The organism is Flavobacterium sp. HSC-61S13, assembly GCF_024171535.1.
In the GTDB taxonomy this organism is placed as follows: domain Bacteria; phylum Bacteroidota; class Bacteroidia; order Flavobacteriales; family Flavobacteriaceae; genus Flavobacterium.
This window is the reverse complement of record NZ_JALJZV010000002.1, coordinates 288,357-346,027: the sequence shown is the minus strand read 5'-3', so window position 1 is coordinate 346,027 and position 57,671 is coordinate 288,357. Positions and strand designations below refer to the sequence as shown.

Here is a 57,671-nt window from a genome sequence, read left to right as displayed (position 1 = left end):
CGGTGTCTAGTATGTCAAAGAGTTCATGAATTTGCCGTTCGAGTTTTTGTTCGTCATCAAGTTTTATTTCAACGGCCATTTTCTTTAACGTTCTAATCAATCGTTTGGCGTCTTTTGCGATAAAGTTGATGATGAAATCCTCGAGTAGCTCTTTGTCTTTGGGAATCATTTTACCCATCGATCCAAAATCGATAAAAGCGAGTGAGCCGTTGGGCATCACAAATAAATTCCCGGGATGTGGGTCAGCATGGAAGAAACCGTGCTCCAAAACTTGAGTCATATACACGTCAAGCCCTTTTTGAGCGATATCTTTTAAAACGAGCCCTTGAGACAGCAGTTTGTCTTTGTCCGTTATTTTAGTGCCCTCAATAAAGTCCATGCACAATACATTATCGTTGGAGAATTCGCGATGCGGTAAAACGGGATGGACTTTAGCGTTGTTTTTAAAGTTTTGAGCAAATTGCTCCATATTGCTCATCTCATTTAGAAAAGACATTTCTTCGTGAATCGATTTCTCAAAGGAGGCAACCACATGATTTAGATTCAGTTTTTTAAAGGTTTCGCTCGATGCGACTAGCAGTCGGGCTATGTCTTTTATAATCAATAAGTCCGAAGTGGTTTTTTCTTTAATTCCCGGGCGTTTGATCTTTAATATAACCGCTTTATTATTGGATAAAACCGCTTTATAAACTTGAGAAATCGAAGCTGTTGCCAAAGGAGTTTTGTCAATTTCAAGGAAATGATCATCGGGATCGATGCCGATTTCAGATCTTAAAATTTCCTTTATGTCAAGCTCCATCGGAGCTACGTTGTCTTGGAGTTTCTTCAATTCGACGATCAGTTCAGGAGGTAATAAATCCTCTCTATTGCTAAAAGTTTGACCGAGTTTGATGTAGGTCGGGCCTAAGTCCTCCAGTACCATACGGATCCTTTCATAGACGTTATAGTTCGATACGCCTTCTAATGCGGCGGAGTCTATCTCTTTTGTTGTAGGTTTTTTGAGTTTGGTTTGTATCAGTAACTCATTAAAACCATACTTAGACAGTATAGCGATTAGTTCGGCTGTTCTCAAGATCTTTTTCTTTTGATTTTCCATAGATACGTAGAAGTTGGTATATAAATATACTGATAAACCCTTTGGTTGTGGTACGATTTGAGTTAAACTTTATTTAAGGAAGTCTACTTGGGGGGAACTAAGAGTACGGAAACATCTCAAAGAAATAAATTCAAAAGTTGTATTTCGGCTGTGAGATTCCTTGGAATAAGTTGTAATAAAGTCGATTTTTTGGAATGATTTTTTATCTTTACCACTTATAAAAATATCAGATATGTTTACATTTAGAATTAAACCTTTAGTGCTAGCAGTAATGTTAGGTATTGGAGTTTCTACTAGCTATGCTCAAGATCGTTTGGTTAACTCCTTAAAGGTTAATGCTAGTGAGAAGAGCAAGGAATTATTTCAATTTACAGATGTTGTTAATATTGAAAATACATCTATAAAAAACCAAGGGTCTTCGGGTACGTGTTGGAGTTATTCCGCCAATTCATTTTTGGAGTCAGAAATGATGAGAATGGGGAAACGTCCGGTTGAAATATCTCAGATTTACTCGGCTCGTAACGCTTACGTTGAAAAGGGAAAAATGTATGTGAAGATGCAAGGAGCAGTAACACTAGGTGATGGTGGTGCCTTTCATGATGTCATCAATATGTATAAAAAATACGGGGCTGTACCACAGTCGGTTTATACCGGATTAAACTACGGAACTGCAAATAATAAGTTTGCCGAGATGGCTGCAGTGATGGAAGGTGTTTTAAAAGCAGTGGTGTCGAATCCGAACGGAAAACTGACTCCAAACTGGCAAAAAGCATATACTTCTGTAATTGATGCTTATTTGGGTACTCCACCAGAGAGTTTTGAGTTTGAAGGTAAAAAATACACACCAAAGACCTTTGCTAGCGAGGTAATTGGTATTAATGCAGACGATTATATCGAGATTAGTTCATTAACGGATTACCCTTTATATTCAAAATTCACTTTATTAGTGCCGGACAACTGGTCTTTTGATCAGGTTTACAATGTGAAGATGGACGAATTGACGGACGTGGTTGACTACGCGGTTAAAAACGGATTTACGGTAGCTTGGGCTGGAGACGTTAGTGAGAAGTCTTTTAGCTGGAAAAACGGGGTAGCTTTCGTACCTGAAAAGGAATTTGAAGACATGACGGCTGAGGAAAAGGCGGATATGTTTAATGGACCTAAGAAGGAAGCTAAAGTAACGCCAGAAATGCGTCAAATAGCTTTTGATAATTATTCGACTACCGATGACCACGGTATGCATATAGTTGGATTGACTAAAGATCAAACCGGCAGAGAATATTATATTGTAAAGAATTCTTGGGGAGTGAGTAATGACTATAAAGGATATTTATATATGACAAAAGAATATGTGAAATATAAAACCACTGCAATTATGGTACATAAAAAAGGAATTCCGACAGCTTTAGCAAAAAAGATGGATTTATAAGCATATTTCAATAAATGGAATGAAAAAGGGTAGTATAAGATATACTGCCCTTTTTTTTGGTTAATGTTTTAATTAAAAGGTTACCTATTTTGATAATATTTCTTATTTTTGAAAGAAACACTATGGATAAAGTACAGATAGGGGTTGGCAAAATGATTGAGACAATTTTAATAAGCTTACCAAAAATTGCTGTCGGATTAGCGATTTTAGCTGTAGGGAGTTTTGCGATTAAATGGATTTTAAGATTTATAAAGCTGCGCTTTGAAAAAAGGAATGTCGATATTTCTTTACGAGGTTTTTTGATTTCCATTTTCAGATTCGCCCTTTATGCCTTATTGTTGATTACAGTAGCTTCGACTATGGGCATCCAAACGACCTCTTTTGTAGCGGTATTTGGGGCAGCCGGATTAGCAGTTGGTTTAGCGCTTCAAGGCAGTTTGTCTAATTTGGCAGGGGGAGTGTTGATTTTGATCTTTAAACCGTTTAAAGTAGGTGATTATATATCTAACCCAGCGGGAACTGCAGGAACCGTGGAGCGAATAGATATATTGTATACCTCGTTGCGAACTGCTGATGGAATTAGTGTTTATAGTCCGAATGGAACTTTAGCTAATTCTGTGATTTCTAATTTTACTAATATTACACAGCGCCGTTTTGACTTTACAATCGGAATTTCTTACGACGCGAATATTAAGGAAGCTAGAGAGTTGATGATGGAGGTGCTGATGAAAGATGGTAGAGTGCTCTCTGCGCCTAAACCGGATATCTTTGTGAAGGGATTAGGGGAAAGTTCTGTGGATATGACCGTACGCGGTTGGACTGCACCTGCGGATTACTGGCAAGTATTCTATGAAATTCAAGAAAAATTAAAAGTTGCTTTGGATCAACATAAAATTGAAATACCTTTTCCACAAAGGGATTTGCATATTGTGAAAGGGAATTTGGAATAAAAAAAAGACTGTCTCCTAAGACAGTCTTTTTTTTATTCCATTACGTAATCTTTATAGATCTCGGCGATTTCTTCAAACTGTTTTAAAAGTTCTAAAGGATCGTCAGTGGTTACTAATTTTTGACGGTGTGGTTTAAAGCTGTGAATGCCTTTAAAATAGTTGGTGTAGTGGCGGCGCATTTCTACGATGCCCAAGCGTTCACCTTTCCACTCCATAGACCAGATGAGGTGGTTTTTAGCTGCCTCTAAGCGATCTTCTACGGTTGGCGGAGCGAGTACCTCACCGGTATTAAAAAAATGTTTGATTTCATTAAAAATCCAAGGATAGCCAATCGCAGCTCGTCCGATCATCATGCCGTCCAACCCAAATTTGTCTCTGTATTCTAGAGCCTTTTGCGGGCTGTCAATATCGCCATTTCCAAAAATGGGAATGGTAATACGGGGATTGTTTTTAATTCGTTCTATATGACTCCAATCGGAATGACCTTTATACATTTGTGCACGAGTACGCGCATGGACCGTTAGAGCTTGTACCCCGATATCCTGAAGGCGTTCGGCAACTTCATCGATATTGATGCTGTCTTCGTCCCAGCCCAATCTGGTTTTAACCGTGACGGGTAAGTGTGTGCTTTTGATCACCGCCTTAGTTAGGCGAACCATCAAGTCTATATCTTTTAAAACACCGGCACCGGCACCTTTACAGACAACTTTTTTTACCGGACAACCAAAGTTGATGTCAACCAAATCGGGTTGAACAGCCTCAACAATCTTTGCTGATAGCGCCATGGCTTCCTCATCGCCTCCGAAAATTTGTATTCCCACAGGGCGTTCGTAATCAAAAATATCCAATTTCATTCTACTCTTCATCGCATCGCGAATCAGACCTTCTGATGAAATAAATTCAGAATACATCAAATCAGCACCGTGCATCTTACACAATCTGCGGAAGGGCGGGTCGCTCACATCTTCCATAGGAGCTAAAAGCAAAGGATAATCCGGAAGTTCGATGTTGCCTATTTTAATCATGGTCACTCAATTTGATGCAAAAGTACAATTTTTTTTATAGCTTAGGTTGCTTTAATAAAAGACAGCAGTGGACGATGTATTTCAATTAATTGTAGTAGCTTTATGACTAGCGCTGGAATGAAATATTTGATTTTAGTCAAGATATAATCATTGGGTAATCAGAAAAATAGCGGGAGCTTTAGGGTGTTGTACTGTTAAAGATTATTTCTGTTGAGGTTCGGATTCGCCGGAAGTCAAGGGTATAGACTTGGAAGACTTAGTAATTTCAGCGGATTAACATTACAAAAACAATTAACTATGAAAAAGAAATCACAACTTTTAATTTTGACCATAATTTTAGCGGTGTCTTCAGCAGTAGCTGCGCAAGAGAAAAGCAAAACCGAGATGTTTCCAAAAGCAAAGGAGGGGTTTAAGCAAGTGGTGATTAACTTGCCTAAAATTAAAAAGGAGGAGAATAATTACAAAATTGAACTTTTCGTCGGTAAGATTGCCAGCACGGATAGCTGTAATAGTTATTCCCTAATCGGAGAGTTAACAGATCACAACCTAGAGGGCTGGGGATATACTTATTACAACTTTGATTCGGAAGGTCGTATTCTTAAAACCTTAATGATGTGTCCCGACGACACTAAAGTCAATACATTTGTACATGATCAGGGTACTTTTATGCGATACAATAGTAACCTGCCTATAGTGGTTTATGTTGCAGACGGTTTGGAAGTCCGATACAAAGTATGGAAGACTGATGGCAAGTGGATGAATAAAGAAGTGAAAAGTAAAAAATAATCTAAAGCTCGTTTTTACGAGCTTTTTTGATGGAAGAGTAATGGATAGACGGGTTTATTTCCGTAGATTTAACTTCCCAAAAGCCCTAGAAATTTATGAAATCTCCTAAATTTGAAAGTAGTCCATTCCGAATTGTCATTTCTTTCCATAAGTTAGTTCATGCCATAGAATTGGCTATTCAGAGCAATGATAATCCCTATTTGACCACCTATTATCAAGAGCTTTTGGATAGGGTGAATGAACACCCGGAAGTGGTTTCAGGAATGTATAGCGACCAAGAGGTATTGGATAACAGAATATTGATTGAAGAACTGGTATCGGGGCTTTTTCCTAAAGCATTGTCCAATAATGAGATCAAAGCGATATCCTTGCCCTTTCAAAATTTGACGTTTAATTATAGCGAACGATTTAAAAAAATTTTGGCGGAGGCAGGAGAGGGATTTGATTTTGCGATCCGTGGTTTTGAACAACATGAGTATTATGTTATGTGTTGTTGCATCATCTTAAATTATTATTACCACACGGATTTTGATGTTTCAAGACCCTATTTTTTTGATATCCCAGATCGCAAGGGTATTATGAAACATTATAGGATGTTTCACAATGCGGACTTTATTGAGATAATACCTACTGAAAAAGCAACGCCAATCAGTTTAGAAGACATCAACCTTTTAAAAGATAATTATAATGATTTGGCCTTATGGCAAGAAAAATTTCCACAGGAAAGCTGGGAGATTAAGGGATTTGGTATTCTGAGTTTGGTAGACGTTACTATTGAAAATGCTTTGTCGAGTTTAAAAGGGAATTTGTTGAAATCAGAATTGGAACGCTACAGTCTAAAAGATGAATTGCAACGAATTTTTAGTTCGATATTTAAAATAGGTAATCTTCAAATTGGTTTTACCCCTTTTCTTGAAGCAGAACGCATTATAATCGGCACCAATGCCATCGTTGGGTTTTCAAACTTTTCATTACGGCCGAATTCTACGGATTTAATACTGTCTGAGGAGGTGGTGAAAGTTTTGTTTGTAGACATGGAATATTTCAGTATTTCCGATATGAATGTTTTTACGGCAAGACCTGGTAATCAGGAAATGGGTGAATACTTATTGTCGTTAAATATCGGAAGCTGTATTTTAGCTCCTATTGTTGTCGGCGATAAAATGGAAGGAATTATTGAGATTATGTCGCCAGATAAAAGAGCCTTACACAGCGTTAATGCGCGAAAACTAGATAGTGTGATGCCCATTATACTGGATACTTTTGAACGGGTCAACGCAGATATAGAAAATCAAGTGGAGGCAATTATTCAAAAAGAGTACACCACCATTCATCCTAGTGTTTATTGGAAATTCCTTCAAGAGGCACGTAAAGCGTATTTCGAGTCCATAGGACAGCGTAAATTCAGTTATAACGATATTGTTTTTGAAAAGGTGTATCCGCTTTTTGGACAAACGGATATAAAAGGGTCAACGGATTTGAGAAATGAAGCAGTGCTATTGGATTTAAAAGAACAGGTTTCTGAATTGCTTTCATTATTAAAAAGCACGGAATCTCAGGACAATTTCTTGCTGTTTGAACAACGTGTATTTGAATTGGAACGCTTTGGAAATCTGTTGGATAAAAAACTAATCTCAGGTACGGAGCAACAAATCGAAGAATACATAGTTAAAGAAATTCATCCGTTGTTAAAGCGTATTTTTTGGAATGAAAGTCAAAGTGCAAAATTGGAGAACTATTTTGCTCAGATTGAGCCCGATTCACAGACCTATTACCAAAAGAGAAAATTGTTTGATGCTACTGTGGCGGAAGTCAATAAAAAACTTTCCGCTTTTTTAGACAGTAATCAGGAGAAAGCTCAGCTGATTTTTCCACATTATTACGAAAGGTTTAGAAGTGATGGCGTCGATCATAATATGTACATAGGTGCTTCGATCAATCCAAAGAAAACATTTGATTTAATTTATCTACATAATTTAAGGTTATGGCAATTGCAGGTAATGTGCGAAATGGTATACGACCACGAAAAACACAAGACGATTGCTCCATTTGATATTCAACTGACTTCATTGATTTTAATTTATGATACAGCAGTAGCCATCCGTTTTCGAATGGATGAAAAGCGTTTTGATATTGATGGGTCCTATCATTCTCGTTATGAGGTAATCAAAAAACGACTAGATAAATCGCGGGTGAGTAATTCGCAGGAGCGCATAGTTCAGCCCAATAAAATTACGATCGTTTATATGAATCCGCTTGATCGAGCAGAATATTTAAAATACCTGCAATACCTTCAATTTAAAGGTGTTTTATTAGGAGATATCGAGGAAATAAGTATCGAGAATCTTCAGGGAATATCCGGCTTAAATGCCTTACGAGTGGAGATTAATACACAGCAAGCTCCGACTGCAGGAACCTTTCAATACGATAACTTGATGAAAGAATTTCTTAAAACTCAATTCCAATAAAAGCCAAAACAAAGGATACTACCGAAGCGATAATACCAACCATAAAAATATTATAGGTAATGCGAAGCAGTTTGTATTTGCGGTTTAATACCAAACCTAAATAATACAAATCTTGAATAAGAGAATTGTATAAATAGTCTCTGTCTTTCATCACTTCATTGATAGCCCAAGTGTATTCCTCTAAGGGCATTTTATGAAAGTTTCCGAAAAACAATAAATTCACTTTCTGCTTCTCGATATCTGCTCTTGTGAATGTGCCTGAAGTCACTTTGGGTTTCGTTGATAGTATAGCAAAAATTATGGTAGCCACACTCGAAATGAGCAACACAAACGTAGGAATGATCAAATGTGCGTTTTTTGCGCTGTCGAGCTTTGGAATTAAAGTGGACAGGCAAATAGAAATGATAATAGCATTGACGGAAAGTAAGATATTGGCTTTGCTATCGGCTATGTCGCTTAGTCGGGTATGATTGTTTAAGGTAACGCGAAATAGCGTATCTATACCTCTTTCAGGACGTTCTGCCTTTGCTGCTTTACGTTGTTTTTTTAGAAGTTTTGCTTGAGCTTCGTCTTGGCTGTTGTCGGTTTTTAAGTTTTCGATTTGTTGGTCTATTTTTAAAAGGTTTTGCTCTTTAATCGGTTGCCAGTTTTTTTTGGCGTAATCGCTATAATAGCGATGCTTGTTTAACATCATGTCTTTATTGCCCAGGGCCCATTCCAAATCGGTATAGTCCTTATTGAAACAATTTTTAAATTCCGTACGCAATAAACAACAAATACTGCTGTAATTGGGGTCGCCAAAGTGTGAAAAATCAGCATCCTTTAAATAACCTTCTAGTTGGTTTTTGGGTTCGATTAAATACTGAGTTGCTAAGATTAACTCGCAAATGCGCTGTATGCCTTCTTCAGGATAGGATTCTTTTTGTAAAAATTCAGTGACAATTTTTGCACTTTCTTCTTCGTGTTTTTCGCAATTTATACTATATCCAATGTCGTGAAACCATGCGGCAATAAGCAAGTGTTCCGCATCGATATCGGAGATGTTTTCTGCTGCAATCAGCTCTTTAATAGCGTTGACAACACGCACGGTGTGCGAAAAATTGTGATACGAATGTTGCTGATATAACTTATCTTTGTATAAATTGGAGATGAATTCTTCAGCTTTTTGCAAGACTGTCATAATTGTCAAATTTACGAACTTTAAACTTATGAAAATATTCTATTATATCATTCCAGTTTTGCTGAAATATCGTGTATTTAATGTTTTTTTAGTCCTATTGCTATTCGCATCCTGTGCGACAATTAAAAATCAATATGGAAGTGCGGTTGCAGAACCTATTCAATCTAGCGTTGTCGATACTGTAAATATAGCTCATACATTTTATCTCATTGGTGATGCAGGTAATGCGGATGAGGTAGAGTCTAAACGCGCATTAGAGTTATTTAGTATGCGATTAAATCAAGCGAGTAAAGAAAGTACGTTGATTTTTTTGGGAGACAATATTTATCCACGTGGAATGCCTGCGTTAGATGCGCCGGATCGAAAATTAGCCGAGCAGAAAATCGATGAACAAATCACCTTAGCAAAAGAGTTTAAAGGCAAAACCGTTTTTATAAATGGTAACCACGATTGGTATAATGGATATGAAGGGGTTTTGCAACAAGCGACTTATGTCACCGAGAAACTAGCCGATAAAAAAGCATTTTTACCGCGCAAAAGCTGTGGTTTTGAGCGTTTAAAAATATCTGATGAGGTAGTTTTATTGGTCATTGATAGCGAATGGTTTTTGCAAGACTGGGACAAACATCCCAAGATCAATGAAAATTGTACCATAAAAACCAGAGAAGACTTTTTTGAGGAATTGCGCAGTGAACTGAACAAGAATCAAAATAAAACCATTGTTATTGCCATGCATCATCCCGTGTATAGCAACGGGTCTCATGGTGGGTATTTTTCAGCAAAAAAACATTTGTTTCCCTATAAAAATATTCCTGCACCAGTTTTAGGTAGCGCGATCAATTATTTGAGAAAAGTTTCAGGGGGCAGTCCGCAAGAAATTCAGAACAAGCGTTATAGCGAATTGGCAGATCGAGTGCGTACTTTGGTTCAAGGGCAGGATAATATTATTATAGTGTCTGGACACGAACACACGCAACAATATATTGAAAAAGACGGAGTCAAGCAAGTTATCAGTGGTGCAGGTTCTAAGCAAGAGGAAGCGCGGGCTATACAACCGATAAGCTTTTCGTCAGGTAAGTTGGGTTATGCTACTTTACAGGTCCTAAAGGACGGAGCGTCGAATATACATTTTTATGCCGTAGAAGGTGGTACAGAGCAATTGGTATTCAGTCGACAAATCATCAGTCCTTTAAAAGAGCAGCAATTCGTGTTTTCGAACGAAAAACCGAAATTTTTTGCGGCAGCTATTTATCCCAAATCGTGGACTAAAAAACGCGGCTTTTACACTTATTTATGGGGAGATCATTACCGCAAGTATTACGGAGTTGATATTGAAGCACCGACACTGTATTTGGAAGATATTCACGGTGGTTTAAAACCAAAAATTTCTGGAGGAGGAAACCAATCCTTATCGTTGCGATTGATGTCGGGAGACGGCAAAGAGTACGTGATGCGTGGTGTTAAAAAAAGCGCCTCACGTTTTGTTCAATCGGCCGTTTTTAAAGATCAATATGTGGAGGAATCGATAAAGGGAACTTTTGCTGAACGATTTATTTATGATTTTTATACGACAGCCCATCCTTTTACTCCGTTTATTATTGGCGATTTATCGGATTATCTAGGAATTTATCATACCAACCCCGAGTTGTATTACATACCGAAGCAACCCGCTTTAGGTAGGTATAACGCGGTTTATGGCGACGAATTATATATGATAGAAGAGCGTCCTACTGATGGGCATGAGGAGGAAGAGTCTTTTGGAAATGCCCAAGTCATTGTTAGCACGGATGACGTGATGAATAATTTAAGAAAAGACGAAAAGTATAAAATCGATGATACAGCCTATTTAAAAGCTCGTTTGTTTGATATGTTGATAGGGGATTGGGATAGACATGCAGATCAATGGCGCTGGGCAGAATTTAAAGAAACAGCAGCAGTCCTATATAAACCGATTCCTAGAGATCGCGATCAAGCCTTTGCAAAAATTGATGGGGCTTTGTTATCGCTTATTAAAAAACTACCGCCTTTAAGGCATATGCAGAGTTTTAAAGAGGAATTTCCAGCGCCGAGATGGATCAATAAAACGGCCTTCCCGATGGATGTTGATTTTTTAAAGAATAAAACAGAAGAGGACTGGGTGAATCAGGCTAAAGAAATTGAAAATACCTTGACCGATAGTAATATCGAGGCAAGTTTTTCTAAATTACCGAAGGAAGTACAGGATGAGGAGATGAGACGCATTATCGAGACTTTAAAGATCCGAAGAGCCGGTTTGGCTGATTTTGCTCGAAAATATTATCGCGCATTGGCAGAGACTGCAATTGTAAGAGGAACGGATAAGAAAGATCGATTTGTCATTACAAGATTAGCAAATGGAAGGGTCCATTTGGAGCAGTATCGCAATAAAAAAACGGGGGAAGAGAAATTTTTTGAGAGAACTTATACTCCAGATGAAACCAAGGAGCTTTGGGTTTATGGCTTAGATGATCAGGATGAATTTCAGGTGTTGGGTGAGGGTGCTGCAAAGATTAAAATTAGATTAATTGGAGGGCAGAATCACGATCTATTTAAAATAGAAAATAACAGGCAATTGATCGTCTACGACTATAAAACGAAAGAAAATACGGTGGAATCGGATTTAAAAGTTCGGACGGTTTATAGCGATCGATACGATTTAAATAATTACGATTATCGCAAGGTGCCATTAAACGTAAATATGCTGTTGCCCAATGTGGGATATAATCCCGATGACGGTGTGAAAATAGGGTTGAATTATTCTTCGGTTAGAAATAATTTCGTGCAAGATCCGTTTACGACCAAACATACTTTTAAAGCCAATTATTCCTTTGAGACTCAAGGTGTTGATGGAGCGTATAAAGGCTTTTTTGCCAATGCAAGTAATTCGTGGATGTTTGCTATAGAGGCTAAGGCGACCAGCCCTAATTTCTCGCAAAACTTTTATGGTTTTGGCAATGAAACCCATTATTTTGACGAAGAAAAAGGAGATGACTACAAGCGGGTGCGTATTGAATCGTATCAGATCAAACCCGCTTACCGTTACGAAGGTGACTTAGGAGGCAATTTTGAAATCGCAGCGAGTTTTGAGGTCTTAAAAGTAGCGCAAACCTCCGGTCGTTTTGTGTCAGAATCCGTTGAGATTTCCCCAGAAGTGTTTCGTTTTCAACAGTATTTAGGAGCTCAGATTAATTATGATTATGAGCGGTATAATTCCAAATCAAAACCGACTTTAGGGTTTGGTTTTCATTGGGAATCCGGTTGGAAATATAATATAGACAACAGCGATAAGCAATTTGGTTTTATCAATACAAGCCTAAATTTTAATGTCCCGATTGATCGATTAGAACGTTTTGTATGGGCTTCCAAATTTAAATACAAAGCGCGAATTGAGGATAATTTTGATTTTTATCATGCAGCGACTTTAGGGGGTAATGACGAATTACGAGGTTTTAGACCGGAGCGCTTTACGGGTAAACAAGCTTTTGTACACAGTTCCGATATACGATGGAATATAGGAGCGGTCAACGGAGGTCTGGTTCCTATGCAATATGGAATGTTAGTTGGTTTTGATTATGGTAGGGTGTGGAATCCGGGGGAGTCATCCAATAAATGGCACAACTCCTACGGCCTTGGATTTTGGGTCAATGCCATCGAATCACTGACGCTTCAAACGTCTTATTTTAAAAGTGAAGACGGTGGACGATTTGTATTTGGTTTAGGATTTGGTTTTTAGGTCTGCGATAGTTACGCGATATACTTGACCGCCTGTTTTCTTTTTGGCCTCATCCGACAAGAGAAGTGTCTGATTGTTTTCAAAGAGAATCGATTCTTTTTGAGTAAGCTCTTTTAAATCATAGGACGATATGTTTCCTGAGAGTATACCGTCTTTTTTAAAGTTCTCGATTAGCCAGACTTTACCCTGTGTCAATAGGGCGATTGTTTTTAAGTCAGGGCTAATTGCTGCGCTAGTCACAGCGCATTTTTGGTAGATGCCGCAGGTTTTAAATTCGCCGATTAACTGTGCTGCATGACGGCCTACTCGATTCGGGATTTTATAAACCAAAGAAGTTCCGTCAAAACCTTTGCTTCTGTTTTTGGTGAAAACATAAAACGAATCACCCAATACAAAAAAGGCTTCTGCATCATACAATAAATGGGTCTTTTTGGGAGGAAATTGCTGTTGTTCTGGATAGTAAAATTCGATTTCTGTAGCGGTAACTTCTGTCTTGCTTTTTAAATCAGTGGCGTCGATCTTAAGTATTTTAAGATTTTGACGATCGTTGTCGTTATTGCCAAAGTCTCCGATGTATAAATTGTCGTGTTCATCGTAAGTTAAGTCCTCCCAATCATTATTTTGTGCGTTGGTGATTTGAACTGTTTTTTGAAGTTTTCCGTGTGGATCTAAAGCGTAAATTTCATTTTTATTGCCGCTGTCTTCAACTACCCATAATAAATTATTGCGGTCTAAATGCATACCTGATACCTCTTTTAAATCTTTTGGGAAAGGGTATAGGATTTCGGTTACGTCTGCTTTTTGAGCACAACTACTAGCGAAAACCAGCACAGTTAGAAGCAATTGGAGAAATTTCATAATATTCATTATTGAATTAGATAGGTTAAAGATACAGTTTTTTAGACAATAGGTGTTTGTAACTGTTGGTTGTACTTACATGGACTATGTAGTTGAGGGCCTTTACAGCAGTGAATGTTAGAAAATTTATAATTACAACGGGAAGAGGACGTTGCTTTTCTGCTGAGATACGGGCGTACAGATTAAAAAATATAAAAAAAGATTCAAACTTTAAACTATATTTGCACCATATACTATAGTTAGGGCATTATTTGCGGCAAACTATACAAAAATAAACAACAATTGCGCGATGATTACTACGATAAAAAGTAGGTTTTTTTGATCTCCGCGCAGTGGAACCAACAGATATTGAACGACGATGAAGAACATAAGAAACTTTTGTATTATTGCCCATATCGACCACGGTAAAAGTACCTTGGCAGATAGACTTTTGGACGCTACCCAGACTGTTACGTCAAGAGAGAAGCAAGCCCAATTATTGGATAATATGGATTTGGAGCGAGAGCGTGGTATAACCATCAAGTCTCATGCCATCCAGATGGAATATATGTATAAGGGAGAAAACTATATTCTTAACTTGATAGATACTCCGGGACACGTAGATTTCTCTTATGAAGTATCGCGTTCGATTGCAGCCTGTGAGGGGGCTTTATTGATTGTTGATGCAGCACAAAGTATACAAGCTCAAACCATATCCAATTTGTATTTGGCATTGGAGAATGATCTTGAAATCATTCCGGTCTTAAACAAGATTGATTTACCAAGTGCAAACCCTGAAGAAGTAAGTGATGATATCGTGGAACTTTTAGGGTGTGATTACGAAGATATTATTCCAGCTTCTGGAAAAACAGGACTGGGAGTTGAAGATATTTTAGCAGCAATTATCGAGCGAATTCCTCCTCCAAAAGGAGATCCTGAGGAGCCGTTACAAGCCTTGATTTTTGACTCGGTTTACAATCCATTCCGTGGAATTGAAGTTATTTTCCGCGTGATTAATGGTTCTATTTCAAAAGGGCAAAAAATCAAGTTCATGGCTACTGGTAATGAATATTTCGCCGATGAAATTGGAACCCTAAAATTAAACCAAACCCCAAAACAGAAAATCTCTACAGGAGATGTTGGGTATTTGATATCTGGAATAAAAGAGGCTAAAGAGGTAAAAGTAGGGGATACACTTACCGATGCTAAAACGCCAACTCAAAATATGATTGCCGGTTTTGAAAACGTAAAACCAATGGTATTTGCTGGAATTTATCCGGTAGATACGGAGGACTACGAGGAGTTGAGAAACTCTATGGAGAAACTACAGTTAAACGATGCTTCCTTGGTTTTTGCCGCAGAGAGTTCTGCAGCATTGGGCTTTGGTTTCCGTTGTGGATTCTTGGGAATGCTACATATGGAAATCATCCAAGAACGTTTGGAAAGAGAATTTAATATGACGGTGATTACTACAGTACCCAACGTTTCGTATTTGGCTTATACCAAGAAAAATCCAGATACACCGTTAATCGTCAACAACCCATCAGACTTACCTGAACCTTCTAAATTAGAGCGTGTAGAGGAGCCTTATATCAAGGCGACGATCATTACCAAATCGGATTTCGTAGGTCAAGTAATGAGTTTGTGTATCGAGAAACGGGGATTGATCACCAATCAGAATTATTTGACGCCGGAGCGTGTGGAGTTGTCTTTTGATATGCCATTAGCTGAGATCGTTTTTGACTTCTACGATCGTCTAAAAACCGTATCCAAGGGCTATGCTTCTTTTGATTATGCTCCTATAGGAATGCGTACCTCTAAATTGGTAAAAGTCGATGTGTTGTTAAACGCACATATTGTAGATGCACTTTCTGCATTAATACACGAAGACAACGCACACCATATCGGTAAAAAGATGTGTGAGAAACTAAAAGAATTGATTCCACGTCAGCAGTTTGATATTCCAATTCAAGCGGCAATTGGAGTTAAAGTAATTGCTCGTGAGACGGTAAAAGCTTTGCGTAAAGACGTAACGGCTAAATGTTACGGGGGGGATATCTCTCGTAAACGTAAATTACTTGAAAAACAAAAAGCAGGTAAGAAACGTATGCGTCAAGTAGGAAACGTAGAGATTCCTCAAGAAGCATTTATGGCAGTTTTAAAATTAAACGATTAATTAATAGTTTTGTTTGTGCTCAGTGGTGCAGACGAAGTATTTCTATATAAAAACTCCTTATAAAATAGAAAAGCCAGAAGCATTTGCTTCTGGCTTTTTTTATGGCTTGATCTTTCAGTAGGATTATATAAAAAAACCCTGTTTTTACCAGGATAAAAACAGGGGGTAATAAAAGTCATTTAAGCTGGTGTTCTTATGTAATTTCTTTTCCTACAACATCTAATCACTGATTACTGATTACGGATCACTGATTACTTTAAAGTTGAAGGGCAAACGAATTCGGTCGTTTTTAAATCGGTTTGTTTGATCGAAGCAAAACCTCCGATAACATCAATCATGTTGTGATAACCTCTTGCTTTTAAAATCGACGCAGCGATCAAAGAACGGTAACCGCCAGCACAATGTATGTAAAAAGGTTGATCTGTTGGGAAATCGGCTAAATGTTCGTTTAAAACATCTAAGGGGATGTGGTTAACAACTTCCAAATGCGATGCTTCAAATTCGCCGGGTTTGCGGACGTCAAAGACATTCAATTCTTCTTGGTGCATTTTATTGGCAAACTCTTCCGCGCTGATTTGATCTACCGTATCAATTTCCAGACCTGATTTCTTCCAAGCATCAAAGCCTCCTTTAAGAAATCCTAGAGAATTATCATAACCAACTCTTGACAAGCGGACAATAGTTTCTTCTTCACGTCCTTCTGGGGCTACGATAACTATAGGTTGTTGTATGTCGGTAATTAGTGCACCTACCCATGGGGCAAACTGTCCGTCAATACCGATAAAAATGGAACCTGGAATATGTCCTTGAGCAAAATCAGAAACCGAACGAACATCTAAAATTAGGGCTGTGTTTTCATCAGCTACCAATTGGAAAGCTGCTGGATCTAAAGCTTGATTTTCTCGAATGATTTTCTCAACATCCTCGTAGCCTTCTTTGTTGAGTTTAACATTCAACGGAAAATAACTAGGAGGAGGTAGTAAGCCGTCGGTGACTTCTGCAATAAATTCCGCTTCCGTCATATCGGCGCGCAAAGCGTAATTGGTTTGTTTCTGTTCGCCTAAATTTCCGATGGTTTCCTTGCTTAAGTTTTTTCCGCATGCCGATCCAGCTCCATGAGCAGGATATACGATTACGTGGTCACCCAAGGTCATGATTTTGTTTCTTAAACTGTGAAAAAGCGTCCCTGCGAGTTCTTCTTGGGTCATACTTGTTGCCTTTTGAGCCAGGTCAGGGCGTCCCACGTCACCTAAAAACAAAGTGTCTCCACTAAAGATAGCGTGATCATGTCCATTTTCATCCTTAAGTAAGTAAGTCGTACTTTCCATAGTATGTCCAGGCGTGTGCAACGCTGTTAGCGTAATTTTTCCCAATTTGAAAACCTCTCCATCTGTCGCAATATGTGCTTCAAAGGTAGGACTAGCTGTAGGTCCATAAATAATTGGAGCCCCAGTTTTTTGTGCCAGGGTCACATGTCCACTAACGAAATCTGCGTGGAAATGGGTCTCGAAAATATATTTTATTTTAGCACCGCTAGCCGTGGCTTTATCAATGTATTGTTGTACTTCGCGAAGTGGGTCTATAATGGCTACTTCTCCTTCACTTTCTATATAGTAGGCTCCTTGAGCCAAACATCCTGTGTAAATTTGTTCTATTTTCATTTTTCAATATTATTTTAAATTAAGGATGGCTGAAAGGAGTCAGATACACGTGGCATTTTTAGCAAAAGCACGGTTAAGGTGATTTCAGGTCCTTATGGTTAACTGATGTAAAATTACAAAGCTTTTGAATCATTTGCAGTAACCTGAGTTACACACGGGGAATTAAAAGCGTGATGTGTTACTTTTCTGAATGTAAGAGTTCTATGTTTTTGCGATTCAATCGAATCAGGCCGTCATTCTCAAAACTCTTGAGCAGTCTCGAGATGACCACACGCGAGGTATTGAGTTCGTAAGCGATTTCCTGATGGGTGTTGTTGATGATTGTGCTGTTGTTTATTTTTGCTTTTTCTTGCAAATGGCTCAATAAGCGATCATCCATTTTCATAAAAGCTAAATTATCCACTGCGACCAACATCTCTGACAAACGGTTGTTGTAACTGTTCAATACAAAATTGCGCCAACTGCGATATTTGCCCATCCATTCTTCCATTTTTGAAACGGGTACCATCGCTAGGGAACCGGAAGTTTCTGCGATAGCACGAATCTCGCTGCGTTTTTCTCCCAAACTACAAATGAGCGTAAAGGCACAGGTATCTCCCTTTTCAATAAAGTACAACAACAATTCACCCTCATCTTTATCTTCGCGCATAATTTTGATAGCGCCATGTAATAATAGCGGCATTTTCTTGATGTATTCGCCAATTTCAATCAATTTATCGCCTTCCTCAAAATCGTAAATAGTCGATATTTCGATTAACTCTTCAATCAAAGCATCTTCAAAAACAGCACCATAAGCTTCTCGTATCACGTGATTCATAAAAAAGGTATAAGCAAATTAATAGAGGCTAAAAATAGCGTTATTTTATCCATCTTACAAACCTGTAGGCAGAATATTGGCAAAATCAAAGCTGATTTTGGCAATGCCTTCGGCCCAGGCTGTCCGCTTTATCTTTCGCTCACTGCGTTTCGCAAAAGGATATCGCTTCCATCCTTATTGCGTATTCCAGTGAGCCTATGCGATAGGCTAATGAGGAAGTTTATTTTGAATCAGGCCGTAAATCCAGGTGCCTAATAAGGCGCCAATAATGGCAATAGCGATTGGAAAAAATCCAGCTCCTAGCAATACAAACATCGGTCCCGGGCATGCACCTCCAAGCGCCCAGCCCAATCCGAATATAGTTCCGCCAACCACATAACGAACAAAGCCTTTTTTCTTGTCTTGAAAAACAATTGGATTTCCCGTCACATCCTTGATGTTTTTTCTTTTGATGATTTGCACAGCTGCTACGGCTATGACCAAAGCGGAACCAATGATTCCATACATGTGAAACGAATCAAATTGAAACATTTCATAAATGCGAAACCACGAGGAAGCTCCAGATTTAAACATGGCTATTCCAAAGAAAATACCAAGTATTAAGTAAATTAATTTTTTCATTTATAGTGTTTTATAGATTTAAAAAATAAAAGGGAAGATCAGGTGTACCATGATAAGTCCTCCTGCAAAGAATCCGATTACAGCATATAACGATGGTAATTGAAAATTACTCAAACCGGATATGGCATGTCCGGATGTACAACCGCCAGCATAGCGAGATCCGAAACCAACCAGTAGACCCGCTAACAATAATAACAGTATTTGCTTAGGTGATTCGAATGCTGTTACACCAAATAATTCAGTTGGTATGTATGCTTGACCTGCGCTATTAAAGCCTAAATCATGCAGTTTAGTAATAGTGGTTTCGCTTAAAGGAGTTACCACTTCTGGTAAACTCAAATAGTGATAGGAAATAAAACCACCAGCGATGGTTCCTACTAAAAAGAGTAAATTCCAAGATTGTGCCTTCCAATCAAAGCAGAAGAACTCACAGTTTTTTCCAGCACCAGCCATCGAACATAGTGTGCGTAAATTCGATGAAAAACCAAAGGACTTTCCTAAGTAAAGTAAGCTAATCAAAGTAATCGCAATCATGGGGCCTCCCACATACCAAGGCCAGGGTTCTAAAATGGCATTCATAGTTATATATTTAAAAAACAAAGTAACGCATAAAAAAAAGCGTCAACGGTAACATTTGCTACAAAGCACTATAAAAAGCGCTTTTGTAACAATTGTTACTGCAGATCCAGCTTGAAGGGCTTAGTTTTGAAAAACTTAATGAAATCAATATTTATTTCGGATATTGATTAAAATTACAAAAATGAAAAAAATACTAGTATTCAGTATCTTATTGATGTTGATAGGCCCCGTAAAGGCACAAGAAAAACTACCAAGGCACCGAGTGGTTTTTCAGATGACCAGTTCCACTATTGAGGAACAAAAGGGATTGATCAATAATGTAAACAATTTGCTTAATCTTTGGAAAGAAGATGTGGTGATACATGTGGTGATACACGGGCCAGGAATAAGTCTAGTGCAGTCGGAAAAAACAACGCTCCAATCCGAATTGTACTTATTAGTAGAAAAAGGGGTCGTTTTTCAAGTCTGTGAGAATACCCTAAAGCAAAAGGGTATTGCTAAAGAAGCTATAATAGGTAAGATGCAGTATGTACCTTCTGGAATTGCAGAAATCATTCAGAAGCAAGAACAAGGATGGAGTTATATTAAGAGTAATTTTTAAAACAAAACCATGAAAGATCGAAGGAGTTTTATAAAAGCAATGGGAGTAATGGGCTTGGGGACTGCTGTATTGCCAACTGTAAGTTTCGCCAATGCGGACAATGCTACGACTGATAAATTAAAAACTGAATCCGAATTAGACAAGGATAAGGGAGTAGAAAAAATTAGTATTTTCCAAACGACTGATGTGCATTGTCAACTTCACCCTCATGATGAATTGTTTTGGGAAAACGATGCAGCTGTTTATCGTAAAACTGGGGGATATGCCTATTTGGCTGGTATGCTCAAGGAGTTGAGAAAGGAAAGTCCCAATAATTTTACTTTGGATACCGGTGATATGTTTCAAGGTAGTGAATTGGCTGTCCAGACCACAGGAAAAGCCTTTGTTCCGATTTTGAATCAGATGAATTATAATCTTTTTTTACCGGGAAATTGGGAGGTAGTCTACGGTAAAAAAAATATGCAACAATTGATGGGAGCTTTAAATGCGCCTAAAATATGTAGCAATATGTACCACGATTTAAAAAATGGTCAGCGTGGGGAGTTGATTTTTCAACCGTATCATATTTGGCATACAGCAGGAGTGAAAATTGGCTTTTTAGGTTATACGGATCCCTTGGTGCCTTTACGGCAATCGCCCATGTATAGCGACGGTATAGTCTATACTGAGCCAGCTGAAAACTTAGCTCATTATGTCGATGTATTGAGAAATCAAGAGCAATGTGCCTATGTGATTATGATTGCTCATTTGGGTTTGTCACAACAGATTGCGTTGGCAAACAATCCAGTTTGTCAAGGTGTTGATTATATTTTTGGAGGCGACACCCATGAACGGGTTCGAAAACCAATCGTTTGTAAATACGCAAAAGTAGTAGAGCCGGGAGCATTTGGTTCCTTTATTGGTAAGCTTGATTTGTACGTGGAAAATGGAAAAGTAATTCGTGATGATTATGAATTGCTAGAAGTAACCGCTGCTAAAATTACCCCAGATAGTGCCGTTGAAAAGTTGGTGACTTCGGTCGAAAAGCCTTATGCTGAAAGCATTAATAAGATTGTCGGTTACAGTACAATACCCTTATATCGCTATTTTGTTGTCGAAAATCCCATTGATACTTTGGTATTACAAGCCTTACATGCTAAGCATCCTGAGGTAGATGTGGTTTTATCCAACGGATTTCGTTTTTGTCCGCCTAATATCACTCGAGATCACACGGGTAATATACCAATAACCAATGGTTTTATATTTGATATGCTACCAGTAGATTCAACGATTAGAATCGGAAAGGTGTCGGGATTACAAATTCAAAATTGGCTCGAAAAAGAATTAAACAATGTATTTGCCGCTGATGCAGTTCAACGATTCGGAGGATGGATGGTTAAATTTAAAGGCATGGAGGTGACCTTCGAAGCTTTTCAATCTCATGGAAAACGAATTAAAACAGTTGTTATAGGCGGATTGCCATTGGATGTGCAAAAAAACTATAAAATTTTGGCTTGTGAACGAGAGGGAGATCCCGATGATATGTTGTGCCGTATGAGAAACGTTCGCGAAGCATTTAATACGGAATCCACTTTGCACGATGCGCTGTTGGCTTATTTAAAAACAAATAGTCCGGTAACGCCTACACCTCCAAAGGCGGCGGTTATTTTAGATGGACCAGACACCTTATTATCGCAGGTAACAGGAGTGGATTATACCTTTGTTTAGGCTTAAAAACGAGAATCTCGCTGGTGTTTAAAAATTTTAAAAACTAACGAGATTCTCTGGTTTCTTATGTGTTTTACCTTAACTTTGATAGGCAATTTATAAGCATAAGGAAGTAATGAGAATAAAAGTATCGGATTTTTGTAAAATAGTGTCTGCTAGTTTTTTAGGAGAAGCAACGGAATTGGTATTCACCCACGTATCTATCGACAGTAGGTCTTTACAAAATAACGAGCAAACCCTATTTTTTGCTTTAGATGGGAAGCATCATGACGGGCATCAATTTATAAGTGATTTAGTCCAAAAAGGAGTTGTGAATTTTGTGGTTTCTAAAGTACCTGCATCTCCTATAGTTAATGTATCTTATTTTATAGTATCCAATACCTTAGTGGCTTTTCAGGAATATGCAGCTTACTATCGCAGCCAATTCGCTTTTCCGGTAATTGGAATTACAGGGAGTCGGGGCAAAACAGTAGTCAAGGAGTGGTTGAATTTTTTAATCAATCCGGATTATAACGTAATCAAAAGCCCGAAGAGTTATAATTCTCAAGTTGGGGTTCCCTTATCTGTTTTGGGGATCGATCACAAACACAATTTCGGAATCTTTGAAGCGGGTATTTCCACTGTAAATGAAATGCGCGTTCTAGAGAAAATCATTCAACCGACTATCGGAATATTGACTTCTATTGGGACAGATCACGACGAAGGTTTTGTCGATCAGGATGAGAAGTTAAATGAGAAATTTAAACTGTTTGTCCATGCCGATACCATAATTTTAGAAGAGGACCTCGCTCCGTTGCTAGCTGATGAAAATCGTAAAAAAGTTTTTTCATGGAGTTTTACCAGCAATACTGCCGATGTTTTATTTAGTAAAACCAACAGAGGCCAACTGCTCGTTAAAACTTCTCGAAGTGAATTTGAGGTAGGTGTTCCATTTGACGATTCGGTATCTTTATCCAATATGGCTTGTTGTATAACAACACTTTTATATTTGAAATACGACCAAACTGTTATAGCCGAGCGTATGTCTAAACTGTATCGCGTCGAAATGCGATTACAGGTTAAAAATGGTGTTCATCAATGTACTTTAATTGACGACAGTTATAGTGCCGACTTTCAGTCGCTGAAAATCGCCTTGGATTTTTTGGAAAAACACAAAACCCAACCAACTAAAACAGTTATACTCTCTGACATTTTTCAAAGTGGTTTGCCTGAGGAGGAATTATATCAGCAAGTACACGTTTTGTTGGAATCCAATAAAATTAATCGCGTTATAGGAATAGGTCCGGCGATATCTAAATACTTAGCGGGATTAAAGAATTTTTATGGCTACGTCAGTACGGATGCCTTTTTACAGAAGTTTTCCATGGACGATTTCCAACAAGAAACGATTTTGGTTAAAGGGGCTCGTGGCTTTCACTTTGAGAAGATCTGCAGTTTATTGGAAGAAAAAACACATGAGACCGTTTTGGAAATAAATTTAAATGCTGTTCGACACAATTTGAACTTTTATAGGTCCAAATTGAAGCCGACAACCAAAGTCATGGTTATGGTCAAGGCTTTTGGTTATGGCAACGGCAGTTTTGAAATTGCCAAACTGCTTGCACATGATAAAATAGATTATTTAGGAGTGGCTTTTGCCGATGAGGGGATCGCTTTGAGAAAGGCGGGAATTCAATTGCCTATTATAGTAATGAATCCTGAAATAAGTGCGTTCTCAGCTATGATTGCTTATGACTTAGAACCCGAAATATATTCATTAAAGGAATTGCGAACTTTTTTGGCATTTGCTCAAGAAAAGAATGCCTACCAATACCCGATTCATCTAAAGTTGGATACGGGTATGCATCGATTGGGATTTATATCAAAAGATATAGAAGAATTGATAAGTATTTTAAAACCGACAAATGTGTTGGAGGTTAAAACCATATTTTCTCATTTGTCATCTAGTGATGTTGAAGAATATAGAGACTTTACCTTACAACAGATTGCTGACTTTAAAATACAGAGTAAGCGAATTTCGGAGGGATTACAAATTAGTCCGATTAGGCATATTTTAAATACCTCGGGAATTTATAATTTTCCGGAACATCAAATGGAGATGGTTCGTTTGGGGATTGGATTGTACGGTGTAGGAAATGATGCTGTAGAAACTGCACAACTCGAACACGTCAGTACTTTAAAAACGGTGATCTTACAAATAAGAACGGTAGATGATGGGGAAAGTGTCGGATATGGACGAAAATTCAGATCCAAAGGTTTGACTAGAATAGCGACTATTCCGATTGGTTATGCCGATGGAATTCCGAGGGCTTGGGGCAATGAAAAAGGTTATGTATATATTAAGGAGTGTAAGGCCGTTATTATTGGTTCGATTTGTATGGACATGATGATGGTGGATGTGTCTGGAATGGATTGCGAAGAAGGCGATGAGGTGATTATTTTCGGCAAGGAAATTCCTGTTACCGAGTTGGCTACAAAATTGGGGACCATTCCGTATGAAATTATGACTAGCATTTCGCAAAGGGTTAAGCGAATTTTCTATCAAGAATAAACTTTTTTTAAGAAATTATTTACTATTGAAATGAAAATTTATTACTTTAGCGTAAATTAAAACACATAAAGGTATGGGATTCGTAAAAGAGTTTAAAGAGTTTGCTGTTAAAGGAAATGTAATGGACTTGGCAGTAGGGGTAATAATCGGTGGTGCTTTTGGGAAAATTATTGACAGTGTTGTTAATGATTTGATAATGCCTTTAGTATCGGGAATTATCGGTACACCGGATTTTAGTAATATCTATTATGTGTTGAAGGGGACGGTTCCTGAAGGCGCTGCGTTGAAAGATGCAAGAGCTGTAGAAGGGGCGGTTATTTTTGCGTATGGTAACTTTATTACGGTATTGATTAGCTTTTTATTGTTGGCTTTAGTGGTATTTTTCTTAGTCAAGGGTATCAACCAATTGAAGAAGAAAGAAGATGCCGCGCCAGCAGCACCAGCGGGTCCGTCTCAAGAACAGTTGCTTGCGGAGATTAGAGATTTGTTGAAGAAATAGAACTTTCGGGATTGATTAAATAAAAAAGACCTTGCGCACAAGATTGCGTAAGGTCTTTTTTTTTGATCAAAATTATTATATAGTATTGGGGTATTATTAATGTTTTTTTTAGCGATGGTAGCGGTATAAATTACGAAAGTAAAATAGGCTGTCAGCGCTTTTAAATGTTAAGATTTAACTTCTCTATAATAGAAAAAAACTATAAAAAAAAATAACACAAAATTAGCATATATGGATTTTTTGTTATTTGTTTGTTAAACAATTTAAAAATAATAAAACATGAGGAAAATTGTACTCAATTTCTTTCTAGTGTTGTTGACCCTTTTGACTGTTCAAGAGGCGTATTCACAGGGAAGAAAGGTTACAGGTAAGGTTGTTTCAGCGGCAGATGGTTTACCTCTCCCAGGAGCAAGCGTTCTAATTAAAGGCACTCAAGATGGTGTCAGTGCAGATTTAGACGGTAATTATTCAATTACAGTCAAAGATGGAAATGCCATTCTGGTATTCGGATTTATGGGGTATAAATCCTCAGAAGTCAAATTGCAAGGCAGAAGTGTAGTTAATGCTTCATTGGCTGAATTGTCAGAAGAATTAGGAGCAATTCAAATTGTTACTACAGGATACGAAAAAGTTAATAAAAGAACTTTTACAGGTGCTGCTAGTAGAATATCAGAAAAAGAATTAAAAGTTGAAGGAGTACCTGATGTAAGTCGTATGATTGAAGGTAAGGCTGCGGGTGTTAACGTTCAGAACGTTACAGGTAGTTTTGGTGCGGCTCCTAAAATTACGGTTCGTGGTTCTTCATCTATTATGGGAGATACAAAACCATTATGGGTTATTGATGGTGTAGTTCAGGAAGATATTGTTAATGTTAGTTTCGAGGATTTAGCTTCTGGAAACTCAGAGACATTGTTGAGTTCTGCTATCGCTGGATTAAATAGTAGTGATGTTTTGAGTATCGAGATTCTTAAAGATGCTTCTGCAACTTCAATTTATGGTTCACGTGCAATGAATGGTGTGGTTGTTATCACGACAAAATCTGGACGTAGAGAAACTCCTTTAAGTGTTACTTACTCTATGGAAAATACTGTGAGAACGGTTCCTACTTATGCACAGTTTGATATCTTAGATTCTCAAGGAAATATGAGTATTTTACAAGAGCTAGATAAAAAAGGTTATTTGGGAATGCCTTCATCTACGCAAGGTAGATATGGAGGGGTTTATACAAAAATGTATCAAGCTATTGATAACAATACGTTGTTAAATACTCAAGCTTCAAAAAATAAGTTTTTACAACCTTATGAAAAAGCAAATACGGATTGGTTTAAATTATTATTTAGACCTTCAATAACTCAGAATCACTCCTTAAGTTTTTCAGGGGGGGGTAAGAATAATTCATATTTTGCTTCGGTAGGTTATTATACAGATCCGGGATGGACTTTGGCAGATGAGGTTCACCGTTTGACGATGAATTTAAAATCTACATTCTATGTAAATGATAAATTGACCATTGCTTTATCTTCTATGGCTTCGGTTCGTGATCAAAAAGCACCGGGAAGTTATGATAGTGAAAAGGATGTGGTGAATGGAGGTACTTCACGTAATTTCGATTTAAATCCATTTAGTTATGCATTAAACACAAGTAGAACACTTCGTGCTTACGATCAAAATGGTAACTTAGAGTATAATAGAATGAACTGGGCACCATTTAATATCCTTGAGGAATTGGATAATAATATGATGAATATTGATGTGAAAGACATCAAGTTTCAAATTGATGCTGAATATAAAATTTTGCCAAAAGTTACTTATAATTTAAGTGCTTCAGCGCGTTATGCGGATACACGAAGAACTCATGATATTTATGAGCAATCTAACGTAGTCGGAGCATATAACGCTAATGAAACTCCTATTGTTACTAAAGCTAATATTTTCTTGTATACGGATCCAAATAATCCTAGCGCGACTAAAGTTCCTGTTTTGACAGAAGGAGGTATAAGAAGAAAATTCAGTAATGATCTATTGTCTTATAATGTTAGAAATAGTATTTCTTACAGTCAAACATTTAATGATATTCATGAGGTAGATGTATTTGCAGGGACAGAATTGAGATATGTTGATAGAGAAAGTAATAGCTCAACTGATTATGGAGTGATGTTTGATCGCGGGATGATTTTAAATACTGATCCTAGAATTTTACAGAAAGTGATTAATGAAGGAGGGACTCTTGCTAGCTATTTTGAAGAAAGAGAGAGAACAATTGGTTACTTTGGAAAAATCTCTTATACTTACGATAGACGTTATACCGTTTCTGGTACAGGTCGTTATGATGGGTCAAATAGACAGGGATTAGGAGGTTCTAATCGTTGGTTGCCAACATGGACAGCATCAGGTAAATGGAATGTGTCTGAAGAGAAATTTTTGCAAGATTCTGAAACGATTAGTAATTTGAGTTTTAGAGGTTCTTATGGGTTAACTGCTACTGCAGGTCCGGCTACGAATTCATTAGCTATTTATAAGAGTTATATTACTGATAGAGAATTGCAAGAAGACAGAGAAGTAGGTTTGTCTATCGAAGATCTTCAAAATGCGGATTTAACTTGGGAAAAACAACATGAGGCGAATATAGGTATGGACTTAGGTTTATTCCATAACAGACTTCAAATTGTAGCTGATGTGTACCAGAGAAAAGCTTTTGATTTGATTGATGTTGTTACAACGTCTGGTATTGGTGGTCAAAAAACTAAGTTGGGTAACAATGCGGATATGACTACAAAAGGTGTGGAGCTAAGTTTGACGACACGTAATATAGTTGGAGATCAGTTTTCTTGGTCCACAACGATTAATGCATCGTATTACAATCAAGAAATTACATCTCTTCAAAATAAACCTACTGCTTATGAATTGGTGTCTGGTTTTGGAGGAAATGTTGTTGGACGTCCTAGAAATGCACTTTATTCATACCAGTTTACTGGTTTAACAGATCAAGGTTTACCTACGTATATTCAAGCAGATGGTGAAACTGATAATATTGCTGGAGCTTATTTCCAGGATAGACAAAACATTACAGGTTATTTGAAATATGAAGGTGCTATTGAGCCTAATAAATCTTTAGGTTTATCGAATACTTTTAATTTCAATAATTGGTCATTAAATATCTTTGTTGTAGCATCAGGGGGTAATAAAATTAGGTTAAATCCTAGTTACTCTTCTTCTTATGGTGACTTGGATGTATTTACTAAAGATTTTGAGAATCGATGGATGGTTCCTGGAGATGAGAAGATAACTAATATCCCAGTTATAGCAGATAAAATGATGCAAACGAATTACACGGAGAATGCTTTAAGTGTTGCTTACAATACTTATAATTACTCTGATCAACGTGTTGCAGATGGTGGATTTGTTAGATTGAAAAACATTTCTTTAGGTTATGAATTTCCTGACCATTTCAAGAAAAATTTAGGATTTTCTGCTTTTTCTTTAAAATTGATGGCAACAAATCCTTGGTTAATTTATTCTGATAAAAAATTAAGAGGTCAAGATCCGGAGTTCTTTAGAACGGGTGGTGTTGCTATGCCTATAACTAGTCAATATACCTTAACGCTTAACGTAGCATTATAATAATATAGATGATGAAAAAAATTAAAATTTTTGCTTGCGTATTGACAATGGTTGGTTTTGCAAGTTGTGATGATTATTTGTCAGAAGTGCCAGATAATCGTACTTTGATCGATTCGGAAGATAAAGTGTCTGAATTGTTAGTTGGTGCCTATCCGATGTCATGTCCTTATACATTTTTAGAGGCGATGTCTGATAATACAACAGATAATATGAATACCTCTTTGGGTAGTCAAGAGAATACTTTATATTATACTTGGGAACTTGGGAAATTAGTGAATACTGATTCTCCGTCAGGATATTGGGATGCTTGTTATGGTGCGATTGCATATGCTAATCAAGCTCTAGAGGCTATCGATGCTTTAGAGGATACTCCAAGGTTGAGGTTGTTGAAATCGGAAGCTCTATTGAGTAGAGCCTATGCTCATTTCATGTTAGTAAATGTTTGGGCTAAGAATTATGACCCAAATACTGCTTCATCTGATCTAGGTGTTCCTTACGTTAAAGCTGTTGAAAGTAGTTTAATTGTTAACTATACTAGAAATACTGTTCAAGAAGTTTATGATCTAATTGAAGCGGATTTATTAGAGGGCTTAAAAAATGCAGGGGAAAGAACTGATAAAAACGCTAAACCTAAATATCATTTTGGTTTAGCTGCTGGTAAAGCTTTTGCAGCTCGTTTCTATTTGACGAAAGGAGAATTTGATAAAGTGTTGGAATATTCGTCAGATTTAGGTTCAAAACCGAGAATTATTAGAGACTGGAAATTCGAAAGCAAAATTGCGTCTGTAGAAGAACAAACTCGTGATTATAGTGGAGTTCAAAGAGAAACGAATTTATTGGTTTCTACGGTTCCTTCTGCATATATGAGAACGTTTATGTTTGACAGATATTCCTCTACATCTTTGTCCTTTAATGAAATTATGGGTAGAGCAACTAATCCTTTGGGTAAGAAATTCTACTATGATGCTCCATTAAATGTCGGGAATAGAGACAATGCTTTGGCTCCAAAGGTGAATGAGTATTTTAAAACTACTAATCCAACTGCAGGTACTGGTTTCGCTTTCTATAGAGTTATTTTATTTAGCAATGATGAATTGTATCTTAATAGAATTGAAGCTTTAGTGATGACTAATAGATTAGACGAGGCTTTATCTGAGTTAGAGTACTTTATAGGAACTAGAACTGATGGGTATGTTGCTGGTACTGATAAACTAACTAAAGCAATGATCATGAGTAAATATGGAACTGCTTCAAGTGAGTTTTCTCCATTTTATTCTATGACAGATGAGCAAGCTGCTTTTGTTAAAGCAATTGCAGAAGCTAAAAGAAGAGATTTAATTCACGAGGGTAACAGATGGTTTGATATAAAGAGATTTAATTTAGTTGTAAATCACAAAATGGGATTGTCTACTGAGGTTTTAGTTAAAGATGATTTACGTAGAGTGATGCAAATTCCTGACCACGTTGTTGCTGCAGGATTGAAACCAAATGTTAGATAATAATAAATAGTATATTATGAAAAAATATAATTTTGTTAAAAAATTCTTGATTGTTGGGGTAGTTGCTACTGTTTTTGCTTCTTGTCAAAAGGAAGATTCACTTGGTGAAAGTAGATTAGATACTAACGAGGAATTTAGAACTGAGTTGGATCAATGGTTATTTGATGAATTTACAGCAGAGAATAAATTCAATATTAATGTGTCTTATAAATGGGATCCAACTAAAGCAGATAATAGCCGATGGTTATACCCTGCAGATCCTATTAAAGTAAAGCCAGCTATGAATGTTGTTCGTAAAATTTGGATTGATTCCTATAACGAACTTGGTGGAGAATCTTTTGTAAGAAATATCTCTCCTAAAGAAATCCATTTAATTGGTAGTCCTAACATGAATAAGGAAGGTACTCAAACTCTTGGATTAGCTGATCAGGGAAATAGAATAGTATTGTTTATTATCAACTCTTTAAATATTACTAATGCTAGTCAAGTTAAAAATTTTGTACATACAATTCAACATGAGTATATCCATATTCTAAATCAGAAAAATCAATATAACATTGAGAAGTATGCTGCAATAACGCGATCAGGCTACAATTCGAACTGGCAAAATTACAATGATATTGAGTCAAGAGAGGAAGGTTTTATTTCTGCTTATTCTAGATCAAATGCAGATGAAGATTTTGCTGAAATGGCCGCTGCTATGTTGGTGGATATCAATGCGTATAATGCAATTATTGATAACGTAAAAAGCGCAGAGAGTAAAAAAGCATTAAAAGAAAAAGAAGCAATCATTGTTGACTACTTTAAGCGTTCTTTTAAAATTGATTTCTATGAGCTTTGTGCGATCACAGATAGAAAGACTAAGGAAGTAATTGCTGGTAATTTCAATTAATTTAATTAAAATATATATGAAATTTAATTTTTTAAAAAGTGGACTATTAGCTTTAGCTTTAAGTACTACTTTAATAGGTTGTACAGATAACGATCCTGATATGTTGTTTGATAAAAATCCGGATAGCCGTCTTGAAGAAAAACGTGCTGAGCTTCAGGAAACTTTATTGGATTCTGAATATGGATGGAAGGTTGTTTATTTTACAGACAATAGTTTGTTAGGTGGATTTACTCATCTTATTAAGTTTGAAGAAGGGTTTAAAGTCTCAATGGCTTCCGATTTTAACAATGATACATCAGTGTATAATAGTGAGTATGCTTTAGAGTTAGGAAGTACAATGAGTTTGGTTTTCAATACTTATAATAGAGTACATCTATTATCAGATAATAGTAATTTTCCTATTCCACAGTTGAGAGGAAAAGGCTATTTGGGTGATTTCCAATGGCTGTATTATGGAAAGTCTAATGACGGTATAGATTTTCAAAGCAATCGCCAACACGTGCCAATTAGATTTGAAAAAGCAAATGAAGAAGATTGGGGCTCATTGGCTGGAAACTTCGTAACGATTAGTCGCTTTGGAAGGATGAAGAAGCTTTCCTTGCAAGAATCTGGTAATGTGAAGTCATACAATGTTACTTATGGTACAAGAACTCGTTTTGCAGGAATTTTGTCTGCAGATAAAACTGAATCTGTAAATGAGAATCTAGGTGTTGGTGTCGGATTTAATCATAGCAGTATTGTTATTAGTCCTTCTATAGAGTTGGATGGTATGGAATATACTGTTTTTAACTATATGAGCGATTCAGATAGTTTTGCCAGTGAAGACGGTAAAGTAATTTTTAGTAAATAATTTACTGCTTTAAAGGATTTTAATTTATTTAAAAGAGGGCCACTCCATTCATTTGGAGTAGCCCTTTTTTTATTTTAACGTTTTCAATGTTCTGTTTGGAAGAGAGGATGAATTGTACTTTTAGGATCATTGACCTGTCTTAATTCGCAGTGATCGTCCTTGTTCTGGTTTCCATAGTTTTAATGCCGGTTCTTAGTCCCAGTAAGTATCAATAAGAAACCGTGGTCGTTATGTGTATATTATATCTAAAAAAATAGCATTAAGCTTGGATCTGCAGTGATTTTAGTTGTAGTAAAGGGTTATGCATTCTAAGGAGATATCATTAATAAGCGAAATTAAAAGTATTGAAGTGCCGCGAATTTTAATGGGCTTAGTGCCGCTTGTTAGTTCAGTTTTATTATTTACTTGTTTTAAATATACTGTAAGTTCAACGACTATGTTGTATTAAATTTTGGTTAATATTTAAGAATATAGTAAGTTTTTGTTCTATATTGTATTTATTAATAATTAAAATTATTTATTATGACAAAAATTTTAAATTTAGGATTAGCCGTTGTAGGTATCTCATTGGCAACTTTCGCATCTTCAGGGATGATGAATGCAAATGGGACAGTATATGAATCACCTTGTACAGATGGAGGTAGTTATGCTTGTACTATTATGGATATTGGAAACGGTCAATTTAAAGTGCTTAGATGGGGGACTCTAAAGCCTCCTATTAAGTTTGATCCTTGGATTGATCGTCCTATAGATATATACGTTCCAATTAAGAAGGGTGATCTTCATTTAGATCATGCTGTAGGAGGAGAAGAAGGTCTGATTTACGTGCGATAGGTCATCAGATTCACAGTTGCATTCTGCAGATAGTAATGTTAATTATTAAACGTAGACCATATGTTGTGTTTTTTAATCCCTGATAGATATATTAGTAGGACGTTTTAGATTTAGAATGGCAATTACACCATAATTGAAAAGGCTAGTACGCTATTGTTGAAAATAGTGAACTAGCTTTTTTGTAATAGAAAGTTTTTATTAATCTATAATTCTGCTCGCTGTTATTTTCTCATCATCTTCTTAGCTATTTTAATGTACCAAGTACAAGTTCTTCTATAGGGACATACAGTATCACTTAGGTGTAATATTTTATTAATTCGATCTGATTACTAGGGAGGATTTATGCATCTAGTATACTTCTATATTTTTTTCTTCTCTATAATGGGGTATATTCAAGTGATAGGGATTCTATAGAAGGTTTGTTTTAAAGTTAGTAAGTTGTTTATGAGTTTATAATGTTTTCTGTGTTGTATACAGATTTAGTAACTTCATGATGGATTTAGATCGGCAGTGGTATTTGCTTGTTCCATTGGGTTTGAGCGCTATTTCTTAACATTTATTTGTTAAAATTATCTTAAATGAAATTTTTGGCATTTGTTTTTTGTCTATTTTTAAGAATATTAACTATTAAATTATATTTATTATGACAAAAATTTTTAATTTAGGTTTAGCTGTTGTTGGTGTTTCATTGGCAACATTTGCTTCTTCGAATGTGATGAATGCCAATAGCAGGGTAGTTTCATTGCCTTGCTATGAAACAGGGAAAGATGTTTGTTCTTATAGAACTTTTCCAGGTGTACCCTCTGTCGAAATTTTACGTTGGGGAACTATAAAAATGCTGGAACCTATAACACCTCTTCCTCCACTTGTACCAGGTGCGCCTACTGGTCCATACACTCCTCATATTCCTTTTGATACTGATCGTAGTTATCATTTGAATGATATGATCGAGAGTAATACGATCTTTAGCGTGACTCCGTAATACTTTCTAGGAGTCAAAGTTTATTCTAATTGAAGCGTTTTTATTTGAAAATTTATTAGATCAATATGATTTATAAAGTTGAAAAGCGGTATTTATTAGAATATAGTATCAATATAAAAAGACTAATCATTCTGTTGTTAACAGCAAAAGTGATTAGTCTTTTATTCTATTTAAAAAATGAAAAAGAAATATTTTACAGTCATAGTATCTTCGTTTTTAATTATCTTCTTTTCGTATACTGCGGCAAATAAATTCCTGAATTTAGACGACTTTAAGTTCAATTTGATAAAAACAGGACTTTTTAAAGATGATATCTTGCCTTTAGTTGCTTATGCCGCTATTGGTATGGAGTTACTGTGTGTCGCGTTATTGATATGGCGCCGTAAATTAGGAATGACGATTTCTCTCGTTATGATGATTTTATTTACTATTTACATCATTTATTTACAACTTTCAGGGCGTTATGAGGTTTGTGGTTGCGGAGGTATTTTAAATGGTTTGAAGTACGAGTATCATCTTATAATTAATATGATTATTATAGCATTAATTACCTTGGTTAAATTGGAGAAGAATGAAAATACTAAATAATAGATTTTGGTTAGTAATTATTGGCTTTTCTATATTGGCGATTGTCTTAAAATCGTTGCCTTCTTTGGATAAGAAAGAGTATTATTTTGATCGAACGATAGAAAAGAATATCCTGGATGTTTTGCCTGTTTATGGGGTTGATGCAGAAAAAGGCAGCTTTCTAAGTGCTGCTTCACAAGGTGATGTTTTGCAAATAGATCGTGTAGCCAAAAATATTGAGATTATAAGTCGACAACAACGCGAAAAGTTCCCAATTCCCTTTGATTACGAAAATCTTGTGGATGTAAGAAATGATACTTTGGTTTTTTCGAATTTTAATAGTTGGATAGTGTATGAACCTATAACTAATTATGTAGAAAAAATAGAGTTGAAAGATGTTATATTGTTCAATACATTTTTATTAGATGATTATGGACAGTTTCTTTTCTTTGGTGAGTATAAGCTGAACGATCTAATACAAACCGGTTTTTTTACATACAACCGGAAAACTAAACAAGTACAAATGGTGCATGTTTTTGAGGAGAAAAAGGAACGTGATTTAAAAAATAAATTAGCATTCAAAGGTGGTTTTTCCTCGAACTCCGATTATATATTGTTTAGTTGTGAACTCGTATCTAAAGTCTTTGTGTTTGATGCTAAAGCTTTTTATTTAGGGACTGTTAATACCTTGGACAAAGTGCCTTTTCCGAAAATTCAAGACCACGATGGGGTGTATACCTATAGTAACGAGGGCACTGCGTATTCTAATAAAGGTTCTTTTGCAGTTGGGGATACACTTTTTGTTTTATCCGCTAATACTAAAGAACCCTATCTATTAGCTGATCTTTATTCGCTATCAAATCAGAAATATCTATACAGCCAAAAAGTTGATGGAACCGGATTTGTAAATCAACACATTGATGTCATAAACCAAAAAGATGATCAATTGTTTTTTTATATGTTCGATCGGTCGTTGCGTATCTTTGCGATAAAATCCCAGCAATAAAGGACAACTGTTCGGTTTTAATATTAAATCGGAAAGCATATACCAATAAAAAAGCCACTCTTTATCGGAGTGGCTTTTTTATTGGTACAAATTGGATAAGTTAATATCTATAGTATTCTGGCTTATATGGACCTTCAGTTGTTACGCCGATATATTCAGCTTGCTCAGTAGATAAAACTTCGAGTTCCACTCCAATTTTATTCAAATGCAAACGAGCTACTTTCTCATCTAAGTATTTAGGTAGCATATATACGTCATTCTCGTATTGATCGCTGTTTTTCCACAATTCGATTTGTGCCAAGGTTTGGTTGGTAAACGAATTCGACATAACAAACGATGGGTGTCCTGTGGCGCAACCTAGGTTCACCAAACGTCCTTCCGCTAAAATGATGATATCTGTACCGTTGATGGTATATTTGTCAACCTGAGGCTTAATTTCAACCTTAGACGCTCCGTGATTGGTATTTAACCAAGCGATGTCTATCTCATTGTCGAAGTGACCGATATTACATACTACAGTTTTGTCTTTCATCTTTTCAAAATGACGACCCACTACGATATCTTTATTTCCTGTTGTTGTGATGATGATATCAGCATTGCCGATAACAGTATCCAGTTTTTTAACTTCAAAACCGTCCATTGCCGCTTGTAGAGCACAGATAGGGTCGATTTCAGTTACCGTAACTATGGATCCTGCTCCTCTAAATGAAGCAGCAGTACCTTTACCCACATCTCCATAACCGCAAACGATGACGCGTTTTCCGGCTAACATCAAATCGGTAGCACGACGAATGGCATCTACAGCTGATTCCTTACAGCCGTATTTATTGTCAAATTTCGATTTCGTAACCGAATCGTTAACGTTAATAGCTGGCATCGGTAAAGTTCCGTTTTTAACTCTTTCGTACAAACGGTGAACGCCAGTTGTAGTTTCTTCAGAAAGTCCTTTAATTCCATCAACTAATTCAGGAAAACGATCAATAACCATATTGGTTAAATCTCCACCGTCATCCAAAATCATGTTTAACGGTTTTCTGTCTTCTCCAAAGAACAAGGTTTGTTCAATACACCAATCAAAATCAACCTCGTTTAGGCCTTTCCAAGCATAAACTTGTATGCCAGCTGCTGCAATGGCAGCCGCTGCTTGATCCTGTGTAGAGAATATATTACAAGAACTCCAAGTTACTTCGGCACCTAGAGCTACTAAAGTTTCGATCAAAACAGCAGTTTGAATAGTCATGTGCAAACAACCCGCAATTCTTGCTCCTTTTAGCGGTTGCTCGTTATGATATTCTTGTCTAAGAGCCATTAATCCGGGCATTTCAGCCTCGGCCAATTCAATTTCTTTTCTTCCCCAAGAAGCCAAAGAAATGTCTTTTACTTTGTATGCCACAAACGGCGGTATTTTTGTGCTCATCTGTTGTATATTTGTATTTACAAAAATTTTATACAAACTTACGGAATTCCTTTTTAAAAAAAGTAGTGCGAATCTTAATTCGACGTTAACGAGTTTTCGAGGTTTTTAGTTGTCAATGCTTTAACTCATCCGAGATGCCATTAGAAAAAACAATACAAGTAAACACCCATACACAGGTGTTGGTCTGGAAAATTACCGAAAGTTTTGAATCGTTACAGCGCGGGCTTGCTTTGAGTCAAAATAGCGCAGAAAGACTTCAAAATATGAAATCGATCAGTCATCAATGTGGTTTTTTGAGTATTCGACATTTGTTGTTCGAAGCAGGATATCAAGACGCGGATTTGACCTATGATGAAAATGGAAGGCCACATCTTAACGACGGAAAGTTTATCTCCATTACACATTCTTTCTCGTACTCAGCCATCATAGTCAGTTCACATAACGTGGGTATTGATATCGAGATGCAGCGCGAAAAAATTATACGAATTGCAGATAAATTTACCAATTTGAAAGAACAGGCTTTGTTAGTGGATCCGATCGATAGCAAAGTGAAACAGCTCACTATAATTTGGGGTGCCAAAGAAGCGATGTACAAGATGTGTAATTCCCGAAGTTTGAGTTTTAAAGATAATATGAATGTGGAAGCGTTTGATTTGATTGATGAATGTGGTAGATGCGAAGTCAGCTCAGAAAGCTTCTCGAAGTCATTTTATTTTTATTTTTTCGAGATAGAAAATTTTATATTGGTTTATACCTTATTGTAATGGGCACTAAACCTGAATTAACCAAAAATATTTATTAGTATCTTCGCTTAGTAAAACGTTAAAAATTAAAAAAATGGAAACAAATATCCTCGTTGCTCACGCTACTGATTCGGAAAGAGCTACATTTTACAGAAAAACATATACCCACTTAGCATTGGGGGTTTTGGCATTTATCATAATAGAGAGCCTGTTGCTCAAGATTGATCCTTTGGTAGAGTTTATGCTCAGTATGACACAAGGTTATCTTTGGTTGGTTTTGCTCGGTGGTTTTATGGGAATTACTTGGGTCGCTCAAAAAATGGCTTATAAAAGTGTTAGTCCATCACAGCAGTATTTAGGTTTTGGTTTATATATATTAGCCCAAGCCTTATTATTTGTACCGTTAATCTATGTCGCCATCTACTATTCAGGCGGTAATATGACCTTAATCAATCAAGCGGCTATATTGACAGGGGGCTTGTTTTTGGGTTTGACAGCTGTAGTCTTTTTGACTAAAACGGATTTCTCGTTTTTGCGATCCATACTAACTATGGGCTTCTTTGTTGCAATGGGTTTGATCGTAGCAGGTATGATTTTTGGTTTTGATTTGGGACTGTGGTTCTCTGGAGCAATGATTCTATTGGCATCAGGCTCGATCTTATATTCTACTTATAATATTAAGAATGAATACGGTACCGAGCAGTATGTACCCGCAGCCTTATCCTTATTTGCTTCTCTGATGTTGCTTTTTTGGTATATTTTGAGATTGTTAATGAGTAGAAACTAACAGACTGTTTTAAAAATCTATAAACCGTATTTCTTGAATACGGTTTTTTATTATAAATAAGAATGATTGACTTTTTTTTTGATGCCTATAAAGATACTTCTTGGACTCATATAGCCTTGGAATTTGTCGTATTTGTCTTTGGAATCTTAAGCGTGTGGTACGCTGGGAAACAGAATATCTGGGTATATCCAACGGGATTGATCGCAACGGTCATCGCGGTGTATTTATTATTTCTTGCAAGCTATTTGGGAGAGGTGGTTTTAAATGCTTATTATTCTATAATGAGTATATACGGTTGGTATAACTGGTCTAAATTAAGCGGTACTCAAGAAGTTCTGAAAATTTCGAGAACGAATAACAGAGAAAAAAGGATTGGGTTTCTCATCTTCGTTGTGACTATTTTGATTGTATACGCAGTCTATCGTGTTTTTGACTATGAGATACGCACGGAAAATTATATCGATATATTAACATCGGGTATCTTTTTTACAGGGATGTATTATATGGCATTAAAAAAGATAGAAAACTGGACCCTATGGATTATCGGCGACATTATCTCGATTCCTCTCTATGCTTATAGGGGATTGGGAATGCTTTCTTTGCAATTTGTTATCTTTACGGCCTTAGCGATTAAAGCTTATATCCAATGGCATCGCGAATTGGAAAACGAAAAATTAAAAAATAGTCTAAGTGAATAAAGAAAAATTACTGTCGGAACTTCAGTTTAAAGCCATTCGAAGCGGAGGGGCAGGGGGACAGCATGTTAATAAAGTTTCTTCCAAAGTGGTACTTACTTGGGATTTATCTAAAACAGTAGCCTTTTCAGAAGAGCAAATTGGGCGGTTGGAATCCATGTTGCGTAACCGACTGTCAAAAGAGGCTGTATTGCAGTTAGAATGCGACGCTACTCGCAGTCAAATTCGAAATAAAGATGGAGCAATAGAACGTTTTTTCTCCATATTAGAAACGGCCTTAATTAGAGAAAAACCGCGAAGAGCTACTAAAGTGTCTAGATCTGTGATTCGAAAACGCAAAGACAACAAACAACAGCTTTCTCTTAAAAAAGCCATGCGTAGAAGACCCGATTTTGATTAAAGTTCAGAATACATCCATATAAGACAAAACAGGAAGTATTATGCCGCTATTTAGGAATTCTTTCTAGTGAAAAAATTGGTGTTTTAAAGAATAACCAATACTTTTGCCTTGTCTCAAAGGGGTGCCAAATAAGGCTGAGATTATACCCATAGAACCTGGGCGGATAATGCCGCCAAGGGAAAAAGAGTTTGACGTACTGTTGAACTCGCGGAATACGATATGTAATTATTAATCATAAATAATTGCCCCTTTTATTTGTAAAAAATATTTTTTTACGAATGAAAACAAAGTTTTTTTATCCCTGGCTTACAGCGGCACTTTTAGCTTCAATTTCCGGAATTGCACAAGAAAAAGTAGTTGTAGATTCTACTAAAGTAACCGCTTTAGATGAAATTTTGGTCGCTTCCATTCGCGTGGACGACAAAACTCCGATCGCTTACAGCAATTTGTCGAAGAAAGAATTGGCCAAGAGAAATCTGGGTCAAGATATCCCTTCCCTGATGAACTTTATGCCGTCTGTTGTGATGACTACCGATGCTGGTAATGGCGTTGGTTACTCAAGTATACGAGTTCGTGGAAGTGATGCAACTCGAGTAAATGTAACTTTAAACGGAATTCCTTACAATGACGGGGAATCTCAAGGAACTTTTTGGGTTAATATGCCTGATTTTACGTCGTCCATTCAAAATCTTCAATTGCAACGCGGTGTCGGGACGTCGACAAATGGATCTGCTGCTTTCGGAGCCAGTTTGAATTTATTGACCGACTCGTATTCCTATAAGAGTAACGGAGAGATTTCCAATTCGTTCGGCAGTTACAATACCCGTAAACACACCGTCAAATTTAGTACGGGGCTGATGAATGATCATTTTGAAATAGCGGGTCGTTTGTCCAATATTCATTCAGATGGATATATAGATCGTGCTACTTCCGATTTAAAATCTTATTTCTTACAGGGAACCTATCTCGGTAAAACTACTTTAATCAAAGCCTTGGCATTTGGAGGAAGTCAAAAAACGTATCAGGCTTGGAATGGTTTAGAAGATCCAGACAAATTGGAAAATCATCGTCGTTTTAATACTTCAGGAGTATATTATGACGATCAAGGAACTATGAGGTTTTACGATAATGAAACAGACAACTACAAGCAGGATCACTTTCAGTTGCATTGGAACGAGCGTTGGTCATCTAGGTGGACGAGCAATATGGCACTTCATTATACCATAGGGGAAGGCTATTATGAAAACTATAAAGTCAATGGTAAGTTTGCGGAATATGGACTAAGCCCAATCATCGTAGATGGAAAAGAAGTGAAGAAATCGGATATTATCCGTCAAAAGTGGCTGGAAAATGATTTCTATGGTTTTACGTTTTCAGCAAACTATAAAACAGACCGATTAGATGTAATTATCGGTGGAGCTGCAAACAAGTATGAGGGTGAGCATTACGGAACGATATTGTGGATCAAGCAGCCGGTGAAATATGAATATAACCAAAAGTATTACGATGATAACGCGCTAAAAACAGATCTTAACTCCTATGTTAAAGCCACGTATCAAGTAACGAATAAATGGAGTTTATTTGGAGATGTGCAGTTTAGAAAAGTACAATATAAAGCCAATGGAGTGGAAACGGGAAATGTCAACGACAGCTTTGACTTCTTCAACCCCAAGGCAGGTATTACTTACCAAGTAAACGAACAAAATCAAGGATATTTTTCCTATGCTAGAGCGAATAGAGAACCCAATAGAAATGATTATAAAGATGGAAATCCCAAACCCGAAAAGTTAAATGATTTTGAGTTGGGATGGAGATACCGTTCACCAATAGCGACAATAAATGTCAATGCTTACTATATGCGTTATAAAGATCAATTGGTTTTAACAGGTGCTTTAAATGATGTAGGTGCTCCGATCAGAGAAAATAGTGGCGATAGTTATCGCCTTGGATTGGAGGTTGATGCCACGGTACGTTTACAGGAAAAGATATATTGGAATCCGAGCGTGACTTTGAGTAAAAATAGAAATATTGATTTTCACACAGAGTGGAATGGTGAATTAGTTAATTTAGGAAATACGAATATTGCGTTTTCTCCTAGTTTTATTGGATCAAACGTACTGACTTATGTGCCGATTAAAGGAATGAATATCTCTTGGTTGGCTAAGTTTGTTGGTGAGCAATATATGGGTAATGTCGATATGGAAAAATCTAAATTGGATGCGTACTTTGTCAATGATATCAGCATGACTTATGAATTTCCGGTTAAGGGCTGGTTTCAGTCCGTGGGATTCTCTGTTTTGGCTAACAATATTTTTGATGTCAAATACCTTTCTAATGGATTTTACTATACCTATGATGAAGTAGCTAATGAAACGGTAAGCACTCAAGAGGGTGCGGGATATTATCCGCAGGCAACCTTTAATATATTGGCGGGAGTAACGTTGAAATTCTAAAAAAACAAAATGAGCGGACAGACCTTGGTCTGTCTACTCATTTTATTCAGCGCTATCAGCGTTAAAGTAATTGGAATCACTAATTATAGATTTTTAAAACATCCCCACCTATAAGATCTATTCGATATTGTTTTAACTGATACTGCGCACCATCAGCAAGGCCTGTAAACAGAAGGTATTTATAACCATCACAGCTACATTCGGCAGACACTCCTTTAAGATCCATGATCGAACAATCTCTTAATTCATGATTGGGGCAAGCTAGGTCGTATGCTTTATAGCCACTTCCCGAGTTGAAAATAATAAGTCCACGAACACCAAGACCTTCACCAAAAATACGCACCGAAGTTGATGGGTGCTTTAAATTGCTGTATTGAGGAAGGTTTAAATTAATATTCGTTGAAAAGGGATAATCGGGTAAATAAGGGTTTTGATTACTAAAACTATCTTTGGAACAGCCTAAAAATGAAATAGTAATAATAAATAATAGAAAAAGCTTTTTCATGATTAAAGAATTTGGAAAACAAATTTAATTATTTAACTTTGACAAAAATGATACAGTTAGTAAATAATTAAATATATCGATTAAATAATATCTTCATAGAAAGAAATCCCGTTTCGATGGGATTTTTTCTATTTTATAAACCATGTAAATTATGAGTAAAATTTCGTATTATACTGCTGAGGGTTTGAAAAAACTAAGAGATGAGATTGAGCAGTTAAAGAGTGTGGAGCGTCCAAAAGCGTCGCAAGCAATTGCGGATGCCAGAGACAAAGGAGATTTATCGGAGAATGCAGAGTATGATGCAGCTAAGGAAGCGCAAGGTTTATTAGAACTTAAAATTTCTAAATTGGAAGAGGTTAATGCCAATGCGCGACTTATCGATGAATCACAATTGGATGTTACTAAGGCTTTGGTCCTTTCAACCGTTAAGATAAAAAATCAATTAAACGGTATGGAGATGACTTATACTTTGGTGGCGGAAAGTGAAGCGGATTTGAAGGCAGGGAAGATTTCGGTAACGTCTCCAATTGGAAGGGGTTTACTTGGAAAAACTGTTGGAGAAGTTGCAGAAATTCAGGTTCCTAATGGGATCATGAAATTTGAGGTTTTGGAAATCAGTAGAGATTAAATAACTTTATAATATTCAAGAGATATGAGTTCTATATTCACAAAAATTATCAGCGGAGAAATTCCGGCTTACAAAGTGGCAGAAGACGACCAGTTTTTAGCATTTTTGGATATTAATCCCAATGCAAAAGGTCATACCCTTTGTATTCCCAAAAAAGAAGTCAACAAGATTTTTGATATGGAGGAAGACAACTATCTTGAATTGATGAAGTTTTCTCGAAAAGTTGCCCAAGCAATAGAACGAACTGTTCCGTGTAAACGTATCGGAATGGCGGTAGTGGGGCTAGAAGTTCCACATGTTCACGTACATCTGATTCCATTGCAAGATATGGAGGATATGCGTTTTGTTAGAAAAACTACTTTATCGGAAATAGAATTTGATGCCTTAGCTAAGGCAATTCAGAAAAATATGTAAGTATAGCTGGTATGAAACCAGTTCAGAGCCGCAGATAATTAAATGTTATTTGCGGTTTTTTGTTTTTTGTACACGATGCAAATCGTGGTTCCTTTACCAATTTCGGAATGAGTTACTTTTATAACGCCATTGTGGTAGGATTCTACTATCCGTTTAGTTAGCGACAGTCCAAGTCCCCATCCTCGTTTTTTGGTGGTGTAGCCCGGTTCAAAAATCCTCTTAAATTGTTTTTTAGCGATCCCTTTACCCGTGTCTTTAATCTGGATTCGGATTGATTTTTCATTGTCATCAATAATGATATCGACGGCTCCTTTTCCTTTCATAGCATCGATTGCGTTTTTTATTAAGTTTTCGATGGTCCAACTGTGTAAGATGGGATTCATCGGCATCAGCAGTGGATAATCCGGTGCGTTAAACGAAAAAATAATTTGTTTAGAAACGCGCGAACGCAAATAGTCAAAGGTTTTTTTGGTCTCTTCAATGGTATCGCGTAATTCCAAAACGGGTTCCGAACCGATTTTAGAAAACCGCTCTGCGATGGTTTGCAGTCGATAAACATCCTTTTCAATTTCACTGACCGTTTCCTCATTGACCTCGTCGAGTTTCATAATCTCAACCCAGCCGAGTAAGGAGGATAAGGGTGTTCCAATTTGATGAGCTGTTTCCTTGGCCATTCCTGCCCATAGTCTGTTTTGCGTAGCCATTTTACTGGCGCGATAAAAACTAAAAATCATCGCTGAGAAAAACAAAAAAATCAAAATTAGCGCGCCGGGATAATATTTTAGTTTGGTCAATAAGGAGGAGTTTCCGTAATACAAGTACTGCTTATTGTTGTCGAATTCGACGACTATGGGGCTGTTTTGGGATTTGAGTTTGTTTAAAAAATCTTTAGTCTTCTCTGGATTATTCATAATGTGATCTTCGACATTGACCATATTGATAATACTGTCTTGATCGGTCGTTTGAATAATGGGAATCGTATTGTTGGTATTTAAGATTTGAAGGGGTAATCCCAAATCGGTATCGTTGAGGTCAGCTTTGTTTAAGGTTTGTGAAGCGCTAGCCCAGATTTCCATCTTTAAGCGTTCTTCGTCTTTAAAAGTTTGAAAGAAGGTATAGGTGTTCCACAGTATAAGGACCAAAGCACTAAAGGCAGTCAAGATAATTAGCCAGCGCCAAGTATTGTTTTTGGTTTTAAAAAACATAGAGATCAATTTGTGTTTAAATGTAATAAAAATTAACTGCTTCAAAGCGAAACTTTTCATTTTGACGGTAAAACTTCGTTATTGCGATGCTATTCTAAAAGCTTTTTGTTATTTTTACATACCTAAATATAAAATAGCAGCGTTGTTCATGAAAACCATTGATCCTAAAGATATTACCACTGTTCAGTTACAAGCCTATATGCAAAGTGCTATTGGGCCGCGTCCCATTGCCTTGGCGAGTACAATCGATGCGGACGGCAATCCAAATTTGTCGCCTTTTTCGTTTTTTAATATGTTTAGTGCGAACCCTCCGATATTGGTTTTTTCGCCATCAAGACGGGTACGTGACAATACTTTAAAACATACTTTGTTTAATGTTCAAGCGACACAGCAAGTAGTGATTAATGTGGTGAACTATGAGATGGTGCAGCAGACCTCGCTGAGTAGTACAGAATATAAGGATGGTGTCAATGAGTTTGAGAAGGCTGGATTTACCATGTTGAAATCCGACTTAGTAAGTCCTTTTAGGGTTGCAGAAAGTCCGGTTCAATTTGAATGTATCGTTAATGAGGTGATCGGTTTAGGCGATCAAGGAGGTGCCGGTAACTTAGTGATTTGCGAGGTTGTTAAAATGCATATCAATGAAGCGGTTTTAAATGAGCAAGGAGCTATTCAGCAGGATAAAATGGACTTGGTGGCTCGAATGGGAGGGAATTGGTATACCCGGGCTAATGATGGGTTGTTTGAAGTAGAAAAACCTTTGACGACCTTGGGTATTGGCGTTGATGCCATTCCTGAAGTAGTTAGAAAAAGTCCTATCTTTAGCGGTAATGATTTGGGGATACTCGGCAATGTTGAGGAATTACCTAGCCCAGAAGCGGTAAAAGCTTTTGTTTCTGAAAATTTGGAATTGCAAGAACTGTTGCAGCATCCAGATGAAAACAAGAAATTGGAAAAAGCAAAAGAATATTTAATTGAAAATAATGTAACTTTGGCGTGGAAAACAATTTTAGCTCAAAAGTAGTTTTTCACAAATCAATATAACGCGATAAAATTTAATACGATGGAAGTTTTAGGAAGAATTAAAGTAATCAACCAACCACAGCAAGTGAGTCAGTCTTTTAAAAAGAGAGAGTTGGTAGTAACAACAGACGAACAATATCCACAGCATATCATGATTGAGTTTACTCAAGATCGTTGTGATTTATTAAATGCATTCCAAGTAGGAGAACCCGTTAAAGTATCGATTAACCTTAGAGGTAGAGAGTGGACAAATCCACAGGGAGAAACCAAATATTTCAACTCAATCCAAGGATGGAGAATTGAAAAAGCTGTTGCAGAGCAACCGGCTGGTATGGCAACACCTCCTTCTATGCCTTCTGAGCAATTTGAATCGGCTCCGAAATTTAATGAAGAAGAACACGACGATTTACCGTTCTAAAAATAAAAAGAGGCTGTCTCCAAAGGGGACAGCCTTTGTTTTTTTACCACAGCTCCTCGGCTTACTGATCACTGATTACTGATCACTGATTACTGATTACTGATCACTGATTACTGATCACGATTCTCGACTAACGATGTATATAATCAACAATAACCTTTTTTTTCCCGAAGTCACGCAAACCCATGAATCAGGAATTATTGCTCTGGGAGGAGATTTATCAACCGAGCGTCTCTTATTGGCGTATCAGTCGGGTATCTTTCCGTGGTTTGAAGATGGGGAGCCTATTACTTGGTGGGCTCCAGATCCGCGTATGGTCTTGTTTTTAGACGAACTCAAAGTGTCGAAAAGCATGCGCAACATTCTCAATAGAAATACTTTTAGAGTGACTTTTAATCGGGAATTTCGTCAGGTGATCAATCATTGTCAAAAAGTCAAGAGAGAAGGGCAAAACGGCACCTGGATTACCGACGATATGATTGAGGCCTATTGCGAATTACACAGGCAAAATCGAGCCAAATCGGTTGAGGTTTGGCAAGAAGACCAATTGGTGGGCGGCTTGTATGGAGTTGACTTGGGTCATATCTTTTGCGGAGAAAGCATGTTTTCTTTGGTGGCTAATGCCAGTAAAGTAGCCTTTATCGCATTGGTGCAGTACTTACAACAGCATCAATATCAACTTCTCGATTGTCAGGTTTATAACGATCATTTGGACAGTTTGGGTGCGCGCGAAATTCCGCGAATTCAGTTTATGCAGATACTTAAAAATTAAAAAATGGCGTTTAAATTAGTTTCAGTGAAAGAGGTCAGGGAGTGTTTTCCTTTTCTATTGGAATTGGAAGGTTTTGATCTGTATGACGATTGGTCAGAGGACGATGCTTTGTTGGTAGCTGAAGAAGATGTTGAACTGCAGGGGCATCTCCAATTGGATATTTTTGAAGAACAGGGGAGGTTGGATATACTTAAGCTATTAAAATTAAAAATTTCAAAAGACAACCGCATACAGGGATTAGTAATTCTAGGTAATCTTAAGGTTTCGGGCTGTATGATTAATGCCGAGGGTGATTATGGACCCTTTGTTTATATACAAGGCAATGTGTGGTGCCAGAGCGTACTGTTGGGCGGTGCTTATGTTGAAGTTCTTGGCGATATCACTGCAGAAGAAGTAGTGATGACCGATTATAATCATGGTTTTTTAAATGTTGAAGGTGTTGTTTGTGCTCCAATTTTTATAGTTGAAGACCATTATACTCAGTTTGGGCAAAGAGAAAATCTATTGTTTTATTACAACAGTAGGACGGTGGATGATCATCCTGTAGAAAACGATTGTTATGAAGATGAAGAAACCGAAGAATGGCTGTGTTCGCCGGTTTTGACGCAGTATTTGGACAACTATTTAACCACGGATTTCGAGGAATTAAAACGCGATTTAAGTCACGGTGAGTGGGTGCTTTTCGAGGGTGTGGTCACTATTGATGGAGCTGCTAAAAGAATAGAGAAAGGTTATGATTATTGGAGTGCTAAAGTAGCACTTCACTTTCGCGATCTCAAAAGGGTTCCGGAGTATCTTATCGATGAAAAAATGTGTTGGCTGGCTTTAAATAGCAGTTATGCCGCTTTGGATTTTGTGCCGCTTCAATATGTTACTTACGACTTATGCTTGGAGTTGATTGAAAAAAACGGTTATGCCTTAGGGGTGATTCCCGAAGAATTAATCACTTTGGAACTCTGTGAATTGGCGGCAAAAAAGGGAACGTCGCTGATGTATATACCCAATCAATTTTTTTCGGAAAGCTTGATTTTAAGTGTGATGAGTCATGCAAAGTTTGAACCCAATATCTTAGACGTTCCAGAAGTGTTTGTTACAAAAAGTCTGCTGGTGTCTTATGTCAAATTGGGTAAAGGACTGTATTTGGACAAAATCTGTAAAAAAGTCCAACTGAGTAAACAGGATATTCTATTTAAAGTTGTTGATGATTCGGTGGATTGGTTGCCAACGATTTTCAGCTACCACTGTAGCAAAGAGCTTATCGCCTATGCTAAAGAGCGCTATGCCCATGGAGCTGAAGCGGCGGTGTTAAACAAGTATCTCGAGGATTTTAAAGAGAAATTACTGCGTTATATTAATTAAGATATACCTTGTGCTTTCTTTTTCGTCAAGGCATCAACAACTACAGCAATGGCACCATCTCCGGTAACATTACATGCAGTACCAAAACTATCCATAGCGATATATAGTGAAATCATTAAGGCTTGACTTTCGTCGTTAAAACCGAGCATTTTTGCGATAATTCCAATCGCGGCCATAATGGCTCCTCCAGGCACCCCTGGTGCAGCAACCATAGCGATTCCCAGCATACAGATAAACCCAGCAAATGCGCCAAATTCAATCGGTTGGCCTTGTAATAGCATTAAAGCGATAGCGCAAGCGACGATTTTTAAAGTACTTCCTGCCAAATGAATGTTTGCAGCTAAGGGGATTACAAAACCGGCTATTTTTTCAGATACGCCATTTTTAAGGGTTTGTTGTAAGGTAACCGGTATTGTAGCTGCTGATGATTGGGTGCCCAATGCTGTGAAATATGCGGGCATCATCGTAATCAGTAATCGGAACGGGTTTTTACGTGCTATAAAACCAGCGATGCTGAATTGAATAATCAGTAGTAGTATGTGCAAGGCAAAAATGACTCCGATGATTTTTACAAAAACTTGTATGATGGAGAAGACCTGTCCAGTATAAGACATGTTTAAAAATATTCCAAAGATAAATACCGGAAGTAAGGGGATGATTACTTTATTGATAACGCTGGTGATGATGACTAAAAAGTCGTCAAAAGCGTTTTCTAGAGTAGAATTATTTAATTTTGAAATACCTATGCCGATTATAAAGGCTAATACCAAAGCGCTCATCACATCCATAATGGGTGTAAACTCAATGGTAAAATAAGGTGCTAAATCCGAAACTTTATCGGCTATATTCAACTGTTGGGTTTGTGTGGCTAGCAGCTCGGGAAAAATATTCACACTGGCAAAGTAGGTTGTGAATCCGGCAAAGAGTGTAGAGCCATAAGCTATGGCAACGGTCAGCACTAGAAGACCTCCGGCTCCTTTACCTAATTTTCCGATTGCGGGCACTACAAGTCCTAAGATGATCAATGGAATGGTGAAGGAAAGAAATGAGCTAAAAATGGCATTAAAACTCGCGAAAACACGACCTATAGCTTCGGGAGTAAAAAGTCCAAAGACAATTCCTAAGGTTATGGCTATGATAATTTGGAAAAGGATGTTTTTGCTTAAGTTTTTCATGGGAGCTTGTTTAGGATTCAAAAATAGCCTTTTATAATTAATAGTTAGTTGAATAGTCGTTTTAACTGATAAAATATATTACTGATAGTATTTAAAGGGTATAATTCTAAAAAGATCTTATTATATCAGTTGTTTTGCCGTTTTTAACAATTATTTTTGTCTTTTTTTTAATTTGAAATCTTTTTTTTATCAAAAAAAAACAAATATTATTTATTTTTTTTGATAATTTATCCGTTTGTTTGTGTAATTGAAGTTTAAAATTTTTTTTTATGAAAAAACTTATAGTTTTTGTGTTTTTTGCAGTATTTTTTTCCGCTTTTGGTCAAAATGCAATACTTGTTTTTGATTATGATGAGTCTGGGAATCAAATTTTCAGAGGATTTAGAGAAGAAAATACTGAAAATTCGACTTTTTCGCTACTTAAAGAAGATGGTGTTAGTGTGGTGAATTCGAATATTATGTTAAATAACGCTATAGTTACGGCTGGTTCATTAGGTTTTACATACTATCCTAATCCGGTGAAAGATTTGTTTACAATCAATTGGCCTACTCCGGATATTATCGTTGACAACATTAGAATCTATACGACGTCGGGACAATTTGTACAGTCGGCTAACCAATTAAAAGGTAAACAACAAGTGCAATTGGACTTTTCGAATTTGCCTATAGGATGGTATCGAGTAGTATGCATTTACAACGATAATCAAGAGGTTCAATTTCAAGTTATTAAAAAGTAGATAATTTTATGAAACATTTTTACGCAATTATTTTTTTACTATTATTTGTCACGATGGGTTATGGTCAAATCACCGGCCCATATACACCTGCTGATGTTGAGTTAAATTTGATTACTAAGACTATAGGTGAATTAAATGTAACTACAAGTGGGGCGGCCATATATCAGGTTTCTATCGAGGTTCCCCAGGGAGTTACTGGTATAGAGCCCGAATTAAAACTCGTGTATAATAGTCAGGCCAATGGAGGTAAAGCCGGGTTAGGTTGGGACATGTCAGGTGTTTCTCAAATCAGTAGAATTAGTGCTACAAAATACCACGATGGTTTTATTCGTCCAGTAGATTTCAGTACTACTGATCGGTTTGCTTTGGATGGTCAACGATTGATTTTAAAATCTGGCATATATGGAGGGGATGGAGCGGAATATGAAACCGAGTTTTATTCCAATCTTAAGATTAGTTCCCATGGTGTTTCTCCTTATGGGGTAAATTTTGGGCCTAAATATTTTAAGGTAATGCATCCAGACGGATCTACGGCGCTTTATGGGTTTGGCGATAATTCTAGATCAAAAATGAATTTCGGAATCACCTCTTGGATTAATAGCTCAAATGTCGGAATGTTCTATAAGTATATCACCTCTGGTGATATGTTGTTAATTTCGAAAATTGAATATGTAAGTAGAACATTTTTTATTAATCAGGTACTTCCTACAGAGACAGTTGAACAAACTGCGGGAGATATACCTAATACTACTATGACAGGGGAGGCTAATGGTCTTTCTTTTCCTAACATTAGACTTTATGAAAATGAAATTGTATTTGAATATATTGACAAGATATCTCCCGAGATTTCTTATACTGGCGGTCATCGATTTTCTAACGATAAGACTTTGAGTTCTATTCAAGTTAAGAGTCAAGGAAAAATATTTAAAAAATACGATTTAGATTTTAAGGAAACATTACTGGGACAGTTACAATTGGTCGCAATATCCTCTTTTAGTGGAGTAAATTTAGTTCCTTCAGCACCTTTGAAGTTTCAGTACCCTACAAGTTATGAAGGTCAGTTTTCCTTGGAAGAAGTTAAAACAAACGCGCCAGCTTATGTTCAAAGAAATACACATACGGCGGTTACCGGTGATTTTAACGGAGATGGGAAGTTGGATTACATTCTAAATGGTGAAGGAAGTTATTCTGTCTTTTTAACTAAAGATAACGACAACGAATTAAATATTGGGATATCAAAGAATGAAAGTGTTAGAAAAATACTTCCTGCGGTATTCCTAGATTCCAATCAAAAAGTACTACCTAACGAAGGATGGATCTCGGTAAATTATGCTACTGGCAAGTTTGATATGAATTCTTTAGGGAGTAACTATATCAATAAGGAGTATTCCAAAACGCATTTGTTTCCGAATTTTAAGATCGACAAGCGTACGACACAATGTTATGCCGACGAGTTTTTTGATATTCCAAAGGAAGTGTTAAGTGGTGACTTTGATGGGGATGGCTTGACGGATCTGATAGTCATAGAAGAAAGTTTTAAGTATACCTATATGACGTGTCGGCCTGGCTATCCTGCAGATAGCCATCAAACAAGTACTTATTCGGGCGGAAACACGTATTTTATTGATATGAACAGAAATAAAATAAGCGATTTTGTTAAAAATACCGGTAGATTAATAGGCTTGAAGATTGGAGATAAGGTGGTATCAGCAGATTTTAATGGTGATGGTAAAACGGATATTCTAGTTTATGGAAATGGTGTTGCCAGTTTGTATGGTTTAAATGATGATTACTCCTTGCAGCGTTTATGGTTTGTGACAGATAGCGATATTAAAGCAACAAGCGATTTTCTTCTAGGGGATTATAATGGCGATGGTAAGATGGATTTTCTTTTAATTGACGATTATACCTATTACCACTTCTTTTATAGTACGGGTGCATCTTTTAGTAAGAGTTCAGAAACACTACTTGTCAATTATAGTCGACCTGGGAAGAATGTAATACAAGGTTATTATGATTACTCAGCCATCTACAGTGTAGATATTAATAATGATGGTAAAACGGATTTAGTAGTAGCAGACTTTACATATAAAGATAATACTATGTATAATGTAAGTAAGGGAGGGCAGGTAAATACAATAAGTTTATATAAAAATAAAGGAGGATATTTCCAGAAGATTCATGGTTATTTACCAAAATCAGCAATAACTACGATAAGTGATCCTAACGTGTATAGGCAGTTTAATCCTCTTAGTGTATTATTAAACCCCAAGGATAATACGGAAGCTTTTCAGCTAGCGTTTATCTCCAATGATAAAATATTTAAGTATAATTATAATTTTAACGCGTTGGATGAAAGGCAGTTAATTAGTATTAAGGATGGGGATAATATTTCAGAGCATATTTCTTACGCAAAATATGGTGTTAATCCGAATAGTGATAATATGGCAATGATGCCTCATTTTATGAGATATCCATTTACATCCGTGCAGTATCCGAACGTAGAATTAAATACATTACCAAATATATCTGTTGTTAGTGGTATTACTACCAATGATGGATTGAAGAAATTTTTCTCATATGCTAGTCCGGTAGTAAATATGCAGGGGTTGGGTTTCCTTGGATTCCATGCCACTGTAAATACAAGCTGGTTTAGTAAGCCAGAAGATGTGATTAAAAATGTGAAAGAATTTGATCTGAATCTGCGAGGCAGTGTAGTAAAAGATTTTTCTATTTTGGGTAGTAGGTGGTTGAATTTTACCACTATGGTAATTCCAACAGTTGCGAATAATATGGAGTTGCCCGATCATCAGTATGATTTAATGGTGAACTATACTTATGCGTCAGATCTTTCATCAACCAAGGTTTTTAAACTTCGAAATACAGTTAAAAAAACCACTAATTATTTCCAAGGGACCTCTACGGTAGTAACCAATTTGTACAATTCATTTAATGATGTAGTTAAAAAGAAAACGGTATTTAATACACGGAAGGACGATGGTACTGAAGTCTTGAATAAAACGGAGAATGTTGCTACTGTTTTTGAGAATAGTGCAAATGATGCGCCTTACTACAGAAGTAGGGTTAAGAGCCAAACGGAGACCCATAGTTTAGTAGGTTCTCCCGGTTATGCGGGAAGGGTTTCTTATACTTATAACGATAAGGGTTTAGTTTCGCAGTTTAGACGGGAAAGTGGTAACAGTTTTGTAAGAGAACCAGGACCTATTATTCCGTTTGATGTGAATGAACCTACTTCTTCGCTGGCATTTCCTCCAGTGGGTGGGTTTGTGGAAATTGTATTGGGCGACGGAAAGGTGATCGATGAAAATAGTTTATATGATGATAGTGGGAATCTTATTCAAAAGAGTACTATTGCCACAGATATGGTGGAGAGGGTTACTAAATACAAATACGATGCTTCGGGGCGTTTCTTAGTTGAGAGTACTGATATTGAGGGATTGGTTAGTAGGTTTAAATATGATACAGCTACAGGAAATTTGTTGGAGGAAACAAATTCATTGGGCTTGGTTACTTCATATGTGTACAATAGTTTTAGGTTGCCGACGAAGATTACCGATTATTTAAATAAATCTACTGCGATTTCTTATGTAAAACAGTCTGAAATTCTTACTGTTACATCAACTGATGAACAGGGAGGTATTAGTGGGGAAAAATACGATAAGTACGGAAATAAGATAGAGTCTTTCGGTGTAAATAACTCAGGTGTGTTTATTCGCAAGTTCTACAAATTTAATAAGTACAAACAATTGATAAGTGAAAGTGACCCGGCTATCGAAGAGAGTTCAGCCTTGTGGAGTACTACGGACTACGATATATATGGTAGAGTCAATAAGATTGTAGATAGTAAAGGAAAAAAGACAGAATTTACGTACGACAAATTGCGTACTATAAAAACCGATGGATTGACTACCAAAACTAGTATCAGAAATACTCAGGGTAAGGTAGTTTCTCTTCATGACTTATCCGATGAAAGTCCGATTTTATTTAGTTATTACTCTAATGGTAACGAAAAGAGTAGTTCTTTTGGAGGAACTACAATCAATTTGGAGCAGGATTCGTGGGGAAGAAAAACGAAAACAACTGATCCAGATGCAGGAATTTATACATATAAGTACAATGCTTTGGGGGAGTTAATACAAGAAGTAACGCCAAAAGGTGTTACAGATTTTACTTTTGATAATAACGGTAAGCTCATTCAGAAAGGTATAATAGGTGCTCATACTAATGTTGCTACAACATACAATTACAATAGTTTAACCAAACTGTTGACATCTACTCAGTCGCTTATAAATGGGGAGCAATTTTTATATAACTATGAATACGATGATTTTAATCGGTTATATAAAACTACTGAAAATGCGCCTTTGGTAACTTATGAGAAAGAATTTACTTTTGACGAGTTTGGACGTGAAGATACAGAGAAAATAAAGGCGGTTGCCTATGGTGTGTCTTCGGAAAAGATTATAAAAAACACCTACAAAAATGGTCATCATTATAAAATAACAGATTTGCAAACGGGTGTGGATTTAATCGTTAAGGAATCGAGAAATGAACGTGGGCAGCTCAAGCAATATGTGTTGGGTAATGGAATTAGGGTAACAAATTCTTATGATGCTTTTGGATATTGGTTGTCGAGTACCCATCGAGGGGGCATGTTTATACCAGTGCGACAGTTTGTAAATACTTTTGATGTGGTTAGAGGGAATCTGACTTCTAGGAGTTATCAAAGTATATTAAATGGGGCTACTGTTCCTGCAGAAAGCTTTACCTATGATAATTACGACAGATTGACTTCGTTTACAGATTTGGAGCAAGTTCAGCACAATCAAACTTACGATAAGCGGGGGCGCATTACTGGAAATGAACTGGGTACTTTTGCTTATAAAAACTCAAATTTATATCAACTGGCTGAAATCGAATTGTCGGACAAAGCTTTGGATTATTACAGACTTAGGCCGAAGCAACAAATAGAATTCAATGCGTTTAAGAGTCCAGTGTCGATTGTAGAGGTAGGGGGGGAATCGGTTTATTTCGATTACAACAGTTTTAACCAGCGTTCAACGATGTATTATGGGGATAATTCTAATGTAAAAACCACGAGTCCATTGAGAAGGCACTATTCTCATGATGGATCGATTGAGGTTACCTATAAGTTAGCTGATGCGTCTGTGGACTTCTTGTTTTATTTAGGGGGAGATGCTTATACTGCTATGGCTATAGCTAAAGGAGTAGGGGTTCAGCCAATTTATTATTTACACAGGGATTTTTTAGGTAGCATCATAAAAATAACGAATTCAAATGGTGAATTAGTGGAGTCACGTAGGTTTGATCCTTGGGGAAATATAAGTACAGTTACTGATGGACAAGGAAATGTCTTGACTAAATTAACGTTTATTGAGCGTGGATATACTGGACATGAACATTTGCAAGGTGTGAAGCTTATAAACATGAATAGACGTTTGTATGATCCTGTTTTACGACGCTTTTTGTCGCCAGATAATTTTGTGCAAGATCCAAGTAATTCGCAGAATTATAATAGATATAGTTATGCATATCAGAATCCATTTAAGTATACAGACGAAAGTGGAGAGATTTTTGGAACTATAATTTCCGGTGCTATGGATCTTGTATTTAACGTGTTGGAGCATGGAGTTAATGTACATCATTATGATTGGAGTGTAACCGAAAGGGCTTGGCAAATAGATAGAGGATTGTTTACCGGTAATTTTGGTCAGATTCTCAATAAATGGACTTGGGGACTTGCTAACACTGCTATTGGGAATTTCGTAGGACATGTTCTAAACTTTGGTGGTTATGTAAATAATGTTACGCATCTAGATGGTGCGGTAGCTTTAGGTGGAGTTTGGAAAAGTGGGGCTTTTACAGTCGGACAATATATTTTTGGCCCACAAAATTTTACTGCCGACTGGAAGGATCATCTTTTTGTGCACGAATATGGTCATTATTTGCAGTCACAGAAGTTTGGGCCGTTTTATTTAAGCGCAGTTGCTTTTCCAAGTGTGCGTGACCATGTGAGAGAGGAAGGTCGTCATGGGACACGTTGGTATGAGGCTATGGCTAGTAGTTTAGGAGGAAAGTACTTTGATAAGAAGTACGGATCTGGAGCGAAAGGTTATGTTGAGGATAGTGAAGATTTTTTCAATTTAAATGCATTCAAGAAAGAGAATGTAAATACTAAATATAAAAATCCAAGAAACGAAGGTAATAATAACAGTGGGCACGGTTTTAACTATCGATATCATTTTTCAGATTTCCTTTATATGTTCTTTTAATATTTTTTATTTGTGTGTGAGTATGTTGCGCTGTATTGATTATCGGGTTCTGTTTATCGATCGTGTTGTGCATTAGTGCTAAGTTGAAAATACTATGTGGAATGTTGTTAAAAATTGAGTTTGTATAATTCAGAGGTGATGCGGATATTACCCAAAAAATGAAAGCGAAAAGTCAGCATTGAGAATTGGGACTTTTCGTAAGTAATACTATAAAGTCATAGCTAATACAGCATTTCAGTTGTGTTTATAAGTAAGCAGAAAGGTTTGGCTTTTAATAGTCAAGCCTTTTTGTTTATATGTTTTTTTATAATTCTATATTAGTCGTCTGTTTTGTTTGAGAATTTATGCGGAGTTGGCGAATTATAGACAAAAAAAGCCCTTAATCGCGAGATTAAGGGCTTTGATATAAATAGGCAGACTTTGGATTATCCTAAAGCAGCTCTTTTGAATCCAGTGATAACAAGACTAGGATCAACCGTTTTGATATAAGCAGCAACGCTCATAGAACCGTCTTTGATATAATCTTGGTTAACTAAAGTATTGTCTTTGTAGAAACGTTGAATTTTTCCTTTAGAGATGTTTTCCAACATCGCTTCTGGTTTTCCTTCAGCTCTCAATTGCTCTTTAGCAATTTCGATTTCTTTGTCAATGATAGCTTGATCAACACCAGCTTCGTTTAAAGCGATTGGGTTCATCGCAGCAGCTTGCATAGCTACGTTTCTTGCAGCTTCTTCAGCTCCTTCTACATTAGCGGAAAGGGAAACGATAGTAGCGATTTTATTTCCAGCGTGGATGTAAGATCCAACGAAAGTACCTTCTAATCTTTCGAATACAGTAATTTCAATTTTTTCTCCGATAACTCCAGTTTGCTCGATCAATTTGTCAGCAACAGTCATACCACCAAAGTCAGAAGCCAAAAAGTCTTCTTTTGTATGGAAAGCCAAAGCGTGGTTAGCTAAATCAGTAGCCAACTTTACAAATCCTTCGTTTTTACCTACGAAATCAGTCTCACAACCTAAAGTGATAACAACACCCGCAGTTTTATCTGCATTTACAATAGCGATAGAAGCACCTTCTGTAGATTCTCTATCTGCTCTGTTTGCAGCAACTTTTTGTCCTTTTTTACGTAAGTTTTCAATTGCTAAATCGAAATCTCCGTCAGCTTCAACTAACGCTTTTTTACAGTCCATCATTCCGGCACCTGTAATTTGTCTCAGCTTGTTTACATCTGCAGCAGTAATATTTGCCATTTTAAAGTCTTGTGTTATGTGTTAATAAAAAAAGTCGTTATGGATAGTTGTCTACAAAAGTATACATCCATCAGCATAACGACTTTATGATACTGTTAAATTATTATTCTTCAGTAGAATTAGCTACTTCTGGAGCTGGAGCCGCTACAACTGGTTGATCGTCTTTTTCTGTTTTTCTTTCAGAATGACCTTCAATAATTGCACTGGTTACTAAAGATAAAATTTTATCGATTGATTTAGAAGCATCATCATTTGCTGGGATTACATAGTCAACTTGACGTGGGTCAGAGTTGGTATCAACCATAGCGAAAATTGGAATGTTTAATTTCTGAGCTTCTTTAATTGCGATGTGTTCAGCTTTGATATCTACAACGAAAAGAGCAGCTGGTAG

Annotated in this window: 45 protein-coding genes and 1 riboswitch (2 of these 46 cut by a window edge); of the genes, 31 read left to right on the top strand and 14 right to left on the bottom strand. The window is 36.8% G+C overall.

The window, feature by feature from the left end:
• Positions 1-1,096: the 5' portion of an AarF/ABC1/UbiB kinase family protein gene (locus L1275_RS03870; RefSeq protein ID WP_253469992.1), read on the bottom strand. Its footprint begins 560 nt before the window's first position; the window shows 1,096 of its 1,656 coding nt (coding positions 1-1,096); it begins with the start codon at positions 1,094-1,096; its stop codon lies off the left edge, out of view.
• A 232-nt stretch (positions 1,097-1,328) separates the two neighbouring features.
• On the opposite strand from L1275_RS03870, the gene L1275_RS03865 reads away from it, so the two are divergent.
• Entirely contained in the window at positions 1,329-2,525 is a 1,197-nt protein-coding gene (locus tag L1275_RS03865; protein ID WP_253469989.1) for an aminopeptidase C, read from the top strand.
• 122 nt (positions 2,526-2,647) lie between these two features.
• Positions 2,648-3,475 (top strand): mechanosensitive ion channel family protein, encoded by an 828-nt coding sequence (locus L1275_RS03860; protein WP_253469986.1) that lies wholly within the window; start codon positions 2,648-2,650, stop codon positions 3,473-3,475.
• Positions 3,476-3,507: 32 nt separating this feature from the next.
• Here L1275_RS03860 and dusB read toward each other — a convergent pair whose 3' ends face one another.
• A complete protein-coding gene (gene dusB / locus L1275_RS03855; RefSeq protein ID WP_253469983.1) occupies positions 3,508-4,500 on the bottom strand; it encodes a tRNA dihydrouridine synthase DusB in 993 nt (330 codons plus the stop codon).
• A 297-nt stretch (positions 4,501-4,797) separates the two neighbouring features.
• On the opposite strand from dusB, the gene L1275_RS03850 reads away from it, so the two are divergent.
• A complete protein-coding gene (locus tag L1275_RS03850; RefSeq protein WP_253469980.1) occupies positions 4,798-5,286 on the top strand; it encodes an ecotin family protein in 489 nt (162 codons plus the stop codon).
• 95 nt (positions 5,287-5,381) lie between these two features.
• The gene (locus L1275_RS03845; protein WP_253469977.1) at positions 5,382-7,754 is read left to right on the top strand and encodes a GAF domain-containing protein; all 2,373 of its coding nucleotides are present in this window, start codon (positions 5,382-5,384) and stop codon (positions 7,752-7,754) included.
• Here the strand turns inward: L1275_RS03845 and L1275_RS03840 are convergent.
• Entirely contained in the window at positions 7,735-8,934 is a 1,200-nt protein-coding gene (locus tag L1275_RS03840) for a Pycsar system effector family protein (protein WP_253469974.1), read from the bottom strand. The genes L1275_RS03845 and L1275_RS03840 overlap by 20 nt on opposite strands.
• Before the next feature lie 28 nt (positions 8,935-8,962).
• On the opposite strand from L1275_RS03840, the gene L1275_RS03835 reads away from it, so the two are divergent.
• The gene (locus L1275_RS03835) at positions 8,963-12,685 is read left to right on the top strand and encodes a metallophosphoesterase (RefSeq protein ID WP_253469971.1); all 3,723 of its coding nucleotides are present in this window, start codon (positions 8,963-8,965) and stop codon (positions 12,683-12,685) included.
• Here L1275_RS03835 and L1275_RS03830 read toward each other — a convergent pair.
• Positions 12,668-13,543, bottom strand: a complete 876-nt coding sequence (locus L1275_RS03830; protein ID WP_253469968.1) for a hypothetical protein — start codon at positions 13,541-13,543, stop codon at positions 12,668-12,670. The two genes, L1275_RS03835 and L1275_RS03830, sit on opposite strands and share 18 nt — an antisense overlap.
• 358 nt (positions 13,544-13,901) lie before the next feature.
• Between L1275_RS03830 and lepA the strand changes: the two genes are divergently transcribed.
• Positions 13,902-15,698 (top strand): translation elongation factor 4, encoded by a 1,797-nt coding sequence (lepA, locus tag L1275_RS03825; RefSeq protein ID WP_253469965.1) that lies wholly within the window; start codon positions 13,902-13,904, stop codon positions 15,696-15,698.
• Between the two features lie 251 nt (positions 15,699-15,949).
• Here the strand turns inward: lepA and L1275_RS03820 are convergent, their stop codons facing one another.
• The 4 genes from L1275_RS03820 to L1275_RS03805 all read right to left on the bottom strand — a co-directional run bounded on the left by L1275_RS03820 (position 15,950) and on the right by L1275_RS03805 (position 19,376).
• Entirely contained in the window at positions 15,950-17,359 is a 1,410-nt protein-coding gene (locus L1275_RS03820) for a rhodanese-like domain-containing protein (protein WP_253469963.1), read from the bottom strand.
• 178 nt (positions 17,360-17,537) lie between these two features.
• Positions 17,538-18,176 carry a Crp/Fnr family transcriptional regulator gene (locus L1275_RS03815; RefSeq protein ID WP_253469960.1) on the bottom strand — a complete coding sequence of 213 codons (639 nt, stop codon included), beginning with the start codon at positions 18,174-18,176 and terminating at the stop codon, positions 17,538-17,540.
• A 207-nt stretch (positions 18,177-18,383) separates the two neighbouring features.
• On the bottom strand, positions 18,384-18,797 hold the full coding sequence (locus tag L1275_RS03810; RefSeq protein WP_253469957.1) for a YeeE/YedE family protein: 414 nt from the start codon (positions 18,795-18,797) through the stop codon (positions 18,384-18,386).
• A gap of 18 nt (positions 18,798-18,815) precedes the next feature.
• Positions 18,816-19,376 (bottom strand): YeeE/YedE family protein, encoded by a 561-nt coding sequence (locus L1275_RS03805; RefSeq protein WP_253469954.1) that lies wholly within the window; start codon positions 19,374-19,376, stop codon positions 18,816-18,818.
• A gap of 181 nt (positions 19,377-19,557) precedes the next feature.
• Between L1275_RS03805 and L1275_RS03800 the strand changes: the two genes are divergently transcribed.
• The 12 genes from L1275_RS03800 (at position 19,558) to L1275_RS03745 (ending at position 34,985) form a co-directional block, all read left to right on the top strand.
• Positions 19,558-19,977 (top strand): DsrE family protein, encoded by a 420-nt coding sequence (locus tag L1275_RS03800; RefSeq protein ID WP_253469951.1) that lies wholly within the window; start codon positions 19,558-19,560, stop codon positions 19,975-19,977.
• Positions 19,978-19,986: 9 nt separating this feature from the next.
• Positions 19,987-21,684: a bifunctional UDP-sugar hydrolase/5'-nucleotidase gene (locus tag L1275_RS03795; RefSeq protein WP_253469948.1), complete on the top strand. Its 1,698-nt coding sequence runs from the start codon at positions 19,987-19,989 to the stop codon at positions 21,682-21,684.
• A 115-nt stretch (positions 21,685-21,799) separates the two neighbouring features.
• Positions 21,800-24,235 (top strand): bifunctional UDP-N-acetylmuramoyl-tripeptide:D-alanyl-D-alanine ligase/alanine racemase, encoded by a 2,436-nt coding sequence (locus L1275_RS03790; RefSeq protein WP_253469945.1) that lies wholly within the window; start codon positions 21,800-21,802, stop codon positions 24,233-24,235.
• Between the two features lie 73 nt (positions 24,236-24,308).
• Positions 24,309-24,734, top strand: coding sequence for a large conductance mechanosensitive channel protein MscL (gene mscL, locus L1275_RS03785; protein WP_253469942.1), 426 nt, complete (start codon positions 24,309-24,311; stop codon positions 24,732-24,734).
• A 279-nt stretch (positions 24,735-25,013) separates the two neighbouring features.
• Positions 25,014-28,355: a SusC/RagA family TonB-linked outer membrane protein gene (locus tag L1275_RS03780; RefSeq protein WP_253469939.1), complete on the top strand. Its 3,342-nt coding sequence runs from the start codon at positions 25,014-25,016 to the stop codon at positions 28,353-28,355.
• A 47-nt stretch (positions 28,356-28,402) separates the two neighbouring features.
• Positions 28,403-29,854, top strand: coding sequence for a RagB/SusD family nutrient uptake outer membrane protein (locus L1275_RS03775; protein WP_253469936.1), 1,452 nt, complete (start codon positions 28,403-28,405; stop codon positions 29,852-29,854).
• Between the two features lie 16 nt (positions 29,855-29,870).
• Positions 29,871-30,746, top strand: a complete 876-nt coding sequence (locus L1275_RS03770) for a substrate import-associated zinc metallohydrolase lipoprotein (RefSeq protein WP_253469932.1) — start codon at positions 29,871-29,873, stop codon at positions 30,744-30,746.
• Between the two features lie 16 nt (positions 30,747-30,762).
• Entirely contained in the window at positions 30,763-31,596 is an 834-nt protein-coding gene (locus L1275_RS03765; protein WP_253469929.1) for a DUF4302 domain-containing protein, read from the top strand.
• Between the two features lie 522 nt (positions 31,597-32,118).
• Positions 32,119-32,430, top strand: a complete 312-nt coding sequence (locus tag L1275_RS03760) for a hypothetical protein (RefSeq protein ID WP_253469926.1) — start codon at positions 32,119-32,121, stop codon at positions 32,428-32,430.
• A gap of 643 nt (positions 32,431-33,073) precedes the next feature.
• Entirely contained in the window at positions 33,074-33,412 is a 339-nt protein-coding gene (locus L1275_RS03755; RefSeq protein WP_253469923.1) for a hypothetical protein, read from the top strand.
• Between the two features lie 177 nt (positions 33,413-33,589).
• On the top strand, positions 33,590-34,000 hold the full coding sequence (locus L1275_RS03750) for a MauE/DoxX family redox-associated membrane protein (protein ID WP_253469920.1): 411 nt from the start codon (positions 33,590-33,592) through the stop codon (positions 33,998-34,000).
• The gene (locus tag L1275_RS03745; protein WP_253469917.1) at positions 33,984-34,985 is read left to right on the top strand and encodes a hypothetical protein; all 1,002 of its coding nucleotides are present in this window, start codon (positions 33,984-33,986) and stop codon (positions 34,983-34,985) included. The genes L1275_RS03750 and L1275_RS03745 overlap by 17 nt, the downstream gene beginning before the upstream one ends.
• Positions 34,986-35,085: 100 nt before the next feature.
• Here L1275_RS03745 and ahcY read toward each other — a convergent pair whose 3' ends face one another.
• Entirely contained in the window at positions 35,086-36,402 is a 1,317-nt protein-coding gene (ahcY, locus tag L1275_RS03740) for an adenosylhomocysteinase (RefSeq protein WP_253469914.1), read from the bottom strand.
• A 134-nt stretch (positions 36,403-36,536) separates the two neighbouring features.
• On the opposite strand from ahcY, the gene L1275_RS03735 reads away from it, so the two are divergent.
• The 5 genes from L1275_RS03735 to L1275_RS03715 all read left to right on the top strand — a co-directional run bounded on the left by L1275_RS03735 (position 36,537) and on the right by L1275_RS03715 (position 41,480).
• Positions 36,537-37,166 carry a 4'-phosphopantetheinyl transferase superfamily protein gene (locus L1275_RS03735; RefSeq protein ID WP_253469911.1) on the top strand — a complete coding sequence of 210 codons (630 nt, stop codon included), beginning with the start codon at positions 36,537-36,539 and terminating at the stop codon, positions 37,164-37,166.
• 73 nt (positions 37,167-37,239) lie between these two features.
• Positions 37,240-37,932, top strand: a complete 693-nt coding sequence (locus L1275_RS03730) for a Bax inhibitor-1 family protein (RefSeq protein WP_253469908.1) — start codon at positions 37,240-37,242, stop codon at positions 37,930-37,932.
• A 62-nt stretch (positions 37,933-37,994) separates the two neighbouring features.
• Positions 37,995-38,630, top strand: coding sequence for a nicotinamide riboside transporter PnuC (gene pnuC, locus L1275_RS03725; RefSeq protein WP_253469903.1), 636 nt, complete (start codon positions 37,995-37,997; stop codon positions 38,628-38,630).
• On the top strand, positions 38,623-39,027 hold the full coding sequence (arfB, locus tag L1275_RS03720) for an alternative ribosome rescue aminoacyl-tRNA hydrolase ArfB (protein WP_253469899.1): 405 nt from the start codon (positions 38,623-38,625) through the stop codon (positions 39,025-39,027). Before pnuC ends, arfB begins: the two co-directional genes overlap by 8 nt.
• A gap of 107 nt (positions 39,028-39,134) precedes the next feature.
• A riboswitch (TPP riboswitch) is annotated at positions 39,135-39,224 on the top strand.
• 81 nt (positions 39,225-39,305) lie between these two features.
• Positions 39,306-41,480: a TonB-dependent receptor gene (locus L1275_RS03715; RefSeq protein WP_253469896.1), complete on the top strand. Its 2,175-nt coding sequence runs from the start codon at positions 39,306-39,308 to the stop codon at positions 41,478-41,480.
• Positions 41,481-41,559: 79 nt separating this feature from the next.
• Here L1275_RS03715 and L1275_RS03710 read toward each other — a convergent pair whose 3' ends face one another.
• Entirely contained in the window at positions 41,560-41,985 is a 426-nt protein-coding gene (locus tag L1275_RS03710; protein WP_253469894.1) for a hypothetical protein, read from the bottom strand.
• A gap of 151 nt (positions 41,986-42,136) precedes the next feature.
• Between L1275_RS03710 and greA the strand changes: the two genes are divergently transcribed.
• Complete coding sequence (gene greA, locus L1275_RS03705; protein ID WP_253469891.1) at positions 42,137-42,613, top strand: transcription elongation factor GreA; 477 nt, start codon at positions 42,137-42,139, stop codon at positions 42,611-42,613.
• Between the two features lie 24 nt (positions 42,614-42,637).
• Positions 42,638-43,027: an HIT family protein gene (locus L1275_RS03700; RefSeq protein ID WP_253469888.1), complete on the top strand. Its 390-nt coding sequence runs from the start codon at positions 42,638-42,640 to the stop codon at positions 43,025-43,027.
• 38 nt (positions 43,028-43,065) lie between these two features.
• Here the strand turns inward: L1275_RS03700 and L1275_RS03695 are convergent, their stop codons facing one another.
• Positions 43,066-44,232, bottom strand: coding sequence for a PAS domain-containing sensor histidine kinase (locus L1275_RS03695; protein ID WP_253469885.1), 1,167 nt, complete (start codon positions 44,230-44,232; stop codon positions 43,066-43,068).
• Positions 44,233-44,380: 148 nt separating this feature from the next.
• Here L1275_RS03695 and L1275_RS03690 point away from each other — a divergent pair, with 148 nt between their 5' ends.
• The 4 genes from L1275_RS03690 to L1275_RS03675 all read left to right on the top strand — a co-directional run bounded on the left by L1275_RS03690 (position 44,381) and on the right by L1275_RS03675 (position 47,804).
• Complete coding sequence (locus L1275_RS03690) at positions 44,381-45,256, top strand: flavin reductase family protein (protein WP_253469881.1); 876 nt, start codon at positions 44,381-44,383, stop codon at positions 45,254-45,256.
• A 39-nt stretch (positions 45,257-45,295) separates the two neighbouring features.
• On the top strand, positions 45,296-45,673 hold the full coding sequence (locus L1275_RS03685; RefSeq protein WP_253469878.1) for a DUF3127 domain-containing protein: 378 nt from the start codon (positions 45,296-45,298) through the stop codon (positions 45,671-45,673).
• Between the two features lie 136 nt (positions 45,674-45,809).
• Complete coding sequence (gene aat, locus L1275_RS03680) at positions 45,810-46,445, top strand: leucyl/phenylalanyl-tRNA--protein transferase (protein ID WP_253469874.1); 636 nt, start codon at positions 45,810-45,812, stop codon at positions 46,443-46,445.
• Between the two features lie 3 nt (positions 46,446-46,448).
• Positions 46,449-47,804, top strand: a complete 1,356-nt coding sequence (locus L1275_RS03675; protein ID WP_253469871.1) for a polymer-forming cytoskeletal protein — start codon at positions 46,449-46,451, stop codon at positions 47,802-47,804.
• Here the strand turns inward: L1275_RS03675 and L1275_RS03670 are convergent.
• Complete coding sequence (locus tag L1275_RS03670) at positions 47,801-48,979, bottom strand: dicarboxylate/amino acid:cation symporter (protein WP_253469867.1); 1,179 nt, start codon at positions 48,977-48,979, stop codon at positions 47,801-47,803. The two genes, L1275_RS03675 and L1275_RS03670, sit on opposite strands and share 4 nt — an antisense overlap.
• 269 nt (positions 48,980-49,248) lie before the next feature.
• Here L1275_RS03670 and L1275_RS03665 point away from each other — a divergent pair, with 269 nt between their 5' ends.
• Both L1275_RS03665 and L1275_RS03660 read left to right on the top strand, forming a co-directional pair.
• On the top strand, positions 49,249-49,716 hold the full coding sequence (locus L1275_RS03665; RefSeq protein WP_253469864.1) for a T9SS type A sorting domain-containing protein: 468 nt from the start codon (positions 49,249-49,251) through the stop codon (positions 49,714-49,716).
• An 8-nt stretch (positions 49,717-49,724) separates the two neighbouring features.
• Positions 49,725-56,030, top strand: coding sequence for an FG-GAP-like repeat-containing protein (locus L1275_RS03660; protein WP_253469861.1), 6,306 nt, complete (start codon positions 49,725-49,727; stop codon positions 56,028-56,030).
• 425 nt (positions 56,031-56,455) lie between these two features.
• Here L1275_RS03660 and tsf read toward each other — a convergent pair whose 3' ends face one another.
• On the bottom strand, positions 56,456-57,280 hold the full coding sequence (gene tsf / locus L1275_RS03655) for a translation elongation factor Ts (RefSeq protein WP_219288465.1): 825 nt from the start codon (positions 57,278-57,280) through the stop codon (positions 56,456-56,458).
• A 103-nt stretch (positions 57,281-57,383) separates the two neighbouring features.
• Positions 57,384-57,671, bottom strand: partial view of a 30S ribosomal protein S2 gene (rpsB, locus tag L1275_RS03650; protein ID WP_253470034.1) — the 3' end only. 471 nt of this gene lie beyond the right edge of the window; only the last 288 of its 759 coding nucleotides appear in the window; its start codon lies off the right edge, out of view — the gene reads right to left on this strand; it ends in the stop codon at positions 57,384-57,386.

Excerpts from the sequence above, each read along its gene's own strand:
- L1275_RS03865 (WP_253469989.1), top strand. The coding sequence starts at position 1,329 with ATGTTTACATTTAGAATTAAACCTTTAGTGCTAGCAGTAATGTTAGGT.
- L1275_RS03860 (WP_253469986.1), top strand. The coding sequence starts at position 2,648 with ATGGATAAAGTACAGATAGGGGTTGGCAAAATGATTGAGACAATTTTA.
- dusB (WP_253469983.1), bottom strand. The coding sequence starts at position 4,500 with ATGATTAAAATAGGCAACATCGAACTTCCGGATTATCCTTTGCTTTTA.
- L1275_RS03850 (WP_253469980.1), top strand. The coding sequence starts at position 4,798 with ATGAAAAAGAAATCACAACTTTTAATTTTGACCATAATTTTAGCGGTG.
- L1275_RS03845 (WP_253469977.1), top strand. The coding sequence starts at position 5,382 with ATGAAATCTCCTAAATTTGAAAGTAGTCCATTCCGAATTGTCATTTCT.
- L1275_RS03840 (WP_253469974.1), bottom strand. The coding sequence starts at position 8,934 with ATGACAGTCTTGCAAAAAGCTGAAGAATTCATCTCCAATTTATACAAA.
- L1275_RS03835 (WP_253469971.1), top strand. The coding sequence starts at position 8,963 with ATGAAAATATTCTATTATATCATTCCAGTTTTGCTGAAATATCGTGTA.
- L1275_RS03830 (WP_253469968.1), bottom strand. The coding sequence starts at position 13,543 with ATGAAATTTCTCCAATTGCTTCTAACTGTGCTGGTTTTCGCTAGTAGT.
- lepA (WP_253469965.1), top strand. The coding sequence starts at position 13,902 with ATGAAGAACATAAGAAACTTTTGTATTATTGCCCATATCGACCACGGT.
- L1275_RS03820 (WP_253469963.1), bottom strand. The coding sequence starts at position 17,359 with ATGAAAATAGAACAAATTTACACAGGATGTTTGGCTCAAGGAGCCTAC.
- L1275_RS03815 (WP_253469960.1), bottom strand. The coding sequence starts at position 18,176 with ATGAATCACGTGATACGAGAAGCTTATGGTGCTGTTTTTGAAGATGCT.
- L1275_RS03810 (WP_253469957.1), bottom strand. The coding sequence starts at position 18,797 with ATGAAAAAATTAATTTACTTAATACTTGGTATTTTCTTTGGAATAGCC.
- L1275_RS03805 (WP_253469954.1), bottom strand. The coding sequence starts at position 19,376 with ATGAATGCCATTTTAGAACCCTGGCCTTGGTATGTGGGAGGCCCCATG.
- L1275_RS03800 (WP_253469951.1), top strand. The coding sequence starts at position 19,558 with ATGAAAAAAATACTAGTATTCAGTATCTTATTGATGTTGATAGGCCCC.
- L1275_RS03795 (WP_253469948.1), top strand. The coding sequence starts at position 19,987 with ATGAAAGATCGAAGGAGTTTTATAAAAGCAATGGGAGTAATGGGCTTG.
- L1275_RS03790 (WP_253469945.1), top strand. The coding sequence starts at position 21,800 with ATGAGAATAAAAGTATCGGATTTTTGTAAAATAGTGTCTGCTAGTTTT.
- mscL (WP_253469942.1), top strand. The coding sequence starts at position 24,309 with ATGGGATTCGTAAAAGAGTTTAAAGAGTTTGCTGTTAAAGGAAATGTA.
- L1275_RS03780 (WP_253469939.1), top strand. The coding sequence starts at position 25,014 with ATGAGGAAAATTGTACTCAATTTCTTTCTAGTGTTGTTGACCCTTTTG.
- L1275_RS03775 (WP_253469936.1), top strand. The coding sequence starts at position 28,403 with ATGGTTGGTTTTGCAAGTTGTGATGATTATTTGTCAGAAGTGCCAGAT.
- L1275_RS03770 (WP_253469932.1), top strand. The coding sequence starts at position 29,871 with ATGAAAAAATATAATTTTGTTAAAAAATTCTTGATTGTTGGGGTAGTT.
- L1275_RS03765 (WP_253469929.1), top strand. The coding sequence starts at position 30,763 with ATGAAATTTAATTTTTTAAAAAGTGGACTATTAGCTTTAGCTTTAAGT.
- L1275_RS03760 (WP_253469926.1), top strand. The coding sequence starts at position 32,119 with ATGACAAAAATTTTAAATTTAGGATTAGCCGTTGTAGGTATCTCATTG.
- L1275_RS03755 (WP_253469923.1), top strand. The coding sequence starts at position 33,074 with ATGACAAAAATTTTTAATTTAGGTTTAGCTGTTGTTGGTGTTTCATTG.
- L1275_RS03750 (WP_253469920.1), top strand. The coding sequence starts at position 33,590 with ATGAAAAAGAAATATTTTACAGTCATAGTATCTTCGTTTTTAATTATC.
- L1275_RS03745 (WP_253469917.1), top strand. The coding sequence starts at position 33,984 with ATGAAAATACTAAATAATAGATTTTGGTTAGTAATTATTGGCTTTTCT.
- ahcY (WP_253469914.1), bottom strand. The coding sequence starts at position 36,402 with ATGAGCACAAAAATACCGCCGTTTGTGGCATACAAAGTAAAAGACATT.
- L1275_RS03735 (WP_253469911.1), top strand. The coding sequence starts at position 36,537 with ATGCCATTAGAAAAAACAATACAAGTAAACACCCATACACAGGTGTTG.
- L1275_RS03730 (WP_253469908.1), top strand. The coding sequence starts at position 37,240 with ATGGAAACAAATATCCTCGTTGCTCACGCTACTGATTCGGAAAGAGCT.
- pnuC (WP_253469903.1), top strand. The coding sequence starts at position 37,995 with ATGATTGACTTTTTTTTTGATGCCTATAAAGATACTTCTTGGACTCAT.
- L1275_RS03715 (WP_253469896.1), top strand. The coding sequence starts at position 39,306 with ATGAAAACAAAGTTTTTTTATCCCTGGCTTACAGCGGCACTTTTAGCT.
- L1275_RS03710 (WP_253469894.1), bottom strand. The coding sequence starts at position 41,985 with ATGAAAAAGCTTTTTCTATTATTTATTATTACTATTTCATTTTTAGGC.
- greA (WP_253469891.1), top strand. The coding sequence starts at position 42,137 with ATGAGTAAAATTTCGTATTATACTGCTGAGGGTTTGAAAAAACTAAGA.
- L1275_RS03700 (WP_253469888.1), top strand. The coding sequence starts at position 42,638 with ATGAGTTCTATATTCACAAAAATTATCAGCGGAGAAATTCCGGCTTAC.
- L1275_RS03695 (WP_253469885.1), bottom strand. The coding sequence starts at position 44,232 with ATGTTTTTTAAAACCAAAAACAATACTTGGCGCTGGCTAATTATCTTG.
- L1275_RS03690 (WP_253469881.1), top strand. The coding sequence starts at position 44,381 with ATGAAAACCATTGATCCTAAAGATATTACCACTGTTCAGTTACAAGCC.
- L1275_RS03685 (WP_253469878.1), top strand. The coding sequence starts at position 45,296 with ATGGAAGTTTTAGGAAGAATTAAAGTAATCAACCAACCACAGCAAGTG.
- aat (WP_253469874.1), top strand. The coding sequence starts at position 45,810 with ATGTATATAATCAACAATAACCTTTTTTTTCCCGAAGTCACGCAAACC.
- L1275_RS03675 (WP_253469871.1), top strand. The coding sequence starts at position 46,449 with ATGGCGTTTAAATTAGTTTCAGTGAAAGAGGTCAGGGAGTGTTTTCCT.
- L1275_RS03670 (WP_253469867.1), bottom strand. The coding sequence starts at position 48,979 with ATGAAAAACTTAAGCAAAAACATCCTTTTCCAAATTATCATAGCCATA.
- L1275_RS03665 (WP_253469864.1), top strand. The coding sequence starts at position 49,249 with ATGAAAAAACTTATAGTTTTTGTGTTTTTTGCAGTATTTTTTTCCGCT.
- L1275_RS03660 (WP_253469861.1), top strand. The coding sequence starts at position 49,725 with ATGAAACATTTTTACGCAATTATTTTTTTACTATTATTTGTCACGATG.
- tsf (WP_219288465.1), bottom strand. The coding sequence starts at position 57,280 with ATGGCAAATATTACTGCTGCAGATGTAAACAAGCTGAGACAAATTACA.